General features: G+C 69.2%; 53 protein-coding genes and 1 other RNA gene (2 of these 54 cut by a window edge). 36 read left to right on the forward strand and 18 right to left on the reverse strand.

The annotated features are described in order from the left end of the window. The 5 genes from J2739_RS08995 to dfrB all read left to right on the forward strand — a co-directional run. A protein-coding gene (locus tag J2739_RS08995) for an amino acid ABC transporter ATP-binding protein (RefSeq protein WP_309901101.1) crosses the window boundary here: on the forward strand, nucleotides 1–31 show its final stretch. It extends 707 nt beyond the left edge of the window; 31 of the gene's 738 nt are visible here — the last part of the coding sequence; its start codon lies off the left edge, out of view; the stop codon is at nucleotides 29–31. A gap of 75 nt (nucleotides 32–106) precedes the next feature. Next, nucleotides 107–760: a glutathione S-transferase family protein gene (locus J2739_RS09000; protein WP_309900659.1), complete on the forward strand. Its 654-nt coding sequence runs from the start codon at nucleotides 107–109 to the stop codon at nucleotides 758–760. Between the two features lie 181 nt (nucleotides 761–941). After that, nucleotides 942–1586 carry a DUF938 domain-containing protein gene (locus J2739_RS09005; protein WP_309900661.1) on the forward strand — a complete coding sequence of 215 codons (645 nt, stop codon included), beginning with the start codon at nucleotides 942–944 and terminating at the stop codon, nucleotides 1584–1586. Between the two features lie 25 nt (nucleotides 1587–1611). Beyond that, a complete protein-coding gene (locus J2739_RS09010) occupies nucleotides 1612–2058 on the forward strand; it encodes an SgcJ/EcaC family oxidoreductase (protein ID WP_309900662.1) in 447 nt (148 codons plus the stop codon). Nucleotides 2059–2163: 105 nt separating this feature from the next. Further along, the gene (dfrB, locus tag J2739_RS09015) at nucleotides 2164–2400 is read left to right on the forward strand and encodes a trimethoprim-resistant dihydrofolate reductase DfrB (protein WP_309901103.1); all 237 of its coding nucleotides are present in this window, start codon (nucleotides 2164–2166) and stop codon (nucleotides 2398–2400) included. A gap of 99 nt (nucleotides 2401–2499) precedes the next feature. On the opposite strand, the gene J2739_RS09020 is transcribed toward dfrB, so the two are convergent. The 12 genes from J2739_RS09020 to J2739_RS09075 all read right to left on the reverse strand — a co-directional run bounded on the left by J2739_RS09020 (nucleotide 2500) and on the right by J2739_RS09075 (nucleotide 17998). Beyond that, entirely contained in the window at nucleotides 2500–3375 is an 876-nt protein-coding gene (locus tag J2739_RS09020) for a DUF6920 family protein (RefSeq protein WP_309900664.1), read from the reverse strand. A 56-nt stretch (nucleotides 3376–3431) separates the two neighbouring features. After that, a complete protein-coding gene (locus J2739_RS09025) occupies nucleotides 3432–5075 on the reverse strand; it encodes an acyl-CoA synthetase (protein WP_309900666.1) in 1644 nt (547 codons plus the stop codon). Nucleotides 5076–5082: 7 nt separating this feature from the next. After that, nucleotides 5083–6120, reverse strand: coding sequence for a zinc-dependent alcohol dehydrogenase family protein (locus J2739_RS09030; RefSeq protein ID WP_309900668.1), 1038 nt, complete (start codon nucleotides 6118–6120; stop codon nucleotides 5083–5085). 189 nt (nucleotides 6121–6309) lie between these two features. After that, nucleotides 6310–6867, reverse strand: a complete 558-nt coding sequence (locus tag J2739_RS09035) for a DUF1003 domain-containing protein (protein ID WP_309900670.1) — start codon at nucleotides 6865–6867, stop codon at nucleotides 6310–6312. A gap of 349 nt (nucleotides 6868–7216) precedes the next feature. After that, nucleotides 7217–8254, reverse strand: coding sequence for a DctP family TRAP transporter solute-binding subunit (locus tag J2739_RS09040; RefSeq protein WP_309900672.1), 1038 nt, complete (start codon nucleotides 8252–8254; stop codon nucleotides 7217–7219). Between the two features lie 67 nt (nucleotides 8255–8321). Next, complete coding sequence (locus tag J2739_RS09045; protein WP_309900674.1) at nucleotides 8322–9620, reverse strand: TRAP transporter large permease; 1299 nt, start codon at nucleotides 9618–9620, stop codon at nucleotides 8322–8324. Next, nucleotides 9617–10177, reverse strand: a complete 561-nt coding sequence (locus J2739_RS09050) for a TRAP transporter small permease (protein WP_309900676.1) — start codon at nucleotides 10175–10177, stop codon at nucleotides 9617–9619. Before J2739_RS09050 ends, J2739_RS09045 begins: the two co-directional genes overlap by 4 nt. Before the next feature lie 83 nt (nucleotides 10178–10260). Then, on the reverse strand, nucleotides 10261–12201 hold the full coding sequence (locus J2739_RS09055) for an acyl-CoA synthetase (RefSeq protein WP_309900678.1): 1941 nt from the start codon (nucleotides 12199–12201) through the stop codon (nucleotides 10261–10263). 76 nt (nucleotides 12202–12277) lie between these two features. Beyond that, entirely contained in the window at nucleotides 12278–13429 is a 1152-nt protein-coding gene (locus J2739_RS09060; protein WP_309900680.1) for an acyl-CoA dehydrogenase family protein, read from the reverse strand. A gap of 10 nt (nucleotides 13430–13439) precedes the next feature. Then, nucleotides 13440–14648: an acyl-CoA dehydrogenase family protein gene (locus J2739_RS09065; RefSeq protein WP_309900681.1), complete on the reverse strand. Its 1209-nt coding sequence runs from the start codon at nucleotides 14646–14648 to the stop codon at nucleotides 13440–13442. Nucleotides 14649–14658: 10 nt separating this feature from the next. Beyond that, nucleotides 14659–15861 carry an acetyl-CoA C-acyltransferase gene (locus J2739_RS09070; RefSeq protein ID WP_309900684.1) on the reverse strand — a complete coding sequence of 401 codons (1203 nt, stop codon included), beginning with the start codon at nucleotides 15859–15861 and terminating at the stop codon, nucleotides 14659–14661. A 13-nt stretch (nucleotides 15862–15874) separates the two neighbouring features. Next, the gene (locus tag J2739_RS09075; RefSeq protein WP_309900685.1) at nucleotides 15875–17998 is read right to left on the reverse strand and encodes a 3-hydroxyacyl-CoA dehydrogenase NAD-binding domain-containing protein; all 2124 of its coding nucleotides are present in this window, start codon (nucleotides 17996–17998) and stop codon (nucleotides 15875–15877) included. A 147-nt stretch (nucleotides 17999–18145) separates the two neighbouring features. Here J2739_RS09075 and J2739_RS09080 point away from each other — a divergent pair, with 147 nt between their 5' ends. From J2739_RS09080 to htpX, 5 genes are all read left to right on the forward strand, one after another. Beyond that, on the forward strand, nucleotides 18146–19054 hold the full coding sequence (locus J2739_RS09080; protein WP_309900687.1) for a LysR family transcriptional regulator: 909 nt from the start codon (nucleotides 18146–18148) through the stop codon (nucleotides 19052–19054). Between the two features lie 402 nt (nucleotides 19055–19456). Continuing rightward, complete coding sequence (gene pyrC / locus J2739_RS09085; protein WP_309900689.1) at nucleotides 19457–20497, forward strand: dihydroorotase; 1041 nt, start codon at nucleotides 19457–19459, stop codon at nucleotides 20495–20497. Continuing rightward, on the forward strand, nucleotides 20494–21225 hold the full coding sequence (locus tag J2739_RS09090; RefSeq protein ID WP_309900692.1) for an NYN domain-containing protein: 732 nt from the start codon (nucleotides 20494–20496) through the stop codon (nucleotides 21223–21225). Before pyrC ends, J2739_RS09090 begins: the two co-directional genes overlap by 4 nt. A gap of 65 nt (nucleotides 21226–21290) precedes the next feature. After that, nucleotides 21291–21986 (forward strand): DUF3025 domain-containing protein, encoded by a 696-nt coding sequence (locus J2739_RS09095; RefSeq protein ID WP_405053861.1) that lies wholly within the window; start codon nucleotides 21291–21293, stop codon nucleotides 21984–21986. Between the two features lie 219 nt (nucleotides 21987–22205). After that, nucleotides 22206–23081 carry a protease HtpX gene (gene htpX, locus J2739_RS09100; RefSeq protein ID WP_309900696.1) on the forward strand — a complete coding sequence of 292 codons (876 nt, stop codon included), beginning with the start codon at nucleotides 22206–22208 and terminating at the stop codon, nucleotides 23079–23081. A 34-nt stretch (nucleotides 23082–23115) separates the two neighbouring features. Here htpX and J2739_RS09105 read toward each other — a convergent pair whose 3' ends face one another. Then, complete coding sequence (locus J2739_RS09105) at nucleotides 23116–24771, reverse strand: NAD(P)/FAD-dependent oxidoreductase (RefSeq protein ID WP_309900698.1); 1656 nt, start codon at nucleotides 24769–24771, stop codon at nucleotides 23116–23118. A gap of 224 nt (nucleotides 24772–24995) precedes the next feature. Here J2739_RS09105 and J2739_RS09110 point away from each other — a divergent pair, with 224 nt between their 5' ends. Further along, nucleotides 24996–25154: an HHHH-motif protein gene (locus J2739_RS09110; protein WP_309900700.1), complete on the forward strand. Its 159-nt coding sequence runs from the start codon at nucleotides 24996–24998 to the stop codon at nucleotides 25152–25154. Between the two features lie 35 nt (nucleotides 25155–25189). Next, nucleotides 25190–25549, forward strand: an RNA gene (gene rnpB, locus J2739_RS09115) — RNase P RNA component class A. Between the two features lie 32 nt (nucleotides 25550–25581). Here the strand turns inward: rnpB and J2739_RS09120 are convergent. Together J2739_RS09120 and J2739_RS09125 are read right to left on the reverse strand one after the other, a co-directional pair. After that, nucleotides 25582–26289 carry an RNA pseudouridine synthase gene (locus J2739_RS09120; RefSeq protein WP_309900702.1) on the reverse strand — a complete coding sequence of 236 codons (708 nt, stop codon included), beginning with the start codon at nucleotides 26287–26289 and terminating at the stop codon, nucleotides 25582–25584. Beyond that, nucleotides 26286–27950, reverse strand: a complete 1665-nt coding sequence (locus tag J2739_RS09125) for an MBL fold metallo-hydrolase (protein ID WP_309900704.1) — start codon at nucleotides 27948–27950, stop codon at nucleotides 26286–26288. Before J2739_RS09125 ends, J2739_RS09120 begins: the two co-directional genes overlap by 4 nt. 143 nt (nucleotides 27951–28093) lie before the next feature. Between J2739_RS09125 and J2739_RS09130 the strand changes: the two genes are divergently transcribed. The 7 genes from J2739_RS09130 to corA all read left to right on the forward strand — a co-directional run bounded on the left by J2739_RS09130 (nucleotide 28094) and on the right by corA (nucleotide 36275). Continuing rightward, a complete protein-coding gene (locus J2739_RS09130) occupies nucleotides 28094–29086 on the forward strand; it encodes a Bug family tripartite tricarboxylate transporter substrate binding protein (RefSeq protein ID WP_309900706.1) in 993 nt (330 codons plus the stop codon). A 194-nt stretch (nucleotides 29087–29280) separates the two neighbouring features. Continuing rightward, nucleotides 29281–30531 carry a 3-methyl-2-oxobutanoate dehydrogenase (2-methylpropanoyl-transferring) subunit alpha gene (locus tag J2739_RS09135; protein WP_309901105.1) on the forward strand — a complete coding sequence of 417 codons (1251 nt, stop codon included), beginning with the start codon at nucleotides 29281–29283 and terminating at the stop codon, nucleotides 30529–30531. A gap of 5 nt (nucleotides 30532–30536) precedes the next feature. Beyond that, nucleotides 30537–31550, forward strand: coding sequence for an alpha-ketoacid dehydrogenase subunit beta (locus J2739_RS09140; RefSeq protein WP_309900708.1), 1014 nt, complete (start codon nucleotides 30537–30539; stop codon nucleotides 31548–31550). 4 nt (nucleotides 31551–31554) lie between these two features. After that, nucleotides 31555–32880, forward strand: coding sequence for a dihydrolipoamide acetyltransferase family protein (locus tag J2739_RS09145; RefSeq protein ID WP_309900709.1), 1326 nt, complete (start codon nucleotides 31555–31557; stop codon nucleotides 32878–32880). Between the two features lie 163 nt (nucleotides 32881–33043). Continuing rightward, the gene (locus tag J2739_RS09150; RefSeq protein ID WP_309900711.1) at nucleotides 33044–34432 is read left to right on the forward strand and encodes an NfeD family protein; all 1389 of its coding nucleotides are present in this window, start codon (nucleotides 33044–33046) and stop codon (nucleotides 34430–34432) included. A gap of 11 nt (nucleotides 34433–34443) precedes the next feature. Continuing rightward, on the forward strand, nucleotides 34444–35220 hold the full coding sequence (locus J2739_RS09155; RefSeq protein WP_309900713.1) for a slipin family protein: 777 nt from the start codon (nucleotides 34444–34446) through the stop codon (nucleotides 35218–35220). 77 nt (nucleotides 35221–35297) lie between these two features. Further along, nucleotides 35298–36275, forward strand: a complete 978-nt coding sequence (gene corA / locus J2739_RS09160; RefSeq protein WP_309900715.1) for a magnesium/cobalt transporter CorA — start codon at nucleotides 35298–35300, stop codon at nucleotides 36273–36275. Between the two features lie 14 nt (nucleotides 36276–36289). Here corA and J2739_RS09165 read toward each other — a convergent pair whose 3' ends face one another. Further along, nucleotides 36290–37111: an alpha/beta hydrolase gene (locus tag J2739_RS09165; RefSeq protein WP_309900717.1), complete on the reverse strand. Its 822-nt coding sequence runs from the start codon at nucleotides 37109–37111 to the stop codon at nucleotides 36290–36292. Between the two features lie 175 nt (nucleotides 37112–37286). Here J2739_RS09165 and J2739_RS09170 point away from each other — a divergent pair, with 175 nt between their 5' ends. The 6 genes from J2739_RS09170 to J2739_RS09195 all read left to right on the forward strand — a co-directional run bounded on the left by J2739_RS09170 (nucleotide 37287) and on the right by J2739_RS09195 (nucleotide 43088). Beyond that, on the forward strand, nucleotides 37287–37973 hold the full coding sequence (locus J2739_RS09170; RefSeq protein ID WP_309900719.1) for a histidine kinase: 687 nt from the start codon (nucleotides 37287–37289) through the stop codon (nucleotides 37971–37973). Nucleotides 37974–38086: 113 nt separating this feature from the next. Continuing rightward, nucleotides 38087–39112: a Bug family tripartite tricarboxylate transporter substrate binding protein gene (locus tag J2739_RS09175; protein ID WP_309900721.1), complete on the forward strand. Its 1026-nt coding sequence runs from the start codon at nucleotides 38087–38089 to the stop codon at nucleotides 39110–39112. A 145-nt stretch (nucleotides 39113–39257) separates the two neighbouring features. After that, nucleotides 39258–40211: a tripartite tricarboxylate transporter substrate binding protein gene (locus tag J2739_RS09180; protein ID WP_405053853.1), complete on the forward strand. Its 954-nt coding sequence runs from the start codon at nucleotides 39258–39260 to the stop codon at nucleotides 40209–40211. 123 nt (nucleotides 40212–40334) lie between these two features. Further along, nucleotides 40335–41219, forward strand: coding sequence for an isocitrate lyase/PEP mutase family protein (locus J2739_RS09185; RefSeq protein WP_309900723.1), 885 nt, complete (start codon nucleotides 40335–40337; stop codon nucleotides 41217–41219). Next, nucleotides 41212–42024 carry an amidohydrolase family protein gene (locus tag J2739_RS09190; RefSeq protein WP_309900725.1) on the forward strand — a complete coding sequence of 271 codons (813 nt, stop codon included), beginning with the start codon at nucleotides 41212–41214 and terminating at the stop codon, nucleotides 42022–42024. The genes J2739_RS09185 and J2739_RS09190 overlap by 8 nt, the downstream gene beginning before the upstream one ends. Nucleotides 42025–42071: 47 nt before the next feature. Then, nucleotides 42072–43088 (forward strand): tripartite tricarboxylate transporter substrate binding protein, encoded by a 1017-nt coding sequence (locus J2739_RS09195; protein WP_309900727.1) that lies wholly within the window; start codon nucleotides 42072–42074, stop codon nucleotides 43086–43088. Here the strand turns inward: J2739_RS09195 and J2739_RS09200 are convergent. Next, nucleotides 43076–43966: a LysR family transcriptional regulator gene (locus J2739_RS09200; RefSeq protein ID WP_309900729.1), complete on the reverse strand. Its 891-nt coding sequence runs from the start codon at nucleotides 43964–43966 to the stop codon at nucleotides 43076–43078. The genes J2739_RS09195 and J2739_RS09200 overlap by 13 nt on opposite strands. Further along, on the reverse strand, nucleotides 43966–45510 hold the full coding sequence (locus J2739_RS09205; RefSeq protein WP_309900731.1) for an NAD(P)/FAD-dependent oxidoreductase: 1545 nt from the start codon (nucleotides 45508–45510) through the stop codon (nucleotides 43966–43968). Before J2739_RS09205 ends, J2739_RS09200 begins: the two co-directional genes overlap by 1 nt. 21 nt (nucleotides 45511–45531) lie before the next feature. On the opposite strand from J2739_RS09205, the gene J2739_RS09210 reads away from it, so the two are divergent. From J2739_RS09210 to hslU, 11 genes are all read left to right on the forward strand, one after another. Beyond that, nucleotides 45532–46155: a 2-hydroxychromene-2-carboxylate isomerase gene (locus J2739_RS09210; RefSeq protein ID WP_309900733.1), complete on the forward strand. Its 624-nt coding sequence runs from the start codon at nucleotides 45532–45534 to the stop codon at nucleotides 46153–46155. 32 nt (nucleotides 46156–46187) lie between these two features. Beyond that, entirely contained in the window at nucleotides 46188–47063 is an 876-nt protein-coding gene (gene dapF, locus J2739_RS09215; RefSeq protein WP_309900735.1) for a diaminopimelate epimerase, read from the forward strand. Between the two features lie 31 nt (nucleotides 47064–47094). Continuing rightward, nucleotides 47095–47760: a DUF484 family protein gene (locus J2739_RS09220; protein ID WP_309900736.1), complete on the forward strand. Its 666-nt coding sequence runs from the start codon at nucleotides 47095–47097 to the stop codon at nucleotides 47758–47760. Continuing rightward, nucleotides 47757–48374 (forward strand): YdcF family protein, encoded by a 618-nt coding sequence (locus J2739_RS09225; protein WP_309900738.1) that lies wholly within the window; start codon nucleotides 47757–47759, stop codon nucleotides 48372–48374. Before J2739_RS09220 ends, J2739_RS09225 begins: the two co-directional genes overlap by 4 nt. Continuing rightward, nucleotides 48358–49383: a tyrosine recombinase XerC gene (locus tag J2739_RS09230; protein ID WP_309900740.1), complete on the forward strand. Its 1026-nt coding sequence runs from the start codon at nucleotides 48358–48360 to the stop codon at nucleotides 49381–49383. Before J2739_RS09225 ends, J2739_RS09230 begins: the two co-directional genes overlap by 17 nt. A gap of 64 nt (nucleotides 49384–49447) precedes the next feature. After that, nucleotides 49448–50650, forward strand: a complete 1203-nt coding sequence (locus J2739_RS09235; RefSeq protein WP_309900741.1) for a class I SAM-dependent rRNA methyltransferase — start codon at nucleotides 49448–49450, stop codon at nucleotides 50648–50650. Nucleotides 50651–50751: 101 nt separating this feature from the next. After that, nucleotides 50752–51798 (forward strand): CobW family GTP-binding protein, encoded by a 1047-nt coding sequence (locus J2739_RS09240; RefSeq protein ID WP_309900743.1) that lies wholly within the window; start codon nucleotides 50752–50754, stop codon nucleotides 51796–51798. 348 nt (nucleotides 51799–52146) lie between these two features. Beyond that, on the forward strand, nucleotides 52147–53049 hold the full coding sequence (gene dksA, locus J2739_RS09245; protein WP_405053862.1) for an RNA polymerase-binding protein DksA: 903 nt from the start codon (nucleotides 52147–52149) through the stop codon (nucleotides 53047–53049). A gap of 31 nt (nucleotides 53050–53080) precedes the next feature. Then, nucleotides 53081–54673 carry an STAS domain-containing protein gene (locus J2739_RS09250; RefSeq protein ID WP_309900747.1) on the forward strand — a complete coding sequence of 531 codons (1593 nt, stop codon included), beginning with the start codon at nucleotides 53081–53083 and terminating at the stop codon, nucleotides 54671–54673. Nucleotides 54674–54801: 128 nt separating this feature from the next. After that, nucleotides 54802–55347 (forward strand): ATP-dependent protease subunit HslV, encoded by a 546-nt coding sequence (gene hslV, locus J2739_RS09255; RefSeq protein WP_309900749.1) that lies wholly within the window; start codon nucleotides 54802–54804, stop codon nucleotides 55345–55347. A 148-nt stretch (nucleotides 55348–55495) separates the two neighbouring features. Then, nucleotides 55496–55681 carry the 5' end (the start) of an ATP-dependent protease ATPase subunit HslU gene (gene hslU / locus J2739_RS09260; protein WP_309900751.1) on the forward strand. It continues 1137 nt past the right edge of the window, so 186 of the gene's 1323 nt are visible here — the first part of the coding sequence; the start codon lies at nucleotides 55496–55498; its stop codon lies beyond the right edge, outside the window.

Raw genomic sequence — 55681 nt, forward strand, 5'->3', positions numbered from 1 at the left:
GGACTTTCTCAACAAGATCCTGGCGCATTAGCGCGCGCGAAGTTCCCGTGGGGCGAGAACGGCTACATCCGGCGCTCATTCGGCGAAAGTCAAAAGGACGCTAACGATGACCATCGCCATCACCGCCTTCGAACGATCGCCCGATGGCGGCAAAGGTCTGGCACGCGACACGCGCGTGCGCTGGGCGCTGGAGGAAGTCGGCCTGCCGTACGAGGTGCGCCTGGTGTCCTTCCGCGCGATGAAAGAGGCCGCGCATCTTGCGCTGAATCCCTTCGGCCAGATCCCCACTTACGAGGAAGGCGACCTCACGCTGTTCGAGACCGGCGCCATCGTGCTGCACATCGCCGAGTGCCACCCGGGCCTGTTCCCCGCCGATGCCAGCGCAAGGGCGCGCGCCATCACGTGGATGTTCGCGGCGGTCAATACGGTCGAGCCGCCCATTCTCGAGCTCGTCACCGTCAAGCTGGTGGAAAGCGACAAGCCCTGGAAGGCCGACCGACTGCCTCTCGTCGAGGACCGTGTGCGCGCCCGACTGAGCCAGCTGGCCGCCCGCCTGGGCGACGGCGACTGGCTGGACGGCGTCTTCAGCGCGGGTGACCTGCTGATGGTGTCGGTGTTGCTCCGGCTGAGACCGTCCGGCCTGCTGGACGAATTTCCCAACCTGGCCGCCTATGTCGCGCGCGGCGAAGCGCGGCCGGCTTACCAGCGGGCCTTCGCCGCGCAGTTGGCGATCAACACGGCCCCCTTGCCGGCCGGCTGACCCGGAATGCAGACTGCGGCCCGGAGCGACCGGTCGGTACGGTGCGACGATCGGCCGGTACACCATGACGACAGCCGCACTTGGAAGGTCCCGCAGCGGAGGACACCCATTGGCAGGCAGCCGATGGAGCCATGGAGGCCCGGGAGCGACTTGGGACCGTGCATTCGCCTACCATCGCTGCATGGACGCACGAGAGACCGCCCCCTCCCCCGAGCGCAATAAGCAGCCGATCCTCGAGGTGCTCGCGCGCGTCTTGCCTTCACGCGGCCTCGTGCTCGAGATCGGCAGTGGCACCGGGCAGCACGTGGCGCACTTCGCAAAGGCTTTGCCCGCTCTCACTTTCCAGCCCAGCGAGATGGACGTGGAGCGCCATGCTTCCATCGAGGCGTGGGCGTCCGCAGGCAAGCTGTCGAATGTCAGGCCGCCCCTCGCCATCGACGTCATGGAGCAGCCCTGGCCGATTTCCGCGGCCGAAGCGATCGTCTGCATCAACGTGATCCACATCTCCCCGTGGGAGGCGACGCTCGCGTTGATGGCGGGCGCCGCCAGGATCCTGCCTGCCGGGGGCGTGCTCGTGACCTATGGCCCGTACATGCGCGGCGGCGCGCATACCTCGCAGAGCAATGAAGCGTTCGACGCGAGCCTGCGCGCCAGGAATCCGCTCTGGGGCGTGCGCGACATCGGCAAGGTGGCGGAAGTCGCGGGCCATGAAGGCCTTGCGCTGGAGGAGGTCGTACCGATGCCGGCAAACAATTTCACGCTGGTCTGGCGGAAATCGAAGGGCGCATTCCGCGGCGCGCAGGACGTCGTCGACGGCGCGCCTTGAGACGTCGATGCCCATTGAGAGGCTTGTGAGCATCCCCATGATCCGAATAGCAAGACCCGAAGACGTGCCCCCGGCGCTTGAAGCCGCTTGGAACAGCCACGACATGCAGTCCCTTGGGGCGCTATTCCGAGACGATGCGACATTCGTTAATCGATTCGGGCATTACGTGCGCGGCGCCGAGGAGATCGTCAAGCTGCATGCCCCCATCCACGCGACCATCTACAGCGACTCCACGTTGAAGAACGAACTGATCGACGTGGTCCCGATCAGCGACGACGCGGCAGTCATGCATTTCTGGAGTCGCCTTGCGGTCGGTGCGGCTCATCCGGCGGGCCCGCATGCTGTCGACACGTTGATCCTTGCTGTTCTGACGCGACAGGCGAGCCAGTGGCGAATCATGGCGCTCGAGAACGTCACCCTGACAAATCCTCGAACGGGAGAGGCCGTGTTGAGAGCCGAACAGGGTTCTTGATCGAGCGGCAGAATGCCGCAAGGAGTGGCTGTGCAGATGCTCCGTGGCAGCAGATATGGATCGCCAGATCCCCCTCAAGACATTCACAAACAAACAAGGTTAGGTATGGATCAAAGTGGCAACGAAGTCAGTTTTCCAGTAGCTCGCCAATTTGCGCTCCCAGTGCACGCCACGTTTGCCCTGGGAGATCACGTACGCAAGAAATCCGGCGCCGCTTGGCAGGGCCAAGTTGTCGGCTGGTACTGCACAAAACTGACCCCTGAAGGCTATGCAGTCGAGTCCGAGTCTCACCCGGGCTCAGTACAAATCTATCCTGTGGCTGCGCTTGAACGCGTGGCCTGACCGATCAATCGAGATGACGTCGCCCGGCATTGTCGATGTCGGCCCCGAGCGCCCGCGCGACTTCGTCGGCGTCCTTCGTTGACGGGTCAGCGTCGACCTTCACGCACCGGCCCACTCGTACGCGACAAGCGTCACATGTCCGCGGAAGTAAGGCTTCGGACCTTCGGGCGTGATCCATGTCACTTCACAGCTCAATGGCACCTGCATGCCGTCGCGCTGCGCGTAGCCCCACCATCGTCCTTCCCATGGTGTCGGCACCACCCCGCCGTTCAGCATGCGGCCGCGGGCATCGGCATGGACGGAGTCGATCAAGCCGTCCGGGCTGAAGCGAAACAGCAGCGTGACCTGGATGGTCCCATCCTGCAACGTGGCCACTGCCGATCGATCGTCGACCTCCTGCCAGCGCACCCCCTGGCTGGGCAGGAGGGCGGTCGGATACCAGGGCGCCTCGGCCAGGAAACGCATGAGCTCACCTTGCGCCATCTCGGGAGTGTCGCCAATGTCGGCGAGCATGATCAAGCCGCTCAACGCTGCGCGCAGATGGCCCTGGCCCGCAAGATAGGTGTCGTTGACGTGCACAGAAAGGAATGGTGCGAAGCCGATGCGCGCGAACCAGTCGAAGCCAGGTCGCTGAAGCACGACGCGTTGCGTGGCCGCGAAAGGCCGCCATCGTTCTGCGCTCTCGCTCAGGTTGAAGCTGCCGATCTGCTTCAGGGTGAGCGCAGCCAGCCTGCGTCGCACAGGCCCAAGCGCCGCCTGAAAATAGCGCTGCACCGGAGCGGGCAGTCCGTCCAGCTCGCGAGGGTCGTATTCGGCGGGCCGCACGGCGACGCGTTCGGCGTCGAGGCTGGCACGAAGTACGTCGGTGTGGCGTCGGGACCGCCGATTGCCGTGACGCAACGCCGCCGCGGCGCCGCCGATGAACAGCGTCGCCACCCCCGAGACGAGCATCCATGTCTTCAGGTTGATCGCCATCGCCATGGGACCGTCAGGCCGCCTGGGTCATGTACTCCATGGCGAATACCGTGGGCTCAAGCGATCGCCGATGCCGAATGCAGTTGCTCGCGCAGCACGAACTTCTGGATCTTTCCGGTCGAAGTCTTCGGCAACACGCCGAAGATCACCTGCTTGGGGACCTTGAAGCGGGCCATTTCGGAGCGGCAGTGTTCGATGATCTCCGCCTCGTTGGCCGTGGCGCCATCAATCAGTTCGACGAAGGCTGCTGCCACCTCGCCCCATTTCGGGTCGGGTTTGGCGACCACCGCTGCCGCCAGCACGGCGGGGTGGCGGTAAAGCACTTCTTCGACCTCGACGCTGGAGATGTTCTCGCCGCCCGAGATGATGACGTCCTTGCTGCGGTCCTTGATCTTGACGTACCCATCGGCGTGCATGACTGCCAGGTCCCCGGTATGGAACCAACCGCCCGCAAAGGCCTCTTCCGTGGCCAGGGCGTTTTTCAGGTAGCCCTTCATGACCAGGTTGCCGCGGAAGAATATCTCGCCCATGGTCTCGCCGTCGGCAGGCACCGGCTGCAGGGTGGCCGGGTCCAGCACGGCGATGGCCTGCTGCATCGGGTAGGCCACGCCCTGGCGTGCGTTCAGGCGGGCGCGTTCGCCGATCGGCAGTCCTGCCCAGTCTTCCTGCTGGGCGCACACGGCCGCCGGACCGTAGACCTCGGTCAGGCCGTAGACATGCGTGATGGCGATGCCGATGCGTTCGCAGCCTTCGATGATGGCAGCCGGCGGTGCGGAGCCGGCGATCAGGCCGTTGACCGGGTGAGCGATGCCGACGCGCTGGGCCTCGGGCGCGTTGATCAGCATCCCGTAGATGATGGGGGCGCCGCAAAGGTGCGTGACGCGGTGCTCGCGGATCAGATCGAAGATCAGCGCGGTGTCCACCTTGCGCAGGCACACGCTGGTGCCGGCCTGCAAGGCCATGGTCCACGGAAAGCACCACCCGTTGCAATGGAACATCGGCAGCGTCCACAGGTAGACGGGGTGCAGCGGCATGGCCCAGGTGACGACGTTGGACACCGCGTTCAGGTAGGCGCCGCGGTGATGCGTCACCACGCCCTTGGGATTGCCGGTGGTGCCCGAGGTGTAGTTGAGCGCGATGGCGTTCCACTCGTCGGCGGGCAGTTGCCAGGCGAAGTCAGGGGCGCCCTGGGCGAGGAAGGACTCGTACGAAACATCGCCGAGCGACTTGCCGGCGGGTGCGTCCTCGTCCTCGACTTCGATCACGAACGGCCGCCGGCCGCCGAGCATCGCCAGTGCTTTCTCGATCACGCCGGCGAATTCGCGATCGGTCAGCAGCACCTTGGCCTCGCCGTGCTGCAGCGCGAACGCGATGGCCTCGGCGTCCAGCCGGGTGTTGAGCGTGTTGAGCACCGCGCCGATCATCGGCACGCCGAAATGCGCCTCGAACATGGCCGGCACGTTGGGCAGCATCACGGCGACGGTGTCGCCGACACCGACGCTGCGCTGCGTCAGCGCACTCGCAAGACGGCGGCAACGCACATAGGTGTCGCGCCAGGTCTGCAGCCGCGATCCGTAGATGATGGCGGTGCGGTCCGGATAGACGCCGGCCGAGCGTTCGATGAAGCTCAGCGGCGACAGGGCGACGAAGTTGGCCTCGTTCTTCTCCAGGCCGGAGTCGTACGGATGGGTTCGCGTCATATCGTCCTCATGCTTGGATGATCACCTTCAGTGCCTTGGTGTCGGCGGCCCGGGCGAAGGTGTCGTAGGCTTGCAGAATCTCACCGAGCTTGAAGTGGTGCGTGATCAACTGCTTGGCGTCGATGCGTTGGGACCGCACGGTCTTGAGCAGCATCGGTATCGAGAAAGTGTCGACCAGCCCGGTCCTGATCGTCACGTTGTGCGACCACAGCCGCTCCAGGTGCAGATCGACCTTGGTGCCGTGCACGCCGACATTGGCGATGGTGCCGCCCGGCGCCACGATGGCCTCGCACAGCGCGAAGGTGGCGGGGATGCCGACCGCTTCGATGGCGGTGTCCACGCCGCGCCCGTCGGTGAGCTTCATCACCTGTTGCGCCGCGTTGCCATTGGCACTGTTCACGGTGGCGGTTGCGCCGAAGCGCTTGCCGACGGCGAGCCGGTTGTCGTCCAGGTCGATCATGATGATCTCGGCCGGCGAATAGAACTGGGCGGTGAGCAACGCGGCAAGCCCGATGGGCCCTGAACCCACGATGGCGACGCTGGAGCCCGGCTCGATCTTGCCGTTCAGCACGCCGCACTCGAAGCCGGTCGGCAGTATGTCGCTCAGCATGACCAGCGCCTCTTCGTCCGCACCTGGTGGAATCGGGTACAGGCTGGTCTCGGCATAGGGAATCCGCACGAACTCGGCCTGGGTGCCGTCGATGCGGTTGCCCAGGATCCAGCCACCGGTCGTGCAGTGCGAGTACATGCGCTTGCGGCACAGGTCGCAGCGGCCGCAGGCGGTGATGCAGGAGATCAACACCCTGTCCCCCGGCTTGAAAGTGGCGACGCCCGAACCCACGGCATCGACGATGCCCACGCCTTCGTGGCCCAGCACGGTTCCGGGCCGGCAGGTCGCGACGTCGCCCTTAAGGATGTGCAGGTCCGTCCCGCAGATCGTTGTCTTGGTGATCCTGATGACCGCGTCCGTCGGCTCCTGGACGGCTGGCTTGGGGCGGTCTTCCAGGTTCTTTTTTCCTGGGCCGTTGTATACGAGTGCTTGCATGATGGTCTTTCTAGGTAGGTCGCGCAGCGCTGCACGGCCCCGCATTGATCGCACCTGCGATGGCCGCGAGGATGCCGCCCAGCGGGCGGTTGGCTGACGGGGGTCCGGTGCCTGCCGACGAGGCTGTGCAGCAAGGTCGAGTCCCGGGTCGAGGGAGCAGTCATGGGAAGCCTGCTTCAAAGCCGGCCGTCATCGCGCCGCCGTTGCCCCTTCGACCAGCCCCGCCAGCAGCTTCAGCTGCTCCTTCTGGATCTTCAGCAACTCCACCCACTGCGTCTCCCGCAGCATGTCGATCTTTTCGTGCAGCAGCATGATCTCCAATTCAGCCTTGAGGTTCACCTCGTAGTCGTGTTCGGCGGTGATGCGATCCTTTTCGGACTGGCGGTTCTGCGACATCAGGATGATGGGAGCCTGGATGGCCGCAAGCATGGAAAGAAAGAGATTCAGCAGGATGTAGGGATAGGGGTCGAAGGTCTCGCCGCGGCTCAGAAGGAGGAAGGCGTTGAGTCCCACCCAGACAAGCATGGTGGCCGCGAAGAGGCCGACGAAGACCCAGGACCCGCCGAAGGACGCCACCGCATCCGCAGCACGCTGGCCGAAGGACGGCTTGACATCGAAGTCCTTCGCGATGTTTCGCGCAATGTGCTTGCGCGCCGCAACGTGCCGGGCGACTTTCTTGGCGCGCTCGTCCAGGGCCTCGTAGGGCTGACCCAGAAGCTTCGATGCGATTTCATCGGGCTTGTGCATGGGAAGTCCTTGAATGCGTTATAGCCAGTTCGAGAGCCCTTCGTCTGTGCGACAGCGCACATGCGAGCCGGCAAACCTTTTTATCGCGCGCGGGCATGCAATGACTTGCGCTGCATCAAGCCAGACGCCGATCGCGTCCAGCCTCAGGCTTCAGCAAACTGGCGCTCTCCCTGGGCGGTGCCGAGAAGAAGAAGTTGCGCCGGACGCAGCGTGCGCTGGAGGATGCGTTGATGGCAACCAGTGCTCGGCACCGGTGCGCCGCGCGTCGAATGGGTCGATGGACGTTCGTTCGAATGGCAGAACTGATCAGTTGCCCCGTGTCTCCGCCGCTTTCACAGCGGCCCAGCCCTCACGGCTTCTTGCGCGCAGCGACGGCCTGCTCAGCCTTCGTCACCAGTTCGTTGCCGATCTGCGGCTTCCACTTCGCATAGACAGGCCGCGTTGCCTTGACGAAGGCCTCGCGCTCTTCCGGCGTGAGCTGGGTCACCGTCACCCCCATCGCCGCGATGTCCTTGAGCACGGGCTTGTCGGGTTCGACCAGCCCCTTGCGCGCGAGGTCGATTTCCTGCTTGCCGGCGTCGATCGCGGCCTGGCGCACGATTGCCTGGTCGGCCGGCGTCCACGAGGCCCAGATGTCCTTGTTGACGACGAACACCAGCGGATCGGCCATGTAGCCCCAGGTCGTCACGTACTTCTGCCCCACGGTGTGCATCTTCAGCACGGTAAAGAGGAACAGCGGGTTCTCCTGGCCGTCGACGGCGCCGCTGGCCAGCGCCGGTTGCGCGTCCGCCCAGCTCATCTGCGTCGGGTTCGCGCCCAGCGTGCTGAACATGTCGGAGAAGATGGGCGAACCCACCACGCGGATCTTCATGCCCTTGAGGTCGTCGGGCGACCTGATCGGGCGCTTGGAGTTGGTGATCTCGCGGTAGCCGTTCTCACCCCACGCCAGCGGCACCACGCCGGCCTTGTCCAGCGTGCTGAAGATCTCCTTGCCCACCTCGCCCTGCGTCAGCGCATCGACGGCCGCGTAGTCCGGCATCAGGAAGGGCAGCGAGAACAGGTTGAGCTGCTTGACCTGCGGCGACCAGTTGATGGTCGAGCCCACCGCCATGTCGATCACCCCCTGGCGCAGCGCGCTGAACTCGCGCGTCTGGTCGCCCTGGATCAGCGAGACGCCCGGGTACAGCTTGATGTTGATGCGGCCCTGCGTGCGCTCCTTCACCAGGTCCGCCCAGATCTTGCCGGCCTGACCCCAGGGCGTGGGCGGACCCAGCACCAGCGACATCTTGTACTCGGCCTTGTAGCCTTGCGCCGGCGCGGAGACCGAAAAGCTGCCCAGCGTGGCAGCGACGGCCAGCAGGCCGAGCAGGGTACGACGGAACTTCATCTGTGTGTCTCCTTCAAGTGAACAAAAAATCGGGGACGTTCGGGAGGTCTGCTTTCATCCGCGCGTCCTAGTACCCCAGTGCATGCGGCAGCCACAGCGCCAGCTGCGGCCAGGCGATCACCGCCACCATCACGAGGAACATCGCGAAGAGCATCCAGCCCACCCAGCGCACGGTCTCTTCCATGCGCACGCCGGCGATGCGGCAGGACACCATGAGGTTCACCGCCAGCGGCGGCGTGAACTGGCCCAGCGCCACCTTCAGCGTGAGGATCACGCCGAACCACACCGGGTCCCACTTGTAGTGCTGCACGATGGGCCACAGCAGCGGCACGAAGATCAGGAAGATCGACACGCCGTCGAGGAACATCCCCACCGTGATGAGCAGCAGGATCAGCAGCGACAGCACGCCGTACTCGCCCAGCCCCGAGTTCACGATCGCGGTCGCCACCGGATCGATCACGCCCAGCGTGGAAAGCGAGTACGCGAAGATGCCCGCGAGCGAGACCACCAGCAGGATCACCGCCGACAGTTCGCCCGACTCGCGCAGGATCGCGAACAGGTCCTTGACCTTGATCGTGCGGTGCACCGCCATGCCGATGAAGAGCCCGTAGAACACCGCGACCACGGCGGCTTCGGTGGGCGTGAACCAGCCGGCGCGCATGCCGCCGAGGATCAGCACCGGCGCGGCGAGTCCCCAGGTCGCTTCGCGCAAGCTCTTCCAGAAGGGCGGACGCGGCAGCGTCGCCTCCAGCGCGCCCATCTGGTGGCGGCGCGCCATCCACACGGCCGGCACGATCAGCGCGAGGCCGGCCAGCACGCCCGGCACCATGCCGGCGGCGAACAGCGCCGGCACCGAGGCGCCGGGCACCAGCACCGAGTAGACGATGAAGGCCACCGAGGGCGGGATCAGGATGTCGGTGGCGGCCGCAGCGCCGACCACGCTGGCCGAGTAGGCGGCGGGATAGCCGGCGCGCGACATCGCGCCGATCATCACCGCGCCCACCGCCGCGGCATTGGCCGGCCCCGAGCCCGAGATGCCGCCGAGGAACATGGCCACCACGATCGCCACCAGCGGCAGCATGCCGGGCCCGCGCCCGACGATCGCCACGGCGAAGTTGACCAGGCGCAGGGCCACGCCCGAGCGGTCGAAGATCGAGCCGACCAGCACGAACATCGGGATCGCCAGCAGCGGGTACTTGCCCAGGCCGGCATAGAAGTTCTGCGGCACGGCCAGCAGGCCGAACCACTGCGCGTCGGCATTGGCCAGGCCGATGGCGACCGCGCCCGCGAGGCCGAGCGCCGCGCCGATCGGCACGCCGACCAGCATCATCAGGATGAAGGCGACGAAGAGCAGCGTCGGGATCATGCGCCCGCGTCCTCGGCGCGACGCTCGCGGCTGCGCCGGATGAACAGGCCCACCGCGCGCAGCCCGATCGCGCCGCAGACGACCGGCAGCCAGATCGAATACCACCACTGCGGCACGCCGATGCCGGGCGAGGTCTCCTCGAAGCGGTAGTCGTCCCACACCACGCGCACGCTCAGCGCGGCAATGAGGAAGAAGAGCGCGGCCACCATCAGCGCCCCGAACTGCGCGAGGCGCTTGCGCCGGCCCATCGAGCCGCCCTCGGCGAAGTACTCGATGCGGATGTGGCGGTCGCGCGCCACGGCGGCCGAGCCCGCGACCATCGCCAGGAGGATCATCAGGAACACCGAGAACTCCTCGGTCCAGGCGAAGGAAGAGTCGGTGAAGTAGCGCACCAGCACATTGGCGAAGGTGATGCAGGCCAACAGGCCCATGATGATCACCGTGGCCCAGTCCTCGATGGCCAAGGGCACGCGCGTGGGCTCGTCGGCGGCTTCGATCTCGGGGGGCAGGGGGCTGGCGGCGTCCAGCGTGGGGCCGGACTCGGGCGGAGAAGGCATCAGGGGGAACGGAAAACGACGGCCAGGATTGGGCCAGGTCGGATCGTAACGAGCTACAACGGCTCGCCCCATCGGGGCTTTCCTTACTGCACGAGCACCTGCACCTTGAGCGGCAAGCGCCCGAGCGCGTCCTGCAGCCGGGCCCGCAGCGCCTGCACGGCCGGCCCCGTCGCGGCGGCATCGATGGTCACCGTGAGCGCCTTCTCGCCCTCGGTCTGAACCCGCGGGCGCGCGGCGCCGGGCAGGTCGAGGTCGGCCCAGGCCTCTTCCACCAGCGCCTCGGCCACGTGGCGCGCGGCCAGCGCGCGCAGGTCGGGCTTGAAGATCTTGCCGACATTGGTCATCGGCATGTGCTCGATCACCACCACCGACCTCGGCTTGGCCGGCGCCTCGTCCACGCGCGCCGCGGTGAAAGCCAGGAGCTCGGCCTCGCTCGCGGTCGCGCCCGGCACCAGCGTGGCGAAGGCCACCGGCAGCTCGCCCGCATAGGCATCGGGCGCGCCGACGGCGGCGCACAGCTGCACCGCGGGATGCGCGCCCAGCGCGTCCTCGATGGTTTTGGGGTCGATGTTGTGGCCGCTGCGGATGATCAGGTCCTTGGAGCGGCCGCTGAGGTTGAGGCGCTCTTGCGCATCGATCCAGCCCAGGTCGCCGGTGGCCAGCCAGCCGTCGGCGGTGAAGGCCTTGGCCGTGTCCGCCGGATCGACGAAGCCGGAGAACAGGTTGGGCGACTTGAACAGCACCATGCCCTGCTCGCCGCGCGGCAGTTCCCGATCGCCGGCATTGCCGTGGGCGTCCAGCGCCACGATGCGGATCTGCGACCAGGGCAGGCGCAGGCCCACGCAGCCCGGCGGCCCGATCACGCCCGGCGGCGTGATGGTGGAGATGCCGGCCATCTCGGTCATGCCCAGGCTCTCGTGCACGTGCAGGCCGAACAGGCGTTCGAAACGCGCCGCGAGCTCGGGCGGCAGCACGGCAGCGCCGGTACGGCAGTAGCGGATGGAAGAGATGTCGGCGCCGTCCAGCGGCACATTGGCCAGCGCCGCGAGCACCGTGGGCACCGCCGACAGCGAGGTCGGGCGGTGCTTCTCCACCAGCTTCCAGTAGTTCGCCATCACCTGCCTGTTGCGCAGCAAAGTGGTGGTGGGAATGATCACCTCCACGCCGGCCGACAGCGAGGCCAGCGAGGCCGGCAGCACGCCGGCCACGTGGAACAGCGGGTAGCCGTTGATCGTGATGTCCTGCGGCCCCTGGCCGGTCATTTGGATGCTGGCGAAGGCGGTGAAGACCTGGGCGCCATGGCTGTGGCGCGCCAGCTTGGGCGCGCCGGTGGTACCGCCGGTGTGGAAGTAGGCGGCGATGTCCTCCGGTGCGATGTCGCGGCCGCTCGCAAGGTGGTCGTCGGGCTCGGCCGCGCGCAGCGCCGCGAAGTCGGCGACGCCGGCGGGGAGCTCGCCGGCGCTGCCGGGGCGCTCGTCGTGCGGCGCCACGCGCAGCACGGTGGTGAGGGTCGGCACCTGGCTGCGCAGCCGCATCGCCTTGGACCACATGCCCCCGTCATCGTCCGCGCCCCAGGCGATCAGCACCTTGGCGCGGCCCGCCGTCATCAGCGAGGCCAGCTTCTCGTCGGTGAGCAGCGGATTGAGCGGCTGCGCGATGCCGGCCGCGGCGCCGCCCCACAGGGCCAGGTGGTACTCGAGGCAGCCGGGCAGCAGGATGGCCACCGCGTCCTCGGGGCCGACGCCGAGCCGGTGCAAGGCGTTCGCGGTCTGGTGGATGCCGGCGAACAGCCGCGCGTACGACCAGCGGATCGGCTCGTCCGCCGGGTCGCCGCTGCGCAGGAAGGTCAGCGCGGTCTTGTCGTCGAAGGCCGCGGCGGCGTTGCGGAAGATCTCGTAGGTGCTGCGCACCGTCAGCGCCTCGGCCAGCGGCGTCTGCTCGAGCCGGCGCACGTCCTCGATGCTGCGGATGGGAAAGGACGCGCTGAAGGGCGCGGCCGCGCCGCGTGTCTCGCTCATGCTCATGGACAGTCTCCTCGTTCTGGCGTGGGCCGATGCGCGCCGCGAGCGCGCGGGCCCGCCTCGACCCATTGTCACAAGCTCAGTGCGCCGTGGCGAGCGCCTGCCGCCCGAGCGCGGCGAAGCGCTGCAGATGGTGATCCTCGTCGCCCAGCTGGTGGTCGATCATCACCAGCCGCTTCGCATAGTGGGCCAGCGGCAGCTCCCAGGTCATGCCGATGCCGCCGTGCATCTGGATGCTTTCCTCGGCCACCCGCGTGCCGATGCGCCCGATGCTGGCCTTGGCGGCCGACAGCGCGCGTTCGCGCGCCACGCGGTCCTCGCCGTCGATGGCCGCGGCGGCATTGATCACGGCCGAACGCGCCTGCTCCACGTCGAGCAGCAGGTCAGCCATGCGGTGCTGCAGCGCCTGGAAGCTGCCGATCAGCTGGCCGAACTGCTTGCGCGTGCGCAGGTAGTCGAGCGTCGCCGTCTTGGCCGCCTCCATCGCGCCCAGGCTTTCGGCGCACAGGGCGAGCACGCCACGGCCGATCGCGCGCTCCAGCGCCGGGTAGCCCTGGCCTTCGCTGCCCAGCAGCGCGCCGCCTTCCAGCTTCAGGCCGTCGAAAGCGACTTCGGCCACCCGGCCGCCGTCGATGGCGGGGGCGCCGCGCACGTACAGCCCCTGGGTCTTTGCCGGCACCAGGAAGAGCGAGATGCCGGCCTCGTCGTCGTCCGCGCCGCCGGTGCGGGCCGACACCACGAACAGGTCCGCCCGCTCGCCCTGCGGCACCACGGCCTTGGCGCCGTTCAGCAGCCAGCCGTCGCCGCTGCGCTCGGCGCGGGTCTGCACATGCGCGAGCGCGTAGTGCGCGCCGGGCTCGTCGTGCGCCAGCGCCGCGATGGTGCTGCCCGCGATGATGCCGGCGAGCTGCTCCTTGTGCGCCTCGCTGCCCGCGGCGGCGATTGCCTCGCCGGCCATCACGGCACCCAGCACCGGCTCCACCACCAGGCCGCGGCCCAGTGCCTCGAAGACGACCGCGACATCGAAGCCGCCGCCGCCGAAGCCGCCATCCTTTTCGCGGAAGAGTGCGCCGATCACGCCCAGCTCGGCGAACTGCTCCCAGATCCTGGTGCTGAAACCCTGCTCCGACCTGGCGATCTTGTCGCGCGCCTCGAAGGCGTACTGCTCGGCGATGAAGCGGTCGAGGCTGTCGGCGAGCATGCGCCGGTCTTCGGTGTGTTCGAAATTCATGATGCTGCGCTCACAGTCCGAGGATCATCTTGGAGATGATGTTCTTCTGAATCTCATTGGAGCCGCCGAAGATCGACAGCTTGCGGTTGTTGAAGTACTTGGCCGCCGCCGGCGCTGCTTCGGCCGGGCCGATCGACACGCCGCTGAAGCCGTCCTCCAGCGCGGCTTCGACAAAGGGCCGCGCATACGGTCCCATCGCGCGCCGGATCAGCGACGAGATCTCCTGCCGGATCTCGGTGCCGCGGATCTTGAGCATCGAGCTCTCCGCGCCCGGCACGCCGCCGCCGGCCACCGCTGCGATCACGCGCAGGTTGGTGGTCTTCATGTTCTCCAGGTCGATCTCCACCCGCGCCATGCGCGCCGCGAAGGCCGGGTCTTCCGACAGCGGCCGGCCGTTCTTCGTCTGCTTCGCCGCGATCGCCTTGAGCTGCGCCATCGCCGCCACCGAGAAGCCCACGCCCGCGATGTTGGTGCGTTCGTAGGTCAGCAGGTACTTGGCGCAGGTCCAGCCCTTGTCCTCCTCGCCCACCAGGTTCTCGGCCGGCACGCGCACGTCGGAGAAGAAGACTTCGTTGACCTCGTGGTCGCCGTCCAGCGTGATGATCGGCCGGACCACGACGCCCGGCGAGTTCATGTCGATCAGCAGGAAGCTGATGCCCTCCTGCTTCTTCGCCTCGCGGTTGGTACGCACCAGGCAGAAGATCATGTTGGCGTGCTGCCCCAGCGTGGTCCAGGTCTTCTGGCCGTTGACGATGTAGTGCGGGCCCTGCGCATCCACGCCGCGCACGGCCGAGGTCTTGACCGAGGCCAGGTCCGAGCCGGCGCCGGGCTCCGAGTAACCCTGGCACCACCAGTCCGAGCCGTCGAGGATGCGCGGCAGCCAGTGCCGCTTCTGCGCCTCGCTGCCGTACTTGATCAGCACCGGCCCCAGCATGTTGACGCCGAAGGGCACGATGCGCGGCGCATGCGCGAGCGCGCATTCGTTCTCGAAGATGAACTTCTCGACCGCCGTCCAGCCCGGGCCGCCGTACTGCTCGGGCCAGTGGTTCGCGAGCCAGCCGCGCGCGTTGAGGATGGCGTGCCATTCCTCCATGTCCTTCTTGGCCAGGTGCTTGCCGTTGGCCACCTTGTCGGACAGGCGCCGGGGCAGCTTCTCCGCGAGGAACCGGCGCACCTCGTCTCGGAAGGCTTGTTCTTCGGGGGTGAAGTTCAGGTCCACGTCCGTCTCCTCAGAAGATTTCGAACAGGCCCGCGGCGCCCATGCCGCCGGCGATGCACATCGTGACGACGGCGTACTTCGCGCCGCGCCGCTTGCCCTCGATCAGCACGTGGCCGGCCAGCCGCGCGCCCGTCATGCCGAAGGGGTGGCCGATCGAAATCGCGCCGCCGTCGACATTGAGCCGCTCGGCCGGAATGCCGAGCTTTTCCTGGCAGTAGATGGACTGCGAGGCAAAGGCCTCGTTGAGTTCCCAGAGGTCGATATCGTCGACCTTCAATCCGTGGCGCGCCAGCAGTTTCGGCACCGCGAACACCGGGCCGATGCCCATTTCGTCGGGCTCGCAGCCGGCCAGCGCGAGGCCACGGAAGGCGCCCAGCGGTGCGATGTTGGCGCGCTCCGCGTCCCGCGCCTCCATCAGCACGCAGGCCGAGGCGCCGTCGGAGAGCTGCGAGGCATTGCCCGCGGTGACGAACTTGCCGGCACCCATCACCGGCTCCAGTTTGGCCAGCGCCTCGTAGGTGGTGCCGCGGCGGTTGCAGGTGTCGACGTCGATCGTCACCTCCTTGTGGCTGACCTGCCTGGTTTCCTTGTCGGTCACGGCCATGGTGGTGGTGCAGGCCACGATCTCTTGCTTGTAGCGGCCTTCGAGCTGCGCCTCCTCGGTCTTGCGCTGGCTCTCGGCCGAGAAGCGGTCCTGCGCCTCGCGGCCGATGCCGTAGCGCCTGGCCACGATGTCGGCGGTCTCGATCATCGCCATGTAGAGCGCGGGCTTGTGTTCGACGATCCACGGGTCCATGCCGCTTTCATTGTTGTCTTTGCCGCTGTCGCCTGCGCTGCGGGTCCGGATCTGCGAGATGCTCTCCACGCCGCCCGCGATCATGACCGGCGCGCCCTCGACCACGATGCGGCCTGCCGCCATCGCGATGGCCTGGAGCCCCGAGGCGCAGAAGCGGTTGACCGTGGTGCCGGCGATGGTGATGGGCAGGCCGGCCCGCACGACGGCCTGGCGCGCCACGTTGCGCCCGGTGGTGCCTTCGGGGTAGCCGCAGCCGAGGATCGCGTCCTCGATCTGCGCCGGGTCCAGGCCCGAGCGCTCCACGGCGGCGCGCACCGCGAAGGCGGCCAGCGTCGGGCCGGGCGTGATGTTGAACTCGCCGCGGTGCGCCTTGGTCAGCGGCGTGCGGGCGGTGGAAACGATGACGGCTTCGCGCATGACGGATGTCTCCTTATTCGGATTGATCGAGGCTCGAGAAATCGGCGCCGCGCTCCACCAGCGCCACCAGCAACGGCGAGGGCTGCCAGAACAGCGGGTCTTCCTTGGCGAACTCGCGGATGTCGGCCAGCACCTTGGGCAGGCCCACGGTGTCGGCGTACTTCATCGGGCCGCCGCGGTGCCGCGGAAAGCCGTAGCCGTAGAGGAAGGTCACGTCCACGTCCAGCGGGCGCAGCGCGATGCGCTGGTGCACGACGTTGGCGCCCTCGTTGATCATCGCGGCCATGTAGCGGCGCATGATCTCCTCGTCGGTGAAGCTGCGCGGCGTGATCCCGGCGCGCCGGCGCTCGGCGTCGATGATGGCTTCGACCTCCGGATCGGGCGTGCCGGTGCGGGCACCTTCCGGGTACAGGTAATAGCCGCGTCCGGTCTTCTGGCCGAACCAGCCGCGCTCGCAGATGCGGTCGGCGATCTGCACGTAGCGCGCCTTCGGGTCGCGCGTCGCGGCCTTGCGCTTGCGCGTGGCCCAGCCGATGTCCCCGCCGGCCAGGTCGGACACCTGGAACGGGCCCATCGGGTAGCCGAAGTCGCGCACCGCCTTGTCGATCTGGTAGGGCGAGGCGCCGTCCTCCATCATGTGGTCGGCCGCCTGTCGGTACACCGCGAGGATGCGGTTGCCGATGAAGCCGTCGCACACGCCGGCGCGCACCGGCGTCTTCTTGAGCTTCTTCGCCAGCTCGAAGCCGGTGGCGACCACGTCGGCGCTGACCTTCGCCGGCACCACGATCTCCAGCAGCTTCATGATGTTGGCCGGCGAGAAGAAGTGCAGGCCCAGCACGTCGCCCGGGCGCGAGGTGCCGGCCGCGATCTCGTCGATGTCGAGGTAGGAGGTATTGGTGGCCAGCACCGCACCGGCCTTGCACACGCGGTCGAGCTCGGCGAAGACGGCCTTCTTGACCGCCATGTCCTCGAACACGGCCTCCACCACGAGGTCGACCTTCGCGAGCGCGTCGTAGGCGGTCGAGCCCGAGAAGCGCGCCATCACCGCCGCCTTGGCCTCGGCCGTCATGCGGCCCTTGCCGATCAGTCCGTCATAGACCTTCTCGACGTGGGCGCGGCCGCGCGCGAGGCTGGGTTCGTCGCGCTCGATCATGGTCACCGGCAGGCCGGCATCGAGCATCGCGACGGCGATGCCCGCGCCCATGGTGCCGCCGCCGACGATGCCGCAGGACTCGATGGGGCGCGGCTTCGCCGCCTTGGTCTCGGGTGCCTTCAGCACTTCGCGCTCGGCGAAGAAGGCGTGGATCAGGCCGGCGCGCTGCGGGCTGTCGACGCATTGCAGGAAGAGCTTGCGCTCCAGGGCCATGCCCTGGTCGAAAGGCTGCGAGAGCGCGGCCTCCGTGGCTTCGATGATCTTCATCGGCGAGAACAGGCCGCGGCTCTTCTTCGCAGTATCGGCACGGGCGGCTTCGAGCGCGGCGCGCTGTGCATCCTTGTCGGCCAGCGCCTGGCTCGCGTCACGCGTGCGCCGCACCGGCGCCTTGGCCACGGCCAGCGCCTGCGCATAGGCCAGCCCTTCGGCCAGCGCATCGGCGCCTTCGCCGAGCCGGTCGACCAGCCCGATGGCCAGCGCCTCCTTCGCGCCGGCATGGCGGCCGCTCAGCATCAGGTCCAGCGCGGCCTTTACGCCGATGAGGCGCGGCGCGCGCTGGGTGCCGCCGGCGCCGGGCATCAGGCCCAGCTGCACCTCGGGCAGGCCGAGCTTGGCGGAAGGCAAGGCCAGGCGGTAGTGCGCCGACAGCGCGATCTCCAGCCCGCCGCCCAGGGCGGCGCCGTGGATGGCGGCGACCACCGGCTTGCTGCAGTTCTCGATGCGGCCGCAGACCTCGGGCAGCGAGGGCTGCTGCGGCGGCTTGCCGAATTCGCGAATGTCCGCACCGGCAATGAAGTTGCGGCCGGCACCCACCAGCAGCACCGCGGCTGCGGCGCCATCGGCCTCGGCCGCCTCGATGGCGGCCACCAAGCCGCGGCGCACGTCCACGCCGAGCGCGTTGACCGGCGGGTTGTCGATGGTCACGACCAGCACATCGGCCTGGCGCTGGAAGGTGACGGGTTGCGGCGAAGGGGTGGTAGCCATGCTGGGGTGTCTCCGTGGGAGCGAACTGCGTCGGTTCGCGTGGGCTGGGGGGTGAACCCAGCATTCTTGGACAGCCACCGCGCTTTGACAATTGCATTGGCCGTTGACAGACTGTCAAAGAATTTTTGACACAATTCCGGCTTCACCATGGACCTGCAATCCCTGACCCTGCTGGTCGAAATCCTCGATGCCGGCAACCTCAGCGAGGCCGCGCGCCGCCTGAAGATGAGCCGCGCCAACGTGAGCTATCACCTGAACCAGCTGGAGCGCTCGGTCGGCGCCCAGCTCGTGCGCCGCACCACGCGCCGTGCCGAGGCCACCGAGATCGGCCAGCGGCTCTACCAGCACGGGCTGGCGATCCAGAACGAGCTGCAGGCCGCGCGCGAGTCGGCTTCGGCCCTGGGCGAGGGGCTGGTGGGGCGGGTGCGGCTCAGCGTGCCCAGCGGCTACGGGCAGCTGGTGATGTCGGACTGGCTGATCGATTTCAAGCGCCTCTACCCCGGCATCGTGCTGGACGTGCTGTTCGAGAACCGCATCGAGGACCTGCTGCGCGACGAAGTCGACATCGCCGTCCGCGTGATCCCCGAGCCGCCGCAGAACCTGGTGGCGCGCGCGCTGGGGCCGGTGCGCTACGTGGCCTGCGCCTCGCGCGCCTACGCGCAGGAGCACGCGCTGCCCACGCAGCTCGACCAGCTGAGCGGGGCGCCGGTCGTCACCGCCGCGGTGATCGGCAAGCAACTTCGCATCTCGGCCTACCAGGGCGAGGAGCGGCGCGAGGTGGTGCTGGAGCCCACGCTGATCTCCGAGAACTTCCTCTTCCTGCGCCAGGCCATCCTGGCCGGCCTGGGCATCGGCCTGGTGCCCGACTACGTGGTGCAGGAGGACGTGCGCCGCGGCGAGGTGCTCACCACGCTGGACGACTGGCGCCTGAGCATCTTCGGCACGCAGATGTTCATGCTCTACATGCCCAACCGGCAGCACACGCGGGCGAGCCGGACCTTCATCGAGTTCATCCTGGAGCGGGCGCGGGGCGCCGGGGCAGGAGGGTCTTCCTGATTTTCTCGCGTGACATTGCAGTCGATCAGGCCATTGCAGCGCGGACTACGAATGGTGAGATGGCTCAATGCGGTATCGGATCAAGCAGTTGCCGGAGCTTGAGCAGCAAGCAACTTCTGGCGGATGTGCCGAGGAGCAGGATGCCAAGTCCTGCCGCGATCTCAAGCCGCTTCAGCGTGCAGCCGCATTCCCAGTGCCCGGGCGACCTTGAGGAAGGTGGCAAAACTTCTGGACATGCGGCTTGCTCCTAAAGATGCTTGGCAAGCGCAATGGCCGCCTCGATGTCACGTTGCTGCGTCGTTGCGGGCGCCGCATCGCAAGTACGGGACCGGCCTTTCCGAGCACGCAGCGACAATTGTTCAGACCCGCTGCCTTCTCAGACCCAATGGGACAATCCGCCCCATGACCAACCCCGCCCAGACCCTCACCCTCACCCGCCCCGACGACTGGCACCTGCATGTGCGCGACGGCGCTGCGCTGCAAGCGGTGGTGCCGCATTCGGCGCGCCAGTTCGGCCGCGCGCTGATCATGCCCAACCTGCGGCCGCCGGTGACCACCGCCGAGCAGGCCAAGGCCTACCGCGACCGCATCCGCGCCGCCGTGCCCGAGGGCCTGGACTTCGAGCCGGTCATGTCGCTGTACCTGACCGACAAGCTGCCGCCCGAGGAGGTCGAGCGCGCGGCTGCGGCCGGGATCTGTGCGCTCAAGCTGTACCCCGCCGGCGCCACCACCAACAGCGATGCCGGCGTCACCGACATCCGCAAGACCTATCCGACGCTGGAGGCGATGCAGAAGCATGGCCTGCTGCTGCTGGTGCACGGCGAGGTGACCGACCCCGCGGTCGACCTGTTCGATCGCGAGGCCGTCTTCATCGAGCGCGTGATGATCCCGCTGCGCCGCGATTTCCCCGAGCTCAAGATCGTGTTCGAGCACCTGACCACGAAGGAAGGTGCCCACTACGTGCGCGACGCCGACCGCTTCACCGCCGCGACCATCACCGCGCACCACCTGCTCTACAACCGCAACGCGATCTTCACCGGCGGCATCCGGCCGCACTACTACTGCCTGCCCGTGCTCAAGCGCGAGACGCATCGCGTCGCCCTGGTCGAGGCGGCCACCAGCGGCAGCCCGCGCTTCTTCCTCGGCACCGACAGCGCGCCGCATCCGGCGCACCTCAAGGAGCATGCGCTGGGCTGCGCCGGCTGCTACACCGCGCTGACAGCGCTGGAGCTGTATGCGGAGGCCTTCGACAACGCCGGCGCGCTCGATTCGCTCGAAGGCTTCGCCAGCTTCCACGGCGCCGACTTCTATGGCCTGCCGCGCAACACCGACACCGTGACGCTGAAGCGCGAAAGCTGGACCGTCCCCGAGACCCTGCCCTACGGCGAAGCGACGCTCAAGCCGCTGCGCGGCGGCGAGCCGATGGCGTGGAGGCTGGCATGAGCACCGCGGCGCGGCGCGTCATGCTGCTGATCGATGCCGACAACGTCTCGAGCGACGTCATCGAGCAGGCCGTGCAGCGCACGCTCGCCGACCAGGGCGCCATCCATGTGCGCCGCGCCTACTGCAATGCCGAGACCGCGCTCAAGCAGCAGACGCTCTTCAAGCGGCTCTCGGTGCGCCCGATGGTCAACCTGTCCGCCGGCAAGAACAGCACCGACATCGCGCTCGCGGTCGACGCGATGGACCTGGTCGTGGCCGAGCGCCCCGATCTGGTGGTGCTGGTGTCGTCCGACTCCGACTTCGCGCCGCTGGTGATCCGCCTGCGCGAGAAGGGCTGCCGCGTCTGCGGGATCGGCCAGCAGGGCAAGACGGGCGAGGAGACGGTGGCGGTGTACGACAGCTTCATCGACCTGCAGCACCAGTCGACCGCCCGGCCCGCTGCTGCCAAGCGGGCCGCACGCGCGCCGCGGCGCACGAAGGCGCTGGCGCCCGCGCCGGCACCGGTGACGCTGCCGGAGGACGTGCTGCACATCCTCGATGCGCTGCCCGAGCTCGCCGGCGGCGGCAAGGTCGAGCTCAACCATGCAGCCGAACGCCTGCGCGGCGCCAAGCTGCTGGGCAAGAGCGCGAGCTCGCCCAAGCTGTTCAAGAAATTCCCCGCGCTGTTCCTGCTGACGCCGGAGAAGACACCGAACAAGGTGCAGTACGTCGGCCCCGCCGCGGCGTGAACCCGACCCTGGGCTTCGATCCCATCCGCCCCTGGCTCGCGCCCTACGCGCCGCGGGCCGCGGCGATGGCGGCATCGCTGGCGCGAGGCGCTGGCGTGGCGGCCGTGCTCTCGGGCCAGGGCGCGGACATCGCGTTGCCGACCGGGCCCTTGCGCTTCGCGCCGCCCGATGCAGCGCCGCCCGGCGAAGCCTACGAGGCCTTCATCTTCCGCACCGCGCAGGTCCCCACGCGCGACAACCTGCACGACTTCTTCAATGGCCTGGCCTGGCTGCATTTCCCGCATGCGAAGCGCCGGCTCAATGCATTGCAGGCGGCCGAGATCGCGCGCGCCGGCATCGGCGCCACGCGCGGGCCCCTGCGCGATGCGCTGACCCTCTTCGATGAAAACGGAGCGGTGCTCGATGCGCCGCAGGCGTTGTGGGCGGCGCTGCTCGCGCGCGACTGGCAGCGCCTCTTCGTGCGCGCACGGGCGCTGTGGCGCGAGGCCCGCCTGCTCGTCTTCGGCCATGCGCTGCTCGAAAAGCTCGTCGCGCCGCGCAAGTCGCTCACGGCGCACGTGCTGTGGGCGCCGGGCGCGCTCCGGTCGATCGCCATCGAGGATGCGGCGATCGCGGCCGCTCTGGAACCCGCGCACCTCGCCGGCAAGCCCTTCGCGCCGCTGCCCGTGCTCGGCGTGCCCGGCTGGTGGCCGGCCAATGAAGCGCCGGACTTCTATGACGATGCGACGGTTTTCAGGCCACCTCGCTCCCCACGGCACTGAGCATGGGCCGCTTGGCGAACAAAGGCTTTATCCCGAGTGAGCGTAGTGGCGTGTCCCGGGCCTGCGAACTTTTGCTCCTATGATCGATCCGAAGCCGGGCGTTGCGCGGAGAGCAGACCCACGACCACGAAGCGTCCGCGCCGCGCTTGAAACGTCATTGCCGGGCCTCATTTGCTCGCCAGGGCGAGCGCTTCGCCCGAACCCCACGGAGAAATCAGTTTGAAACGCATCCTTCTGTTCGTCCTGACCAACGTGCTGGTGGTCGCGGTGCTGGGCGTCGTCGCCAGCCTGCTCGGCGTCAACCGCTACCTCACGGCCAACGGTCTCAACCTGTCGGCCCTGCTGGGCTTCGCGCTGGTGATGGGCTTCGGCGGCGCGATCATCTCGCTGCTCATCAGCAAGCCCATGGCCAAGTGGACGGCCGGCGTGCGCATCATCAACGAGCCGCAGTCGCCCGACGAAGCCTGGATCGTGCAGACGGTGCGCAAGTTCGCCGACAAGGCCGGCGTCGGCATGCCCGAGGTGGGCATCTTCGAGGGCGAGCCCAATGCCTTCGCCACGGGCGCCTTCAAGAACTCGTCGCTGGTGGCCGTGTCCACCGGCCTGCTCGCCAACATGACGCGCGAAGAGGTCGAGGCCGTGATCGGCCACGAGATCGCCCACGTGGCCAACGGCGACATGGTGACCCTGACCCTGATCCAGGGCGTGATGAACACCTTCGTCGTGTTCCTTTCGCGGGTGATCGGCTATGCCGTCGACAGCTTCCTGCGCCGCGGCGACGACCGCTCCTCCGGCCCCGGCATCGGCTACATGATCACGACGGTGGTGCTCGACATCGTGCTGGGCTTCGCAGCGGCGATCGTCGTGGCCTGGTTCTCGCGCCAGCGCGAGTTCCGCGCCGATGCCGGCTCGGCCCAGCTGATGGGCCGCAAGCAGCCGATGGTGAATGCGCTGGCGCGCCTGGGCGGCCTGCCCCCCGGCGAGTTGCCCAAGGCGGTGGAAGCCATGGGCATCACGGGCAGCATCGGCAAGCTGTTCGCGACCCACCCGCCGATCGAGGAGCGGATCGCGGCACTGCAGAACGCACAGGCCTGATCGCTCGACCTGATCCGCACAAAAGCCGCCGTCGTCAGGCGGCTTTTTTCATCGGCGCGGCGAGTTCTCGCGCCACCGCCTCCGCAACCTTGATGCCGTCCACGCCGGCCGACAGGATGCCGCCCGCATAGCTCGCGCCTTCGCCCGCCGGGTAGAGGCCGCGCACGTTGAGGCTCTGGAGATCGTCGCCGCGCGCGATCTTTATCGGCGAGGAGGTGCGGGTCTCGACGCCGGTCAGCACCGCGTCGTCCAGGTCGAAGCCCTTGATCTTTCGGCCGAAGGCCGGGAAGGCCTCGCGCATGGCCTCGACGGCGTAGGCGGGCAGGGCCGCATGCAGGTCGCCCGGCGTCACGCCCGGCTTGTACGAGGGCACCACGCTGCCGAATGCCGTCGATGCCTTGCCGGAAACGAAGTCGCCGACCCGCTGGCCCGGCGCCCGGTAGTCGCTGCCGCCGAGCACGAAAGCATTGGACTCCAGCGCGCGCTGCAGCGCGATGCCTGCGAGCGGCGAGCCGGTGCGGCCGTTCTCCCAGCCCGGGTAGTCGCGCGGATCGATGCCCACCACGATGCCCGCATTCGCGTTGCGTTCGTTGCGCGAGTACTGGCTCATGCCGTTGGTGACGACGCGCCCGGGCTCGCTGGTGGCGGCGACCACCGTGCCGCCCGGGCACATGCAGAAGCTGTACACCGAGCGCCCATTGCTCGCGTGGTGCACCAGCTTGTAGTCGGCCGCACCCAGCAGCGGATGGCCGGCATGCCGGCCCCAGCGCGCGCGGTCGATCAGGCCCTGCGGATGCTCCACGCGCAAGCCGATGGAGAAAGGCTTGGCCTCGATGTGCACGCCGCGGGCATGCAGCATCTCGAAGCTGTCGCGCGCGCTGTGGCCGAGCGCCATCACGACGTGGTCGGCGCGCAGTTCATGGCTTTGCCCGGTGCGCTGATCGAGCACGGTGAGGCCGCGCAGGTGGCCGTTCTCGATGCGCACGTCGGTCACGCGCTGCTCGAAGCGCACCTCGCCGCCGAGCGCGACGATCTGCTCGCGGATGTTCTCCACCACCTTCACCAGCTTGAAGGTGCCGATGTGCGGGTGGGCGACGTAGAGGATCTCGGGTGGCGCGCCGGCCTTGACGAACTCCTCCATCACCTTGCGGCCGAGGAAGCGCGGGTCCTTGATCTGGCTGTAGAGCTTGCCGTCCGAGAAGGTGCCGGCGCCGCCTTCGCCGAACTGAACGTTCGACTCGGGGTCGAGCACGCTCTTGCGCCACAGCCCCCAGGTGTCCCTGGTGCGCTGGCGCACGGTCTTGCCGCGCTCCAGCACGATCGGCCTGAAGCCCATTTGCGCCAGCATCAGCGCGCAGAAGATGCCGCAGGGGCCGAAGCCGACGACCACCGGCCTCGGCGCGTTTTCGTTCGCGCGCGCCGGCAGGCGGTAAGCCATGTCGGGTGCGGCCTGCACATGCGGGTGGCCGGCCTGCTTCGCCAGCACGGCGGCCTCGGCTTGCGCATCGGCCAGCGCCACGTCGACGATGTAGACCGTGAGCAGCTCGGCTTTGCGGGCATCGAAGCTGCGCTTGTAGACGATGTGCGAAGCGATGTCGGCGGGCGCGATGCCCAGGGTGGACGCGATCAGCGCGGGCAGCGCATCGGTCGCATGGGCGAGGGGAAGCTTGAGTTCGGAGACACGGATCATGGCGGACGGCCCGTGGTGATCGGGCAGGTGGCGCTGGAAGAGGGTTGCGATTGTAAATTCCGCGGCACTGGCGCCGAGCCATGCCCTTGTCCATCGCTGGCCGCGCGGCAGGTGCGCTTGCCGACCCAACAGCGACGGACGCGCCCATGATGGATGCCGTCCTACACGTCCCGAAGGCTGGACGAAACACGATGGCGTCTCCGCAACCCACGTCAAAGCAAGTCATGAAAACCCAGCGCTTCGTCTTGTCTCTTGCCATTGCTGTCTGTGGCTTCGCGTCCTTCGTGCCCACGCTTGCGTCCGCTGCCTCTTACCGGCACGGTCACAAGGTCTGTCATTACGACCGCCATCATCATCATCGGGTCTGCCACTGGGTCCGCTGAGCCTGCTCGCGAATCGGCGAGATAATCACGCCCGTGAAGCGCGCTGGATCGCCGCTGGTGCAAGTCCCGAAAGGGCGCACTGGAGGAAAGTCCGGACTGCACAGGACGGCGCAGGAGCTAACGGCTCTCCACCGCGAGGTGAGGATCAGAGCAACAGAGACGAGTCGGCCGGGGCGACCCGGCCGGGTGAAACGGGCAATCTCTGCGCGCAGCAACACCAAGTAGGCCAGCCGGGAGTGGCGCGGTTCGCCGCGACGCTCCACCTTGTGGCTCCGCAAGGAGAGCTGGCGGGTAGGTGGCACCGAGCCGTTCGGCGACGAACGGCCCAGAGTAATGGCGGTCACGTTGGGGGAAACTCCAACGCACAGAATCCGGCTTACAGGCGCGCTTCACACTTTTTCAGTGCGCTTCTTCTCCCCCTCGAAGTTCAGAAGCGCTCGTGCGGCAGCAGGTAGCGCCATTGCCCCGGCAGCAGGCCCGACAGCGCGACGCGGCCGATGCGCAGGCGCCGCATGCCCAGCAGTTGCAGCCCGGCGGCCTGGCATTGCCGCGCGATCTGGCCCGGCTGCAGGCCCTTGACGGCGAATCGAAGGCCGGTGTGCCCTTCGGCCTGTTGGCTGATGCTGACGCGCGCGGGCGACCGGTCCAGCTGCCCCAGCGCCTCCGGTCCCACGGGGCCGGCCACGTCGGCGATGAGCTCGTGCTCCAGCAGCGCCGCGTCCTCCAGCAGCCGGCGCTCGATGCGCCACTCCTGCGTGAAGACGACCAGGCCGCTGGCCTCGGTCTCCAGCGGCGTCATGCAGCGCTGCGCCGCCACGTGGCGCGGCAGGAAGCGCAGTCCCGCGCGCTCCGGCGCGTGATGGTTCGCGGGCACCAGCAGGCGATGCGCCTGCTCGATCGAAGTGCCGGCCGGCTTGTGCAGCAGCAGCGTGACCGGTACCACGGGCTCGGGCCGGGCGCCCGTCTCGATCTCGACGTGCTGGTGCGGCTGCACGCGCGACTGCGGCAGCAGCGCCGGCTGCCCGTCGACGCGCACTGCGCCGTTCTCGATCAGCAGCTCGGCCTCGCGCCGCGAACAGCCGACCTGCGCGGCGACGCGCTTGGCCAGGCGAATGCCTTCCCCTGCCTCGTTCATAGCGGGGCGCGCTGGCGAATGCGCTCCACGTGCGCCGCCAGCGAGCGGGCAGCCACCGGCCACAGGCGCTGCGGCACGTCGTCATAGGCGAGCGGCAGCCAGTCCTCGAGGCTGCCCTGCGGCAGGCGCTGCATCGCCGCGGCGATGCGGGCCTCGCGCTTCAGGCGGTGCGCCTTGAGGCGGGCGATGGCCGCGCGCGCCTCGCCCAGCACATAGCCGTGCGCGGGCAGGATGAAGCGAATGCCGCCCTCGGCGCAGATGGCATCGAGCCGGTCGAGCGAGTCGAGGTAGGCGTCCATGTTGCCGTCGGGCGGATCGACGACGGTGGTGCTGCCGTTGAGCACATGGTCGCCGGAGAAGAGCAGGGCGTCTTCCTCCAGCACCAGGCACAGGTGGTTGGCCGCGTGGCCGGGCGTGTGCACCGCGCGCAGCGTGTGCGTCGTGCCCTGGCCATCCTGCAGCAGCAGGCGCTCGCCGTCGTGCAGCACACGCTCGGGCGCGAAGTGCGAGGCGGGACGAGCGGTCGGGGCCGAGGGCAGGCCGAGGATGGGTGGCTTCGAGCCTGCTGCGCACAGCGCCTGCAGCGGCGCCGCGCCCGGGGAATGATCGGGATGCGAATGGGTGCAGACGATCAGGCGGATGTCGCCGCCGGTGGCCCGGTGCAGCCGCTCCAGGTGCGCGGCATCGTTCGGCCCGGGGTCGATCACGATGTAGCCCGTGGCCGCATCGCCCACGATGTAGCTGTTGGTGCCGGGGCCGGTCATGGCGCCGGGGTTGGGGGCCGTCAGTCGCCGCAGGTTCTTCAGCAGCGCGACCGGCGCCTCGGTCTGCCAGCCGAGCTCGTGCACGATCTGGCCATCGGGGCAGGCCAGGGCCAGCTCGCCGAAAGGGGACTCGTGCTCCATGTAGCGCGCTTCCTTGCCCCGCAGCAGGCCGGCGCGCGGGCAGCTGGTCCACAGCGGGCCCTCGCCGCCGGGGCGGTTGGCACAGGCATCGAGCACCGCGTCGACGGTCGCGTAGGAGGCCAGCCGCTCCAGCGTGCGCAGCGTGGGGAAGATCATGAAGAAGCTGCCGGCCTGGTGCCGCGCCAGCGCGTCGGCCGGCCGCACCCAGCAAGGCTCGAACTGCTCCGCCTCATCGGCCACGGGCGTCTGTCCCGCGGGCATGCGCGCGACCAGGAAGGGGACGTCGAAGCGCTTGGGCAGGTCGCGGTCGGTGATCCAGTGGGCGAGGGTGTAGACCGCGTCCGTCGCCAGCAGCAGGCCGCGCGCCGCGCACTGCGCCGCCAGCGCGACGGCGGAGGTGGTGCTGCGGTCCATCGCCTCGACCACGCCGGGATCGACCGGGCGGCCGTCCGGATGCCGGGCGAGCAGCACGCCGAGCTCCTCGAAGCATTCGCGCACCGCGGCGACCGACTGGGTGAGCTGCAGATCGCCCTGGGCGGGCCGGCGGGTTGCCACGGCGTGGGCCGCGGCATCCGCGGCCTCGATGCGCCCGCCCGGAAACACATAGGCGCCGGGCGCGAAGCTGGCGCCGGCGGAGCGCCGGGTCATCAGCACCTCCAGGCCCTCGGGCGCATCGCGAAGGAGCAGCACGGTGGCGGCGGGCAGCACGGCGGCCGGCTCGCGAGGAGGATGGAGTTGTTGCGTGGGGCGGACCATGGGCCGTCATTATCGGGAGGCGGGCAGCGGGCCGCACGAAGGCACGCGGATGGCGGCATAAGCTTGGTTCGCATTGCGAATGAACCGCGCGCCACAATGCGCGCTCGCTTCCCCTCTGCTTTCAAGTGCTTTCAAGGATTGCCATGCCTGCTCGTCTTCTCCGCCGCCCCTTCCTTGCTTTTGCCGGCCTCGCGCTGGCGGCGCCGCTGGCCTGGGCCCAGGCCGACTGGCCGCAGCAGCCGGTCACGCTGATCATGGGCTTTCCGGCCGGCTCCGGCGTCGACGTGGTGGCCCGCACCATCCAGGAGCCGCTCTCGCAGAAGCTCGGCCAGCCGGTGATCATCGACTACAAGTCCGGCGCCGCCGGCAACATCGCCAGCGAGTACGTGGCACGCGCGAAGCCGGACGGCTACACCCTGGCCTTCGGCACTGCCGCCACGCACGGCAGCAACGCCGCCCTCTACAGGAAGCTGCCCTTCGACGTCGAGGCCGATTTCGTGCCCGTCGCGCCGGTGCTGGACGTCTCGAACGTGCTCACCGTCAACCCGGACGTGGTCAAAGCGAAGACGCTCAAGGAGTTCGTCGATCTCGTCAAGGCCAATCCCGGCAAGTACAACTACGCCTCCACGGGCAATGGCGCCGGCACCCACATGGCCTTTGCCGAGTTCAACGCGCGCCTCGGCCTCGACATGGTCCATGTGCCTTACAAGGGCGGGCCGGAGGCCATCACCTCGGTGGTGCGCGGCGAGACCTGCTGCATCATGAACCAGGTGCAGACCGTGCTGCCGCAGTACAAGGCGGGCAAGGTGCGGCTGCTGGGCGTGACCACGGCGAAGCCGGTGGCGGCCGTCAGCGAGGTGCCGACCATCGCCTCCAGCGGCATCCCCGGCACGCAGGGCTTCGACAGCTCGATCTGGTTCGGCGTCTTCGCCCCGAAGGGCACCGACGCGCACATCGTCGAGAAGCTCAATGCCGCCATCCGCGCGGTGCTGGAGCAGCCCGAGATCCGCGAGAAGTTCGAGGCGCAGGGCAATACGGTGCGCATCGAGACGCCGGCCCAGTTCAAGCAGACGGTGCATGCCAACCGCGTGAAGTGGGCAGAAGTGGCGAAGGCGGCGAAGGTCAGCATCGACTGACGTTGGCGCGCAGGCGAGACGCAGACGACCATCACTGGCTCTTCTTTCGACTCGCCCGACTGAATGGTTTGATCCGCGCCTCGGCATTCGCGGGGTGTCCATGCGACTTCGCGCAGTTGCCCGGCTGCGCAGATGCCCGAATTTCGCTAGGCTTTGCCTTGCAAGCCGACAACAACGAGCTCGGAGACAAAGCGATGAGCCAGGGCGCACCCCCCCTTCGTCTGCACGTGCCGGAGCCCACCGGGCGGCCAGGCCGCGAGACCGACTTCTCCTACCTGCATCTCTCGGGTGCCGGCGAGGTGCGGCGGCCGCCGGTGGAGGTCGCGCCGGCCGACACCAGCGACCTCGCCTACACGCTGGTGCGCGTGCTCGACGAGGAGGGCCGCGCAGTCGGACCCTGGGTGCCCGAGGCCGACGCCGCACTGCTGCGCCGCGGCCTGATCGCGATGATGAAGACGCGGACCTTCGATGCCCGCATGCTGATCGCGCAGCGGCAGAAGAAGATCTCCTTCTACATGCAGTGCCTGGGCGAGGAAGCCATCGCCACCGGCCATGCACTGGCGCTGCAGCAGGGCGACATGTGCTTTCCCACTTATCGACAGCAGGGCCTGCTGCTGGGACGCGATGACGTGCCGATGGTGGACCTCATTTGCGAGCTGATGTCCAACGAGCGCGACCCGCTCAAGGGACGGCAGTTGCCGGTGTGCTATTCGATGAAGCGCGCCGGCTTCTTCTCGATCTCGGGCAACCTGGCCACGCAGTTCATCCAGGCGGTGGGCTGGGGCATGGCCTCGGCGATCAAGGGCGACACGCGCATCGCCTCGGCCTGGATCGGCGACGGCGCCACCGCCGAATCCGACTTCCACACCGCGCTGACCTTCGCGCACGTGTACCGCGCGCCGGTGATCCTCAACGTGGTCAACAACCAGTGGGCGATCTCGACCTTCCAGGCCATCGCGGGCGGGGAGGCCACCACCTTCGCCGCGCGCGGCGTCGGCTGCGGCATCGCCTCGCTGCGCGTGGACGGCAACGACTTCCTGGCCGTGCTGGCCGCCTCGCGCTGGGCCGCGCAGCGGGCACGGGGCAACCTGGGTCCCACGCTGATCGAATGGGTCACCTACCGCGCGGGGGCGCATTCCACCTCCGACGATCCCTCGCGCTATCGGCCGGCCGACGACTGGCAGCACTTCCCGCTGGGCGATCCGATCGCGCGGCTGGCACAACACCTGCGCGGCATCGGCGCCTGGTCGGAAGAGGAGCACCAGAAGACGCAGTCGGAGCTCGAAGCCCAGGTGAGCGCGGCCCTGAAAGAGGCCGAACGCTACGGCTCGCTGGCCGACGGCCACCTGTTCGGCGCGGCGGCGATGTTCGAGGATGTCTACCAGACCATGCCGCCGCATCTGCAGGAACAGCGCCGGCAGCTTTCGCAGTTCCAGAAAGGCTGAAGCACATGCCCGCGATGACCATGATCCAGGCGCTGCGCTCGGCCATGGACCTGATGCTCGCGCGCGACGACAACGTCGTGATCTACGGGCAGGACGTGGGCTACTTCGGCGGCGTGTTCCGCGTCACCGAGGGCCTGCAGGCCAAGTACGGACGCTCGCGCGTGTTCGACGCGCCGATCTCCGAAGGCGGCATCGTCGGCTCGGCCATCGGCATGGGCGCCTATGGGCTCAGGCCGGTGGTGGAGGTGCAGTTCGCCGACTACTTCTATCCGGCCTATGACCAGATCGTGTCGGAGGCGGCGCGGCTGCGCTACCGTTCGGCCGGCGACTTCTTCGCGCCCATCACCATCCGCATGCCCTGCGGCGGCGGCATCTACGGCGGGCAGACGCACAGCCAGAGCCCGGAGGTGCTGTTCACCCACGTCTGCGGTCTGCGCACGGTGATGCCCTCGAACCCGCGCGATGCCAAGGGCCTGCTGATCGCTTCCATCGAGAATGACGACCCGGTGATCTTCCTGGAGCCCAAGCGGCTCTACAACGGCCCCTTCGACGGCCATCACGACCAGCCGCTGGTGCCCTGGTCGCAGCACCCGCTGGGCGAGGTGCCCGAGGGCTACTACACCGTGCCGCTGGAATCGGCCGCGGTGTTCCGGCCCGGCAGCGCGCTCACGGCCCTCACCTACGGCACGATGGTCTTCGTCTGCGAGGCGGCGGCGCGCGAGACCGGCCTCGACGTCGAGATCATCGACCTGCGCAGCCTGTGGCCGCTGGACCTGCCCACGCTGGTGGCCTCGGTGAAGAAGACCGGCCGCTGCGTGATCGTGCACGAGGCCACGCGCACCAGCGGCTTCGGCGCCGAGCTGGCGGCGCTGATGCAGGAGCACTGCTTCTACCACCTCGAGGCGCCGATCGAGCGCGTCACCGGCTGGGACACGCCCTACCCGCATGCGCAGGAGTGGGCCTACTTCCCCGGGCCGGCGCGTGTGGGCGCCGCCTTCCGGCGCGTGATGGAGGACTGAGCGAATGGGCGAGCTCGCGATCAAGGTGCCGGACATCGGCGAAGGCATCGCCGAAGTGGAGCTGGTCGCCTGGTGGGTCCAGCCGGGCGAGACGGTGGCGGAAGACCAGGTGCTGGCCGACGTCATGACCGACAAGGCCACGGTCGAGATCCCTTCGCCGGTGGCCGGCAAGGTGCTCGCGCTGGGCGGCACGGTGGGACAGCTGATCGCGGTGGGCGCGGAGCTGATTCGCATCGAGGTCGAGGGAGACGGCCGTGCCGAGGTGAGCGCCACGCAGACGACGGGGCCCGCGCTCGCGCCTTCGCCCGCACCAGCACCTGCACCGGCACGTGCACCTGCACTCGCCCCCGCCCCCGCCGCCGCAACTGGGCTCGCACCCGCGCCCCCTCAGGCGCGCGCACCCGCGACCGCGGCCGTTGCCCACGCGCCCGCGCAGCCGGGCGAGCGCCCCATCGCTTCGCCGGCCGTGCGTCGCCGGGCATGGGAGCTCGGCATCGACCTGCGACAGCTGCCCGCCAGCGGCACGGCAGGCCGCATCGTGCAGGCCGACCTCGACGCCTGGCTGGCCCGCCATCCCGGGGCGCAGCGTGCGCCGCAAGCCGCCACGAGCGCACCGCTCGGCACCGAGCGCCACGACGAAGAAGCCGTGCCCATTACCGGCGTGCGCCGCCGCATCGCGCAGCGCACCCAGGAGTCCGCGCGCCGCATCCCGCACTTCACCTACGTCGAGGAAGTCGATGTCAGCGACGTGGAGCGCCTGCGCGCGCAGCTCAACGAACGATGGGACGGCAAGCGTGCGCACCTGACGCTGCTGCCCCTGCTGGTTCGCGCGCTGGTGCTGGCGGTGCAGCGCCATCCGCAGGCCAATGCCCGCTTCGACGACGAGGCCGGCGTGCTCACCCGCCACGGCGCGGTGCACGTGGGCATCGCCACCCAGACCGAGGCCGGCCTGATGGTGCCGGTGCTGCGGCATGCCGAGGCCCGCGACCTGTGGTCCAGCGCAGCCGAGATCGCCCGCCTGGCCGCCGCCGCGCGCGCCGGCCATGCCACGCGTGACGAGCTGAGCGGCTCCACCATCACCATCACCAGCCTCGGGGCGCTCGGGGGCATCGCCTCCACGCCGGTCATCAACCTGCCCGAGGTGGCCATCGTGGGCGTCAACCGCATCGTGCTGCGGCCGGTCGTGCGCGACGGCGCGATGCTGCCGCGCAGCATGATGAACCTGTCCTGCTCCTTCGACCACCGCGTCATCGACGGCCAAGGCGCGGCCGAGTTCGTGCAGGCGATGCGTGCCGCGCTGGAGTCTCCGGCCCTGCTTTTCGTCGATTAGGGCCTGTTAACGCACGGCGTCGCGCGCCTTGACGGGCGGGCTGTGGTGAGCTTCGCGACCCCTTGCATCGCGTCGACAGGCCCTGGCAGCGGGTTTGCGAGCGTGTGACATCGGTGCCGCGACTCCTAGAATCCGCCGCATGGGGTCCACCAGAGCATGGTTGATGGGACTGGTCCTCCTGGCTCATGCGGCAGCGGCGGCCAGCGCTGAAGCCGTGTCTCCCGCAGCGCCTCCCGCCGCCGCACCCCGTACCGTGGTCCTGATGCAGCTCGATGGCGCCATCGGCCCGGCCTCCGCCGACTATGTGCACCGCGGCCTCGCACTGGCCGCCGCCAAGGAGGCGCGGCTCGCGGTGCTGCAGATCGACACGCCCGGCGGGCTCGACACTTCGATGCGCAGCATCGTCAAGGACATCCTCGCATCGCCCGTGCCGGTCGCGACCTTCGTGGCACCCAGCGGCGCGCGCGCCGCCAGCGCCGGCACCTACATCCTCTACGCGAGCCACATAGCCGCGATGGCGCCGGCCTCCAACCTGGGCGCGGCGACGCCGGTGGCGATCGGCATGCCCACACCGGGCGGCCGGCCGGATTCGAAACCGGTCGACGGAGACAAGAACGACAAGAACGACAAGAGCCCCGAGCATGCAGGCGACACGATGACGGCCAAGCGCCTGTCCGACGCCTCGGCCTACATCCGCAGCCTCGCGCAGCTGCGCCATCGCAATGCCGAATGGGCCGAGCAGGCGGTGCGCGAGTCGGTCAGCCTGTCGGCGCAGGAGGCCCTGCAGAAGCGGGTGGTCAACTACATCGCGCGGGACGTGGCCGACCTGCTGGTCCAGGTCAACGGCCGCGACGTGGAGATGGACCGCGGCACCGTGCGGCTGGCCACGCAGCGCGCGCAACTGCTGGTGTTCGAGGCCGACTGGCGCAGCCGCATGCTGTCGGTGATCACCGAGCCCAGCCTGGCGCTGATCCTCCTGATGATCGGCATCTACGGCCTGCTGTTCGAGTTCTCCAGTCCCGGCTTCGTGCTGCCCGGGGTGGTGGGTGCGATCTCGCTGACGCTGGCGCTCTTCGGCCTGCAGATGCTGCCGGTCAACTACGCGGGCCTGGCGCTGATCCTGCTGGGCGTGGCCTTCCTGATCGCCGAGGCCTTCCTGCCGAGCTTCGGTGTGCTGGGCCTGGGCGGCATCGCCGCCTTCGCTTTCGGCGCGGTGCTGCTGATCGACAACGATGCGCCGGGCTTCGGCGTGCCGCTGTGGATGGTCGCGCTGAGCAGTGCCGTCTCCGCACTCTTCATCATCGTGGTGGCGGGCATGGCGGCGAAGGCGAGGCATCGTCCCGTGGTCAGCGGCGTCACGACCCTGGTGGGTACCACGGGCGAGCTGGTCGAGTTCGCCGATGGCGAGGGCTGGGCGCAGATCCAGGGCGACTACTGGCGCGTGACCGGCACCGGCGACCTGTACGCGGGCCGGCGGGTCCGCGTGAGCGGCGTGCAGGGCAGCGCCTTGCAGGTGGCGCCGGAAGGCCAGGAGGCGGCCGCCAAAGCCTGAATGCGCTGACTATGTTCCTCAATCTCAGCATCGCGCTCGTCGTCCTCATCGTGGTCTTCGCGGTGGTGATCATTGCTGCCTCGCTGCGCATCCTGCGCGAGTACGAGCGCGGCGTGGTGTTCCAGCTCGGCCGCTTCTGGCGGGTGAAGGGGCCGGGGCTGGTGATCCTGATCCCGGGCATCCAGCAAATGGTGCGCGTGGGCTTGCGCGTGATGGTGCTGGACATCCCGAGCCAGGACGTGATCACGCGCGACAACGTCTCGGTGAAGGTGAATGCGGTGCTGTACTTCCGCGTGGTCGATGCCGAGAAGGCCATCATCCAGGTCGAGAGGTATTTCGAGGCCACCAGCCAGCTGGCGCAGACCACGCTGCGCGCGGTCCTGGGCAAGCATGAGCTCGACGACCTGCTGGCCGAGCGCGAGCGCCTCAACCTCGACATCCAGAAGACGCTGGAGTCGCAGACCGACGCCTGGGGCATCAAGGTGACCAACGTCGAGATCAAGCATGTGGACCTCAACGAGAACATGGTGCGCGCGATCGCGCGCCAGGCCGAGGCCGAGCGCGAGCGCCGGGCCAAGGTGATCCACGCGGAGGGCGAGCTGCAGGCCTCGGTCAAGCTGGCGGAGGCGGCCGAGATCCTCGCGCGCGCGCCGCAGGCGCTGCAGCTGCGTTACCTCGAGACGCTCACGGTGATCGCAGCGGACAAGAATTCGACGATCATCTTTCCGTTGCCGCTCGATATCGTGGGGCCGCTGTTGCGGTGGCTTGACAAGAAGCCCGAGGCTTGACCGGCGGGAGACAGAAAAGCTTCGGCGCCGCATGGCAAGATGCCCGATCCTGTTCTTCCATCGCCCCTGGCCCTCGCATGCTCATCAACTGCGTCGTCTACGAGAACGGCACGAAGCTGGCCGACATTCCCGTTTCCGAGATCAGCGAATACACCTCGCTGCCCGGCTGCTTCGTCTGGGTCGCGCTGCGCGATGCCTCGTCCGAGGAGCTGGCCGAAGTCCAGGCGGAGTTCGGCCTGCACCCGCTGGCGGTCGAGGATGCGCAGCACGGTCACCAGCGGCCCAAGGTCGAGGAGTACGCGGACTCGCTGTTCGTGGTGATGCACCTGGTGGAGCCGGGGCCTGCCGAGTCGCCGGCCGCGCTGTCCCTGGGCGAGGTCGACGTCTTCGTCGGCCGCAACTACGTGGTCTCGGTGCGCAACCGCAGCGGACATGGCTTCGTCGAGGTGCGCGAGCGCTGCGAGCGCGAGCCCGAGCTGCTGCGGAACGGGCCGGGCTTCGTGCTCTATGCGCTGATGGACGCAGTCGTCGACCGCTACTTCCCGGTCATCGACGCCTTCGAGGTCGAGCTCGAGGCCATCGAGCAGCGCATCTTCACCAAGGGGTCCGCGCGCGAGAACATCAAGCAGCTCTACGAGCTCAAGCAGCGCCTCACGCTGCTCAAGCACGCCGTCGCCCCGCTGCTCGAGGCCACCGGCAAGCTGCATGGCGGGCGCGTGCCGCAGATCTGCGCCGGCTCGCAGGATTACTTCCGCGACGTGGTCGACCACCTGGGCCGCATCAACAACACGATCGATGCGATGCGCGACACCATCGGCACCGCCATCAGCGTCAACCTCTCGATGGTCACCATCGAGGACAACGAGGTCACCAAGCGCCTCGCAGCCTGGGCCGCCATCTTCGCCGTGTGCACCGCCTTCGCCGGCATCTGGGGCATGAACTTCGAGCACATGCCGGAGCTGAAATGGCGCTACGGCTATTGGGTGGCGCTGGGCCTCATCGCGAGCTCCTGCGGTTACCTGTACTACCGGTTCCGGCGCGCCGGGTGGGTCTAGCGGGCGGTCCTGAGCTAGGAATCCCGGGCGCCTGCGAACAGGTCGAGAACCTTCCGGAACAGGGCGCTTCCGGCCGACGCGAAGGGTTCCAGCAAGCTGAAGTGATCGGCCCCGGGTTCGATGTGCAACGCAGATCGATTGCCGGCAGCGCTCCACGCCGCATGGAAGTCCCGGCTCTGCGCCACGAAAGCCGGCGTTTCCGCTTCGCCCACGACGACCAGTGCCGGCGCGGCGCCCGCGTGCACGCGGTGCAGGGGCGAGCAGGCACGCGCACTGGCCGCGTCGAGCTGCAGCTTGTCATTGAGCGTGGTCTCCACCAGCGGAGCCAGATCGTAGATGCCGCTCAACGCCGCCACGCCCGCGAACGGTGTTGCGCCGTCGCGCTGCGCGAGCGCCAGCTCGACCGCGATATGGGCCCCGGCCGAATGGCCCGCGAGCACCAGCGCGCCATCATGGCCGGCCTGCGCGCGAATCGCCGGCACGCAGGCGCGCGCCGCCTCGACCAGCGCCGCCACCGAGACCTCCGGACACAGCGGGTAGTTGACCAGCGCAACGTGAATGCCGGCCTGCGCATAGGCCGGCGCGACGAAGCGGAAGGTCGACTTGTCCCGCGATTGCCAATAGCCGGCGTGGAAGTAGGCCAGCGTCCCGTGCGGCCTGCCGCGCGCCGGAAAGAAATCGAAGCTTTGGCGTGGATGCGGGCCGTAGCGCAGGTCGATCACGCAGTCGCCGGCGGCCACCGCGGCGCGGCTGCGGGCCTCGTAGTCGGCGAGCAGGGCCGGGAAGCCGGGGCGCGCCTGCCCGTGCACGTACTGGTACTGGAAGTCGTCGTTCATGGGGGTCGCCCGGTCTCGGTTCGAAGCGCGCTCATCGTCCGAAGCGCCACGTGTCTTGATGCATTCTTCCAGATGCAGCGCTCGCGCGCGCCGGAGCAGGAGGCCCTCTCCTACATGGCAGCGCACGTGTGCGCGCCCATACTTCGGAGCACTTTTTCCTGCGGAAGCCCTTCGATTGAAAGTCAAAGCCTCGCCCGGAGCCAGCAGCTGGATCGTCGCCGGGGTGCGGCACGAACTGCTCACGCGCGCCCTGCCGGCGCTGCGGCACGACATGGCAGCACCGCTGTCGGTGATGCGCATGAGCCTGCTGCTGCTGAGGCACCGCGTGGCCGCGGGCGACGAGAGCGCCTCGGAGGAGCCGCTCGAAGCGATCTCCCAGCAGGTCGACGCCCTGGCCGAAGGCGTTCGTTCGCTGCGCGACTGGGAACTCGCCGCGAGCGATGACGGTGTCACGCGCAGCGCGCTGGTTCAGCGCTGCACCTCGTTGATGCGCGCGGCCTTCGAGCTGCACGGCATCGGTCTCCACGTGGACGATGCGCTCGTCGCCGGCACGCCGGACGAGCCGCGCTTCCCGGAGGGCGCAGCCCTGCGCTACATGGTGCTGGGTGCGCTGGGCTATCTGCATGACACCACCGAGCGGCTCGCCGCGGTTCGCATCGAGGCCGACGGGCCCGAAGGGCTGCGCTTCGTCGCGACCCGTGGCGACGCCGTCTCGGCCGATCCGATGCCCATCGCGGGCGCCTTGCGCGCGCCGCGCAAGCTGGCCATCGATGCCGTCGCACTCCAGGCGCTGGCGGATGGCCTGGGCCACGCGGTGACAGTCGAGCGCGACACGGTTCGGCTCGCCCTGCGATCCGGCTGAAGCCTGAGTTGCCGCCGGCCGCCGGCCGTCGGCTGAGGCATTTGGTTGTCTTGCACTGCAGCAAAAGCTCGCGTAACTTCCAGTTACCAGCCTTTGCAACACTTCGAGCCTTCATGATCACCAAACGCCGCTTGCTCCAGAGCGTCGCCGCCTCCCTGTGCGGCACCGCCGCGTGGGCCCAGCAGACCCCATCGACCTCCGTGCCGCGTGCCGTCGCACGCGCCGGCGCAGCCCCCGGCGCCTGGCCCAGCCAAGCGCTTCGCGTGCTGGTCGGGTTTCCGGCGGGCGCCTCGCCCGACCTGGCAGCGCGGGCGATCGCCGAGCCGCTTGCCAAGCTCCTGGGCCAGCCGGTGGTGGTGGAGAACAAGCCGGGCGCCAGCGGCAACCTCGCGGCCGACCTGGTGGCGAAAGCGCAGGACGACCACACCATCGGCGCGCTGATCAACGGCAATCTCACCATCGCCAAGCTGCTCAACCCGGCCACGCCCTTCGATCCCGAGAAGGACTTCGCGCCCGTCGGCCTCATCGGCACCGCGCCGCTGGTGCTGGCGGTCGCCGGCAACGCCGTCGGCAAGACGCCGACCGAGCTGCTGCTGTGGGCGCGCAACCTCGGCGACAGGGGCAGGTACGGCACCCCCGGCGTCGGTACGGTGGGCCACCTGGGCATGGAGCTCTTGAAGGCCCGCACCAGCATCGCGCCCCAGCACGTTCCCTTCAACGGCAACCCGCAGGTCATCGAGGCGATGCTGGCCGGCAAGATCCAGCTGGCGCTGCTGCCGCCGGGTCTCGCCAAGCCGCACGTGGCCTCCGGCAAGTTCAAGGCCATCGGCGTCACTTCGCCGCTGCGCAGCCCGCTCTTCAGCGAACTGCCGACCTTGCGCGAAGCCAGCGTGCGCGGCGCTGACCTGGAAATCTGGACGGCCCTCGCCGCGCCGGCCAGTTTGCCCAAGCCCGCGGTGACGAGGCTCAACGCCGCCATGAGCGAGGTGCTGCGCGCCCCCGAGGTCCAGGCGCAACTGCTGAAGGCGGGCTGGCAAAGCCAGGCCGGCACGCCGCAGGCGCTGGCCTACCGCATGCGCACCGACACCTCGCAGCTGGGCGGGGTGATCCTGATGCGGGGCATCCGCTCCACCACTTAGCGCGCCCGCAGGCTGCGCCCACCATAAGGGGCGCTTATGCAAAAACAACGGGCAACGGCGTTCCCCTGGGAACCGCAGGTGTCGATACTCGGGCCAACCCCCCATCGAGGGGCATCCCTTTCAGACATCCTTCGGAGACATCGCCGTGCATCTTTCCCGCAGCCTCATCCTGCTCGCCGCGCTGGCCGCCGCGACCGCATCCGCCCAGACCTGGCCCACCAAGCCGATCCGCCTCGTCGTGCCCTTCGCGGCCGGCGGCGCCAACGACCTGATGGCGCGGGCCGCGGCCGAGGGCGCTTCCAAAGCCCTCGGCCAGCCCATCGTGGTCGACAACAAGCCGGGCGCCGGCGCCACGCTGGGGGCGGATCTCGTCGCCAAGAGCGCGCCCGACGGCTACACCTTCCTGGTGAGCGCGGCCGGTGTGATCTCCAACAGCATGATCAAGAAGAGCCTGCCCTACAAGGACAGCGACCTGGTGCCGGTGAGCATGATCGGCCTCGCGCCCTCGGTGATCCTGGTGCCGGCCAATGCCCCCTACAAGGACCTGAAGGAATTCATCGCCGCCTCCCGCACCGGCCCGGGCTTCCACTGGGCCACCGCCGGCACCGGGAGCACCCCGCATTTCGTCGAGGGCATGCTGGAGACGAAGTACGGCGCCAAACTCGACGTGGTGCCCTACAAGAGCGGCTCGGAATCGATCACGGCGGTGCTCGGCAAGCAGGTCGACGCCACCTCGGAAGCCAGCATCGTCGCGCTGCCCTATCTCAAGAGCGGCAAGCTGAAGGCGCTGGCCAACACCTGGACCACGCGCATCTCCGCCTATCCCCAGCTGGCCACGGCCACCGAGCAGGGCTTCCCGGACGTGCGCATCGCCCACTGGGCGGGCGTGCACGCGCCGCACGGCACGCCCGAGGCGGTGCTCGACAAGATGAGCGCCGCCATCGATACCGCCATGAAGACCCCGGCCATCGCCGAGCGGCTCAAGGGGATGGGCATCGAGCCGATCGGCGGCACGCGCGCCTCCTTCGTCCAGTTCGTCGATGCCGAGCGCGCGCGCCTGGGCGCGGTCGTCAAGGCCACCGGGATGAAGGATGAGTGAGCATGCGCCGCGGGCCCGCCCCCAAGGCGAACACCGCAGCGGCGCAGCGCGGAGCCTCCGAATGAGCGACGCCCGGCTGCGCGCAGGCGCTCGCACCGCAGCGCGCAGCGTGGAGCTTGCCTGATGAGCCCCGGCTTGGCGGCTCCCCGCCATCCCGGCACGCTGCTGCGGCAAAAGATCGAAGCCAGGCGCGGACTGGTCGTGCCGGGCGCCGCCAATGCGCTGGCGGCGCGCGTGATCGAGGACCTGGGCTTCGAGGCGGTGTACCTGAGCGGCGCCGGCCTGACCAACACCTTCTACGGCATCCCCGACCTGGGCTTCGTCCACCTGGGCGATCTCGCGCAGCACACCGCCGCGCTGCGCGATGCGGTCGCGCTGCCCATCGTCGTCGATGCCGACACCGGCTTCGGCAACGCGCTCAACGTGCAGCACGCGGTGCGCACCCTGGAACGCGCCGGCGCCAACGCGATCCAGCTGGAGGACCAGGTCAGCCCCAAGAAGTGTGGGCACTTCGAAGGCAAGGGCGTGATTGCGCAGGACGAGATGCGGGGCAAGGTCAAGGCGGCGGTCGACGCCCGGCTGCATGCCGACTTCCTGGTGATCGCGCGCACCGATGCCGCCGCGGTCGAAGGCCTCGATGCCGCCATCGCCCGCGCCGCGGCCTACGCCGAGGCCGGCGCCGACATCACCTTCGTCGAGGCGCCCGAGTCGGTGGAGGCACTGCGCCGCATCCCGCGCGAGCTGGCCTGCCCGCAGGTGGTCAACGTGGTGATCGGCGGCAAGACGCCCACGCTGGACGCGGCCGAGTTCGGTGCGATGGGCTTCGGCCTGGTGCTCTATGCCAACGCCGCGCTGCAGGGTGCGGTGCGCGGCATGACGCTGGCGCTGCAGGCGCTGCGCGATGGCGGCCGCCTCGATGAGGCGAGCGGACTGGTCGCGACCTTCGCCGAGCGCCAGGCGCTGGTGCGCAAGAAGGAATTCGACGCGCTGGAGCAGCGCTATGCCTGAGCCGATCACCGCGATCGACAGCCATGCCCACGTGTTCCGGCGCGACCTGCCGCTGGCGTCGGTGCATCGCCACGCGCCCGACTACGACGCGTTGCTGACCGACTACCTCGCGCTGCTCGACGCGCATGCGGTCTCGCACGGGGTGCTGGTGCAGCCGAGCTTCCTGGGCACCGACAACAGCTACCTGCTCGAGGCCCTGCGCGCTTGCCCGCGGCGGCTGCGCGGCGTCGTGATCGTGGAGCCCACCTTTGACGACGCCGCGCTGGCGTCCTTGGACCGGCAAGGCGTGCGCGGCATCCGGCTCAACCTCGTGGGCCTGCCCATTCCCGACTTTGCGCAGGCCGGATGGCAGCGCCTGTTCGAGCGCGTCAGCGCCCTCGACTGGCATGTGGAACTGCACCGCGAATCGCGCGACCTGCCGCTGGCCGGCCAGGCCATCCTCGATGCCGGTTGCAAGCTGGTGGTGGACCACTTCGGGCGCCCGGCCCCGGTGCCGGGCGATGACGAAGGCTTCGCCTGGCTGCTGCGACGCGCCGCGACCGGGCGCGTGTGGGTCAAGCTGGCGGCCGCCTACCGCAGCTGGCCCGACGCGCGCGGCAGCGCCGCCTGCGCCGCGGCCCGGGCTCTGCTGCAGGCGCTGGGTGCGGACCGCCTCCTGTGGGGCAGCGACTGGCCGCACACGCAACACCAGGAACTCGCGGATTTCGCTTCCGCCCGGGCCGTGCTGGCCGACTGGGTGCCCGATGCCGTGGCGCGCCGCCGCATCCTGGTGGACACGCCGGCGGCGTTGTTCCGCTTCGCCTGAGCTTTCAAGACAAGAGGCGCCTGCTGGCGCCCGAAGGAGACACCGCCATGTTCCATTCCACGCGCCTCGCGCGCCGCACTTTTCGCGTCGTCGCTGCCGCCGGCCTGCTGCTCGCGGCGGCTGCTGCGCAGGCCCAGGCCGCATCCACATCGACAGGCTCGGGACCGGCCTGGCCGTCCAAGCCGGTGCGCCTGGTCGTGACCTATCCGCCCGGCGGCACGGTCGACGCGGTGGCCCGCATCATCGGGCCCAAGCTCTCGGCGCGGCTGGGGCAGCCGGTGGTGATCGACAACCGCGGCGGCGCGGGCGGCGCGATCGGCGGCGAGCTGGTCGCCCGGAGTCCGGCCGACGGCTACACCGTGATGCTGGACGCCTCCAACCACGCGCAGAACCCGGCGCTGCGCAGCAAGATGCCCTTCGACACCTTGCGCGACTTCGCGCCGGTGTCCCTGCTGGTCAAGGTGCCCAACATCCTGGTGGTGCATCCCGCCGCCCCGATCCGCAGCGTGAAGGACCTGATCGCGCAGGCCAAGGCGCGGCCGGGCGAAATCAACTACGCCTCCTCGGGCAACGGCTCCTCGCCGCACTTGGCCGCCGAGCTCTTCGATTCGATGGCGAAGACGCGCATGACGCACGTGGCCTACAAGGGCGGCGGCCCGGCGCTCACGGACGTGATGGCGGGCCAGGTGCCGGTGTTCTTCGCCAGCCTGGGCTCGGGCCTGCCCTACATCCAGGGCGGCAAGCTGCGGCCGATCGCGATCGGCGGCCGCACGCGCTCAGCGGTGCTGCCGGAGGTGCCGACCATCGCGGAGTCGGGCCTGCCGGGCTACGAGATGTACGAGTGGAATGCGCTCTTCGTGCCGGCCGGCACGCCTGCACCGGTGATCGAGCGGCTGTCGAAGGAAATCGCCGCGACGCTCCAGGACGCCGAAGTGCGGCCGCGGCTGGAAGCCCTGGGCGCCGAGGTGATCGGCAGCACACCGGCCGAGCTCGATGCCTTTCGCCGCGCCGAGCTCGCCAAGTGGGCCCGGCTCGCGAGAGAGAACAAGCTTCAGCTCGACTGAAGCGAAAGCTTGCCGGCGAAAACGTCGGCAAAGGTCGGCCGCGAGCGGGCCAGCCACATCGCCGCCAGCTCGAAGGCCGGCAGGTCCGCGCCGTCGCGCACCTCGGCATAGCGCACGCCTTCGTGGCGCAGCGCATGCACCGAGCGCGGCAGCAGCGACCAGCCCAGCCCGGCGGCCACGCAGGCCAGCACGGTCAGCGTGCGGTTCGCGTCCTGCACGACCTGCACCGGATGGCCGGCGCGCCGGATCGCGCCCAGCAGCTGGCTGCGCAGGGCGGGGATCTGCTCTTCGGGAAACCAGACCAGGCCGTGCCGCGCGATCTCGGCCAGCGACACGCGGCCGTCCTGCGCCACTTCGTAGCCGGCCGGCAGCGCCGCCACCATCGGTTCCTGTCCGAGCCGCAGCTCGTGGACAGGGGCGTCGATGGAGACCGGCGGATGCAGCAGCGCGACATCGATGCGCCCGCCCGCCAGCGCGTCGACCTGCTCGGCGTTGCTCATCTCGCGCAGCACCACCTCCAGCTGCGGATGCTCGGCGCGCAGCAGGCGCAGCGCGCGCGGCAGCACCTCGTAGATGGCATGCGTCACGAAGCCCACCGTCAGCCTTCCCGCGCGGCCCGCGGCAATGGCCCGCGCGCGGTCGGCCGCGGCATCGCCATGGGCCAGGCTGGCGCGCACATCGTCCACGATCGCGAGGCCGGCCTCGGTCAGCGTGGCGCCGCGCCGCGTGCGGGTGAACAGGGGCGTGCCGATCTCGCGCTCGAGCCGGTTCAGCGTCTGCGTGAGGGCCGGCTGCGCGAGCCCCAGCCGCTCGGCCGCGCGGGTGAGGCTTCCGGCCTCGCTGATCGCGAGGATGCAGCGCATCTGGCGCGTGTCCATCAGGGCCTTTCGCGCCGGTCCGGCGGAACGTACCAGCGGGTCGGGGCCAGTTCCGGTTCGTCATGCGCCTGCAGCCGCGCCCAGTGGCGATCGGCGTCTTCCACGAACAGGTCGCGCGCGATCGCCTGGGCCAGGCGCGTGGCGCCGATCGCGAGGCCGGGAATGTCGCCCGCCAGCGCGCCGTGGCTCATGGTTGCGCCCCAGTTGAAGAGCCGCATGCGCGAGAGCGCGGCGGCCGCGTCCGGCGCACCGGACGCACGAGCGCGCAGCTCGAAGCCGGCGCCCAGATAGGGAAAGCGCGTCGGCTCGGGATGGCGCTGCGCCTCTTCGGGCGGCACGTGGCACGCCCAGGTGTCGACCAGCGGTGTGTAGCGCGCGAGCTCGGGCCGGTCGAGCAGGTCGACGTCGAAGCCGGTGCCGAAGATCACCGCATCGAAGCGCTCGATGCCGCCGTTCGGCAAGGTGACCGACACGCCGTCCTCGTCGGGCGCGACGTCCAGCCAGGGTGTTCCCAGCGAGAGTGTGAAACCCGCGTGCGCATCGCAGCGGCGCACGCTTTCCCAGGGCGGCGGCACCTGCTCGTCGAAGATGTAGGTGTAGACGCGCCACTTGCGCGCGTCGTCCAGCCCCTCGAAGCCGCGCAGGAAGCCGTGGCTGGACGCGGCCTTGCTCTTGTTGACCTGTGGCAGGTGAGCCCGGCGCGCGAACAGCTGGACCTCGGCAGCGCCGGCCTCCAGCGCACAGCCCGCGTTGTCGAAGGCCGATGCGCCGGCGCCCAGCACGCCGATGCGCTGGCCTTCCAAGGCCGCGAAATCGATCGCGTCGGCCGAATGGAACACGCGGCCGGCCGCCAGCGGGTCGTCGCGCCGCAGCGATGGGAAGTCGGGCCAGCGCGGTGCGCCGCTGCCGTCGCGTCCCAGCGCGAGCACCAGCTGGCGCGCGCGCACGGTCTCGCGGCGGCCGCCGGGGGCTTCCAGCTCGATCGAGAGCAGCCGGCCGCCCTCCGCGTGCGAGACGGAGCGCAGGCGGACGCCGTTGTCTACCGCCAGGCCGGCGGTATCGCGCACCCACAGCAGGTAGTCGCGCCAGTCGATCCGGCCGATCTTGTGCAGCGCCTGCCATTCCTCGCTGCCGTGCTGCGCCTCGTACCAGGCTCGGAAGGAAAGCGAAGGCACGCCCAGCTCGGGCCCGCCGACCTGCTTGGGGCTGCGCAGCGTCAGCATCCGCGCATAGCTGCCCCAGGGGCCTTCTTCACCGCGGGCGGCGCGGTCGACCACGCGGATGTTGGTCAGGCCCTCGCGGCGCAGCGCGAAGGCGGCGGTCTGGCCGCACATGCCGGCGCCCGCCACCAGCACGTCGAGCACCGGCGAGGCGTCGGTGGCGGATTCGGCGGAGAGCATCCAGGCGGCGGGCGGGACATTGATGCGTTCGAGGTCGGCCCGCGCCTGGCGGGCAAGGGCCTCGAGCGCGGCCCGGTCGCGTTGGCTGGCCGTGAACTGCATAGGCACCGGCGGCAGCGCGGTGGCGGAGGAATCGTCAGGCATGGCCTGAAGATAATCCAGAAGATGATCGCCCTCGACTGCTACTACAGCCTCTCCTCGCCCTGGGCCTACCTCGGCGGCCCGCAACTGCAGGACATCGTGCGCCGCCACCACGTGCGCCTCACGCTCAAACCCTACGACTTCCAGGCCGTGGTGCCGCAGACCGGCGGCATCCCGTTGAAGACGCGGCCCCAGGCGCGCCGCAGCTACCACGCGCTCGAGCTCGTTCGCTGGCGCGAGTACCTGGGCATGCCGCTGGTGCCGGAGCCGGCGCACTACCCCAAGGGCAAGCCCGCCGATCCGGACTGGAACAAGTACCCCGGCTGGATGGTGATCGCGGCCCAGCTGCAGGGGCTGGACGCGCAGCCGCTGTCGCACGCGCTGCTGCGCGCGCTGTGGGCCGAGGAGCGCGACACTTCGGATGCCGAGGTGCGCATCGCGGTGGCCGACGAGAACGGCTACGACGGCGCGGCGCTGCAGGCCCTGGAGCAGGGCGCCGAGACGCAGGCGGTCTATCGCGCCAACAGCGCCGAGGCGGTGGAGAAGGGCGTGTTCGGCTCGCCGACGTACATCCTCGACGGCGAGCGCTTCTGGGGCCAGGACCGGCTGGCATTCCTGGACCGGGCGCTCGATCGGCGGCGCAGCTGATCGCAGACACCGCTGCGGCAGATAATCCCCCGATGCGAATCCGCTTCACCAAGATGCAGGGCGCCGGCAACGACTTCGTCGTGCTGGACGAGACCCGCGGCGCGTTGGGCCTCGACGCGACGCAGTACCGCTTCCTGGCCGACCGCCATTTCGGCGTCGGCGCCGACCAGATCCTCAGCGTGCGGCCCGCGCCCGGCGAGGGCGTCGACTTCCAGTATGTGATCCACAACGCCGACGGTGGCGAGGTGGAGCAATGCGGCAATGGCGCGCGCTGCTTCATGCGCTTCGTGCGCGAGCACGGCCTGACCGACAAGGACCAGGTGCGGGTGCAGACGCTGTCGGGCGTCATCGAGCCCAGGATGGGCGCCGACGGCCGCGTGACGGTGGACATGGGCGCCCCCATCTTCGAGCCGCAGCGCGTGCCCTTCGACACCGCCGGCCTCGACCCGCAGCATGACAACGGCTGGCACACCTGGCACCTCACCCTGGGCACGCACGCCGAAAGCGCCAAGGTGTCGGTGGCGGTGCTCTCGATGGGCAATCCGCACGCGGTGCAGATCGTGCCGGATGTCGATACCGCGCCGGTGGCGAAGCAGGGTCCGGCGATCGAGCACCATCCGCGCTTTCCCCAGCGCGTCAATGCCGGCTTCATGCAGATCGTCGATCGCAGCCATGTGCGCCTGCGCGTGTTCGAGCGCGGCGCCGGCGAGACCCTGGCCTGCGGCACCGGCGCCTGTGCCGCGGTGGTGGCGGGCATCCGGCTCGGACGGCTCGATTCGCGCGTCGACGTGCAGACGCACGGCGGGCTGCTGACCATCGAGTGGACCGGCGACGGCGCCCCGGTGCTGATGACCGGCCCTGCCGTCACCGTCTTCGAGGGCGACATCGAGGTCCCCGACGCCCCGTGAAAGCGCCATGAACTTCCATCGACGAGACCCCATGAACCCCATCACCGAAGACGACATCGCCAACTACCTCTCGAACTCGCCCGACTTCTTCGAACGCCATGCGCAGCTGCTCGCGCAGGTGCAGCTCACCAGTCCGCACGGCAACCGCGCCGTCAGCCTGCAGGAGCGCCAGGCCGAGATGCTGCGCGAGAAGATCAAGGCGCTGGAGCACCGGGTGATGGACATGGTGCGCCACGGCACCGAGAACGTGGTCACCGCCGACCGCCTGCAGCGCTGGACCCGCGGCCTGCTGACCGCCCGCGATCCGCGCGCGCTGCCCACGCGCATCGCGAACGACCTGCAGACGCTTTTCGTGGTGCCCCAGGTCGCCATCAAGATCTGGGACTGCGACAGCAGCTATCTCCAGGAGCCTTATGCGCAGCAGGTCAGCGATGACATGAAGGCGCTGGCCACCTCGCTGACCGCGCCCTACTGCGGCCTCAATGCCGGCTTCGAGGTCGCGGGCTGGCTGCCCGAGCCGCAGGCAGCGGTGTCGATCGCGCTGATCCCGCTGCGGCCCGAGCCCGATGCGCCGGCTTTCGGCCTCCTGGTGCTGGCATCGCCCGATGCGCATCGCTTCAACGCCGAGATGGGCACCGACTTCCTGGAGCGCATCGCCGAGCTGGCCTCGGCGGCGCTGTCGCGGCTGCGCGCTTGACCGCTGGCCTTCGGCGCGCGCTGCCGGGCGCGCTGCTCGTGCTGCTGCTGGGCTATGCCGCGATCCACGCCACGATCTGGCTGCATGCGCGCGAGCGGCTCGCGCATCCGCCGGCACGTGCGGCCGACGTGGCGCTGGTGCTCGGCAATCGCGCCTACCGCGACGGCCGCCCGAACCCCTGCCTCACCGGGCGCGTCGATGCCGCCCTGGCCATGGCGCGCGCCGGCCTGGTGCGCCAGCTCGTGTTCTCGGGCGGCGTCGACCGGGAGGACGGCCGCATCGAGGCCGAGGTGATGCAGCAGCATGCACGCGCCGCGGGCTACGCGGGTGCGCTGCTGCTGGAGCCGGTGTCGCAGTCCACGCGGGAGAACCTCTCGATGTCGCGGCCGCTGCTCGAGGCGGCGGGCGTGCAGCGCGTGATCATCGTCTCCGAGCCTTACCACCTCTGGCGCGTCGAGCGCCTGGCGCACGCGCTGGGCTTCGATCGGCGCTTCGAGGTGCAGTACGCCGCTGCTTCCACCACGTGCTGGCAGCGCTGGGGGATGGCCTTCCGGGGCGCGTTGCGCGAGCCGCTGGCCATCGTGAACAATGCCGCCCATGGATACCTCCGCTGAATCGCCGCTCGTCGAGCGGTATCTCGAACATGTGCGGGTGGAACGCCGGTTGGCGGCGCGCAGCGTCGAGCTCTATGCGATTCACCTGAAGACGCTGGTCGAGAAGGCCCGGGCCGCGGGATTGGCGCTGGACCAGGTGCAGACCGCGCACGTGCGCCGCTGGATGGCGCAATTGCACAGCGCGGGCCGCGAGTCGCGCGGCATCGCGCTGGTGCTGTCCTGCTGGCGCGGCTTCTACCGCTGGCTCGGCCACGAGGGCCGCATCGTTGCGAACCCCGTGCAGGATGTGCACGCGCCCAAGTCCGGACGACCGCTGCCGAAGGCACTGGCGGTCGACGAGGCGGTGCAGCTCGCCGAGTTGCACGACGACGCGGCCGACCCGTGGACCGAGTCGCGCGACCGCGCCATCGTGGAGCTGCTCTATGGCTGCGGCCTGCGCGTCAGCGAACTGACCGGCCTCGACTTGCGCGCGAGCAACACGGCACGCGGCTGGGTCGATCTCGATGCGCGGGAGGCCAGCGTGCTCGGCAAGGGCAGCAAGCGGCGCAGCGTGCCGGTGGGCGCCAGGGCGGCCGAGGCGCTGGCGGCCTGGCTGGCGCGGCGCGAGGACTGTGCGGCGCTGCCGGCCGCGCGGCTGCGCGATCCGGCTGGCGCCGCGGCGCTCTTCATCGGCCGCACCGGCTTGCGCCTGTCCTCCCAGGCCGTCTGGCGCCAGCTGCGCCAACGCAGCCTGAAGGCCGGCCTGGCCGCGCCGGTGCATCCGCACATGCTGCGCCATTCCTTCGCCAGCCATGTGCTGCAGTCGAGCAGCGACCTGCGCGCCGTGCAGGAGCTGCTGGGCCACGCCAGCATCTCGACGACGCAGGTCTACACGCGCCTGGACTTCCAGCACCTGGCCAAGGCCTACGATGCAGCGCATCCGCGTGCGCGGGCGCTGGAAGACGGGAGCGGGCAGGCGAACGCAGAAGGCGCGAAGGTGTCGCGGAAGACGCAGAAAAGACCCGCATGAAATTTTTTCTTCATCTCTGCGCCCTCTGCGTTCGGCTGCCTTTCCGCGTCTTCGCACCCCTCCCATGAAAACACTCCGTCTGCGCCCCGGCAAGGAACGCTCGCTGCTGCGCCGCCATCCCTGGGTCTTCGAATCGGCCATCGCCAAGGGCGGCGGTGACGCCGGCGAGACGGTGCGCATCGAGGCCGAGGACGGCCGCTTCCTGGCCTGGGCGGCCTTCAGTCCCCATTCCAAGATCCGCGCGCGGGCCTGGAGCTTCGACGAGGCGCAGCGCATCGACGCCGGCTTCATGGCGGCGCGGGTGCAGGCCGCCGTTGCCGCGCGGCAGCTCTTCGACATCCACAGCGACGGCCTTCGCCTGGTGCACGGCGAGGCGGACGGGCTGCCGGGCCTGATCGTCGACCGCTACGGCGATACGCTGGTGGCGCAGTTCCTGTCGGCCGGCGCCGAGCGCTGGAAGAGCGTGCTGGCCGATGCACTGCTGGCCGCGTCCGGGCTGGCGAAGCTCTACGAGCGCTCCGATGCGAGCGGCCGCGAGCGCGAGGGCCTGGCGCCTGCGGCCGGCTGGCTGCGCGGCAGCGGGCCCAGCGAGCTCGCCATCCGCGAGCACGACTGGCAGCTCACGCTGGACATCGCCACCGGCCACAAGACCGGCTTCTATCTCGACCAGCGCGACAGCCGCCGGCGCTTTGCCGAGCTGGCGCGGCACCGGCGCTTCCGGCGCGTGCTCAACTGCTTCTGCTACACCGGCGGCTTCACGGTGGCGGCGCTGGCGGGGCTGAAGGCCGCCGGTGCGCTCGAGGGGGCGGAGCTGCTGTCGATCGACTCCTCGCTGCCGGCGCTCGAGCGCGCCCAGAGCCATGTGGCGTACAACGGCTTCGAGCAGGCCCGCACCGAATTCCTCGACGCCGATGTCAATGCCAGCTTGCGCCGCTTTCTCGACGAGGGCCGCAGCTTCGATGCCATCGTGCTCGACCCGCCCAAGTTCGCCCCCACCGTGGCCCACGCCGAGCGCGCGGCGCGGGCCTACAAGGACCTCAACCGACTGGCCCTGAAGCTGCTCGAGCCGGGCGGCGTGCTGCTGACCTTTTCGTGCTCGGGCGGCATCGGCGGCGACCTGTTCCACAAGATCGTGGCCTCGGCCGGCATCGATGCCGGCGTGGACGGCTACATCAGCGAGCGCCTGGGCGCGGCGCCGGACCACCCCATGACCATCGAGTTCCCGGAGGGCGAGTACTTGAAAGGCCTGGTGGTGGTGCGCAAATAGGGCACAAGGCACGCACGGCCCCTTTGCCCCTGCCGGAGCGTGGCTTGGGGCGCATGGCTAAACTTCCCGCCTTCCCCCTCGTCCCCCTTCCCGGAGCATCCATGGCCCTGATCCCCGCCACCATCCTCACCGGCTTCCTCGGCTCCGGCAAGACCACGCTGCTCAAGCGCATCCTGACCGAGGCGCACGGACAGAAGATCGCCGTGATCGAGAACGAGTTCGGCGAGGAGAACATCGACAACGACATCCTGGTCACCGAGTCCAAGGAGCAGATCGTGCAGATGAGCAACGGCTGCATCTGCTGCACCATCCGGGAGGATCTGCGCGAGGCCCTGCAGCTGCTGGCCGCCAAGAAGCGCAAGGGCCTGCTCGACTTCGATCGCGTGGTGATCGAGACCACCGGCCTGGCCGACCCGGGTCCGGTCGCGCAGACCTTCTTCATGGACGACGAGATCGCCGAGAGCTATCTGCTCGACTCGATCCTCACGCTGGTCGACGCCAAGCATGCGCCGCAGCAGCTCAACGACCGTCAGGAGGCGCGCCGCCAGGTCGGCTTTGCCGACCAGATCTTCATCAGCAAGAGCGACTTGGTGGCGGCCGAGGAAACCGAGGCGCTGATTCACCGCCTCAAGCACATGAACCCGCGTGCACCGCAGCAGAAGGTGCATTTCGGCGAGGTGCCGCTGTCGAACGTGTTCGACCTGCGCGGCTTCAACCTCAACGCCAAGCTGGACATCGACCCGGACTTCCTGAAGGAGGAAGAGGCGCACGACCACGACCATGCGCACGGCGAGCACTGCGACCACCCCTCGCACGGCGGCGAGGGCCATGGCCATCACCATCACCACGACGACGACGTGAAGAGCTTCGTCTTCCGCGCCGACCGCCCCTTCGACCCCGCGCGCCTGGAGGACTTCCTGGGCGCCATCGTCAACATCTACGGCCCCCGGATGCTGCGTTACAAGGGCGTGCTGCACATGCAGGGCACCGAGCGCAAGGTCATCTTCCAGGGCGTGCACCAGCTGATGGGCAGCGACCTCGGCCCGGCCTGGGGCCCCGACGAAAAGCGCAACAGCCGCATGGTGTTCATCGGCATCGACCTGCCGCGCGAGATCCTGGAGCAGGGCCTGGAGCAATGCCTGGTCTGAAGCCCGCTTCTTCCTGACCCCGTCGCGGCGCCGGCGATCGCGTCCGAGGTGACTGCTTCCGCCGATCGCGCCCATCCCTTCGAGTTCTCTATACAATCGCGCGCCTGTTCCGAGGCCAGGCATCGTCCTTCCCGGGACGATGTGTGACTTTCGGCATAGCGCTGCGCACGTTTACGGCATGCTTTCGGGGGTATAACCCCTGGGTTCGCCACTGGCGAGCCCCTGACAAGGCGGGGTTCCGCGAAGCCCTCGGGCAACAGTGGTTCCCATGGGAGTAAATCCCCATTGAAAGCGCGTACCAGTTCGTCGAAGGAGCCAGTCACCGTGAAGAAACCAGTCGCCAAGGCAATGCCCGTGTCCAAGCCAGCCGTCAAGAAGACGGCGGTTGCCAAGCAGGCTGCGCCCGTCGCGAAGAAGGTTTCAGCGTCCAAGCCCGTGAGGCCTGACGCGCCGCCGAAGCCCTCTGCCGTGAGCAAGGCCAAGGCTGCGGGTGCAGGCGCTTCCCCATCAACCAAGGCGGCCGGTACCCGCGCCGCCGCACCTGCTTCATCGAATCCCGTTAAAAAGGCGGCTGCGGCCCCCACGCCCGCGGCGACAACTGCTATGACCACTCCGACCAACCCCACCAGCACCCCTCCCTCCACCACGGCCGCTCCCGCACGCGGCGGGCGCGTTTCGCGGTTGTCGCAAGTCACCGTGCCTTCCATGCCGCAATCCGTGGCCTCCACCGCGGCCAAGTCCAGCTTCGTGCAGGTCGCGAACACCGCGCTGGTGCCGCCGCCGCCCATCGCGGTCAAGAAAGACCCCAAGCTGGCGAACAACTGGAAGACCAAGGCGCCGGAGGAGCTCAGCGATGCCGAGGTGATCGCGATGCCGGACTCGGAGTACATGAACGACAAGCAGATGGCCTTCTTCCGGCTCAAGCTGCAAGCATTGAAGCGCGGCATCCTCGAGAACGCCGGTGAGACCACCGAGCATCTGCGCGAAGACACGGTGGTGGTGCCCGACCCGGCCGACCGCGCCACCATCGAGGAAGAGCATGCGCTGGAGCTGCGCACCCGCGACCGCGAGCGCAAGCTGCTGAAGAAGATCGAGCAATCGATCCAGCGCATCGACGCCGGCGACTACGGCTACTGCGACGAGACCGGCGAGCCGATCGGCGTCGGCCGCCTGCTGGCCCGCCCGACCGCCACGCTGTCGCTCGAAGCGCAGCAGCGCCGCGAGCTCAAGCAGAAGATGTTCGGCGACTGAGCGCCGGACGGATCGAGGGGAGTCGCCGCGCATGGCCAAGGAAGACACCGGGCGCCTGCTGTCCAAGGTGGCGAAGTTCGTCCGCAATCCGCTCAAGGATTGGTCCGAGCTCGACGCCGAGGAGTCCTCGCAGCTCGAGAACGGCTACAGCCGCGAGATGCTCAAGGAAATGATCGAGCGGCGGCAGCGCAACGACTTCGTGCGCCGCCGGGAGTTCGACATGCTGCGCAAGCTGCGCCGGCGCGAGGCGGCCGGCGAGCGCGATGGGGCGGCTACGCCGTCCTCCTTCAACATCAGCAGCACGACCGGCAAGACCGAAGGCCGCGCACTCACGCTCAAGAAGATCGCCGAGATCGAAGAGCAGATGTCGCAGCAGTGGTGGAAGAACCGCGGCCCCGGCGGCCAGGCGGCCGAGGACGGCAAGGCGAGCTCCAGCGGCGACATGGCGGCTCAGCACGCACGCGCGTATGCCGACACCGTGCCCGGCGTGCAGCCGCCCCGGGGGGGCGCCGCTGCGGCCGCCGTGCCCTCTGTGTCCGACGGCTGCATCGAGGAGGCCGCGATCCGCTTCGCCCACGGCGACGATGCCGGCACCGAGGCCATCCTGCTGCAGGCGCTCGCGCCGGAAGCCTCGAGCGCCGATCACGACGACACGTGGCGCGCGCTGTTCGATTTCTACCGCGCCCTGGGCGATCCCGAGAAGTTCCAGGCGGCCGCGGTGCGCTATGCCCAGCGCACCAGGCGAAACGCGCCCGAATGGATCTCGCTGCGCGCAGTGGCGCGCCATGCCCAGGTCGTGGCAGCAGCCACCCCCAGCCTGCCGGAACCGGCGCCCGCCGGCGGCGCCGACTGGGCCAGTCCGGCGGTGCTCAAGCGCGAAAACCTGCTTGCCCTGACGCGCGCCCTGGGTGCGGCCGGCCCCATCTGGAAGCTGGACTGGAGCGCGCTCGATGCCATCGAGCCCGACGCCGCCGGTCCGTTGCGCGCGCTCTTCAACCACTGGGCCGACTCGGCGGTGCAGCTGCGCTTCGCCGGCGCCGACCGGCTGCTGATCGTGCTCACCGAGGCGACGCCGGTCAACGAACGCCGGGTCGATGCCGCCTGGTGGCAGCTGCACATGGCGGCCCTGCGGGTCATGCACCGGGCGGACGAATTCGAGCTGCTGGCGCTCAACTACTGCATCACTTACGAGGTGTCGCCGCCGCCCTGGGAAGACCCCAAGGGCGACTTCGGCGAGCTCGAAGCGCCGGCGGCGACGCCCCGGCCGTCGGTATCGTCCGGATTCTCGATCTCGGGCCACGACGACGAGCTGATGGGCGCGGATGCCGCGCCGACGCCCGCCGCGGCGGGCCACGGCTCGCTGGCGGGGGAGCTCGCCGGCGAATCGCTCTCGACCTGGGGGCGCCTCGACACCGAGTTGGCCGATGCGCAGGGCCTGAGCATTTCTTGCGCCGCGCTGGTGCGCATCGACTTCGCGGCCGCGGGGTCGCTGCTGAACTGGGTCACCGCCCGCGACGCACGCGGCCAGCGCGTCGCCTTCGTCGATGCACACCGTCTCATTGCCGCCTTCTTCGGCGTGATCGGGATCGCGGACCACGCCGAAGTGGGCGTCCGGGCGAACTGAGGCGCCTCTGGCGCGCGGGCGCCGCCGATCTACCGGCGGAGGAGGGCGCCGCGACGCGCTATTCTGTTTCCGGCCCTGCCTTCCGCTTTTCGGCTTGCATTCAGGCGGGCCATCGCCATATTGCTTCGATGGAACAATTTCACGGAACTACGATCATCAGCGTGCGCCGCAAAACCCCGAACGGCGACCAGGTCGCGATCGGCGGTGACGGCCAGGTCACCTTGGGCAACATCGTCATCAAGGGCAGCGCGCGCAAGGTGCGCCGGCTCTACCAGGGCAAGGTGCTCGCCGGTTTCGCCGGGGCCACCGCCGATGCCTTCACCCTCTTCGAGCGCTTCGAAGGCAAGCTCGAGAAGCACCAGGGCCACCTGGCGCGCGCCGCCATCGAGCTGACCAAGGACTGGCGCACCGACCGCGTGCTGCGCCGCCTGGAAGCGATGCTGGCGGTGGCCGACGCCCACAGCTCGCTGATCATCACCGGCAATGGCGACGTGCTGGAGCCCGAGAACGGCATCATCGCGATCGGCTCCGGTGGCGCCTACGCGCAGGCCGCGGCCAAGGCCCTGCTCGACCACACCGAGCTCAGCGCCGCCGAGATCGTGAAGAAGTCGCTCGAGATCGCAGGCGAGCTTTGCATCTACACGAACATGCACCACACCATCGAGACGCTCTGAATGTGGGCTTGACCGCGCGCAGAGCTCGCGGATACGCAGAAGTCGCAGAGAAGAACTCAGAATCCCGGCATTCCTTCTGCGCCTTCTGCGAAAGCTTCGCGTCTTCTGCGTTCGGTCGTCCGATCCCGTCTTCCAAGGCCCCAATCCCATGCCCATGACCCCCCAGGAAATCGTCTCCGAGCTCGACAACCACATCGTCGGCCAGCCCGACGCCAAGCGCGCGGTGGCCATTGCGCTGCGCAATCGCTGGCGCCGCCAGCAGGTCGACGACAAGCTGCGCGCCGAGATCACGCCCAAGAACATCCTCATGATCGGCCCCACCGGCGTGGGCAAG

The organism is Variovorax soli (genome assembly GCF_031454625.1).
Lineage (GTDB): Bacteria > Pseudomonadota > Gammaproteobacteria > Burkholderiales > Burkholderiaceae_C > Variovorax > Variovorax soli_A.

Bases quoted from the DNA above. Each gene is read 5' to 3' on its own strand.
- J2739_RS09220 (WP_309900736.1), top strand. From the start codon at position 47,095: ATGAACCCCATCACCGAAGACGACATCGCCAACTACCTCTCGAACTCG.
- J2739_RS09150 (WP_309900711.1), top strand. From the start codon at position 33,044: ATGGGACTGGTCCTCCTGGCTCATGCGGCAGCGGCGGCCAGCGCTGAA.
- J2739_RS09045 (WP_309900674.1), bottom strand. From the start codon at position 9,620: ATGATCCCGACGCTGCTCTTCGTCGCCTTCATCCTGATGATGCTGGTC.
- J2739_RS09025 (WP_309900666.1), bottom strand. From the start codon at position 5,075: ATGACGCGAACCCATCCGTACGACTCCGGCCTGGAGAAGAACGAGGCC.
- J2739_RS09210 (WP_309900733.1), top strand. From the start codon at position 45,532: ATGATCGCCCTCGACTGCTACTACAGCCTCTCCTCGCCCTGGGCCTAC.
- J2739_RS09090 (WP_309900692.1), top strand. From the start codon at position 20,494: ATGAGCACCGCGGCGCGGCGCGTCATGCTGCTGATCGATGCCGACAAC.
- J2739_RS09020 (WP_309900664.1), bottom strand. From the start codon at position 3,375: ATGGCGATCAACCTGAAGACATGGATGCTCGTCTCGGGGGTGGCGACG.
- J2739_RS09000 (WP_309900659.1), top strand. From the start codon at position 107: ATGACCATCGCCATCACCGCCTTCGAACGATCGCCCGATGGCGGCAAA.
- J2739_RS09075 (WP_309900685.1), bottom strand. From the start codon at position 17,998: ATGGCTACCACCCCTTCGCCGCAACCCGTCACCTTCCAGCGCCAGGCC.
- J2739_RS09050 (WP_309900676.1), bottom strand. From the start codon at position 10,177: ATGCCTTCTCCGCCCGAGTCCGGCCCCACGCTGGACGCCGCCAGCCCC.
- J2739_RS09060 (WP_309900680.1), bottom strand. From the start codon at position 13,429: ATGAATTTCGAACACACCGAAGACCGGCGCATGCTCGCCGACAGCCTC.
- hslV (WP_309900749.1), top strand. From the start codon at position 54,802: ATGGAACAATTTCACGGAACTACGATCATCAGCGTGCGCCGCAAAACC.
- pyrC (WP_309900689.1), top strand. From the start codon at position 19,457: ATGACCAACCCCGCCCAGACCCTCACCCTCACCCGCCCCGACGACTGG.
- J2739_RS09230 (WP_309900740.1), top strand. From the start codon at position 48,358: ATGGATACCTCCGCTGAATCGCCGCTCGTCGAGCGGTATCTCGAACAT.
- J2739_RS09140 (WP_309900708.1), top strand. From the start codon at position 30,537: ATGCCCGCGATGACCATGATCCAGGCGCTGCGCTCGGCCATGGACCTG.
- J2739_RS09165 (WP_309900717.1), bottom strand. From the start codon at position 37,111: ATGAACGACGACTTCCAGTACCAGTACGTGCACGGGCAGGCGCGCCCC.
- J2739_RS09005 (WP_309900661.1), top strand. From the start codon at position 942: ATGGACGCACGAGAGACCGCCCCCTCCCCCGAGCGCAATAAGCAGCCG.
- J2739_RS09190 (WP_309900725.1), top strand. From the start codon at position 41,212: ATGCCTGAGCCGATCACCGCGATCGACAGCCATGCCCACGTGTTCCGG.
- J2739_RS09200 (WP_309900729.1), bottom strand. From the start codon at position 43,966: ATGGACACGCGCCAGATGCGCTGCATCCTCGCGATCAGCGAGGCCGGA.
- J2739_RS09185 (WP_309900723.1), top strand. From the start codon at position 40,335: ATGAGCCCCGGCTTGGCGGCTCCCCGCCATCCCGGCACGCTGCTGCGG.
- J2739_RS09195 (WP_309900727.1), top strand. From the start codon at position 42,072: ATGTTCCATTCCACGCGCCTCGCGCGCCGCACTTTTCGCGTCGTCGCT.
- J2739_RS09155 (WP_309900713.1), top strand. From the start codon at position 34,444: ATGTTCCTCAATCTCAGCATCGCGCTCGTCGTCCTCATCGTGGTCTTC.
- J2739_RS09125 (WP_309900704.1), bottom strand. From the start codon at position 27,950: ATGGTCCGCCCCACGCAACAACTCCATCCTCCTCGCGAGCCGGCCGCC.
- J2739_RS09030 (WP_309900668.1), bottom strand. From the start codon at position 6,120: ATGCAAGCACTCGTATACAACGGCCCAGGAAAAAAGAACCTGGAAGAC.
- J2739_RS09070 (WP_309900684.1), bottom strand. From the start codon at position 15,861: ATGCGCGAAGCCGTCATCGTTTCCACCGCCCGCACGCCGCTGACCAAG.
- dfrB (WP_309901103.1), top strand. From the start codon at position 2,164: ATGGATCAAAGTGGCAACGAAGTCAGTTTTCCAGTAGCTCGCCAATTT.
- J2739_RS09080 (WP_309900687.1), top strand. From the start codon at position 18,146: ATGGACCTGCAATCCCTGACCCTGCTGGTCGAAATCCTCGATGCCGGC.
- J2739_RS09110 (WP_309900700.1), top strand. From the start codon at position 24,996: ATGAAAACCCAGCGCTTCGTCTTGTCTCTTGCCATTGCTGTCTGTGGC.
- J2739_RS09055 (WP_309900678.1), bottom strand. From the start codon at position 12,201: ATGAGCATGAGCGAGACACGCGGCGCGGCCGCGCCCTTCAGCGCGTCC.
- J2739_RS09120 (WP_309900702.1), bottom strand. From the start codon at position 26,289: ATGAACGAGGCAGGGGAAGGCATTCGCCTGGCCAAGCGCGTCGCCGCG.
- J2739_RS09240 (WP_309900743.1), top strand. From the start codon at position 50,752: ATGGCCCTGATCCCCGCCACCATCCTCACCGGCTTCCTCGGCTCCGGC.
- J2739_RS09095 (WP_405053861.1), top strand. From the start codon at position 21,291: ATGGCGGCATCGCTGGCGCGAGGCGCTGGCGTGGCGGCCGTGCTCTCG.
- dapF (WP_309900735.1), top strand. From the start codon at position 46,188: ATGCGAATCCGCTTCACCAAGATGCAGGGCGCCGGCAACGACTTCGTC.
- J2739_RS09035 (WP_309900670.1), bottom strand. From the start codon at position 6,867: ATGCACAAGCCCGATGAAATCGCATCGAAGCTTCTGGGTCAGCCCTAC.
- J2739_RS09175 (WP_309900721.1), top strand. From the start codon at position 38,087: ATGATCACCAAACGCCGCTTGCTCCAGAGCGTCGCCGCCTCCCTGTGC.
- J2739_RS09145 (WP_309900709.1), top strand. From the start codon at position 31,555: ATGGGCGAGCTCGCGATCAAGGTGCCGGACATCGGCGAAGGCATCGCC.
- J2739_RS09105 (WP_309900698.1), bottom strand. From the start codon at position 24,771: ATGATCCGTGTCTCCGAACTCAAGCTTCCCCTCGCCCATGCGACCGAT.
- J2739_RS09130 (WP_309900706.1), top strand. From the start codon at position 28,094: ATGCCTGCTCGTCTTCTCCGCCGCCCCTTCCTTGCTTTTGCCGGCCTC.
- J2739_RS09135 (WP_309901105.1), top strand. From the start codon at position 29,281: ATGAGCCAGGGCGCACCCCCCCTTCGTCTGCACGTGCCGGAGCCCACC.
- J2739_RS09205 (WP_309900731.1), bottom strand. From the start codon at position 45,510: ATGCCTGACGATTCCTCCGCCACCGCGCTGCCGCCGGTGCCTATGCAG.
- corA (WP_309900715.1), top strand. From the start codon at position 35,298: ATGCTCATCAACTGCGTCGTCTACGAGAACGGCACGAAGCTGGCCGAC.
- J2739_RS09250 (WP_309900747.1), top strand. From the start codon at position 53,081: ATGGCCAAGGAAGACACCGGGCGCCTGCTGTCCAAGGTGGCGAAGTTC.
- J2739_RS09235 (WP_309900741.1), top strand. From the start codon at position 49,448: ATGAAAACACTCCGTCTGCGCCCCGGCAAGGAACGCTCGCTGCTGCGC.
- J2739_RS09040 (WP_309900672.1), bottom strand. From the start codon at position 8,254: ATGAAGTTCCGTCGTACCCTGCTCGGCCTGCTGGCCGTCGCTGCCACG.
- dksA (WP_405053862.1), top strand. From the start codon at position 52,147: ATGCCCGTGTCCAAGCCAGCCGTCAAGAAGACGGCGGTTGCCAAGCAG.